Origin of the sequence: Polaribacter sp. (assembly GCF_049276715.1) — a bacterium.
Lineage (GTDB): Bacteria > Bacteroidota > Bacteroidia > Flavobacteriales > Flavobacteriaceae > Polaribacter.
The window spans coordinates 57672-113404 of record NZ_JBASWY010000008.1; the positions used below are offsets into that span (position 1 = coordinate 57672).

Genomic DNA, 55733 nt, shown 5'->3' on the forward strand with positions numbered 1-55733 from the left:
TTTATTTTAAAAACTACTTTCCTTCAGCAGCCTTTTTAGCTTCTCTTTTTAATTTCATGTTTTCCCAAATAGTTCCACCAATCCAGTAAGGAACTACAAATGTTAATAAAAATATTAGCAACCAAAAACCAGCTGTGAATATAAACATGAATAAAACTAAACCTGAAAATTGTGAAAAATCTAACATTGTTGGGTTTTTATAAAATTAATCTTCGCAAAAATAATATTTATTTTTAAAATTACATAATTAATATAGATGTTTTTAACTCGATTTCGATAAGATTAACACTTATCTTTTGAGCTATATTTTGTAAATTTGTTTCGTACTAAATTCACATTTAAAATGACAAAATACAGAGTAGAAAAAGACACAATGGGTAAAGTGAATGTTCCTGCAGATAAATATTGGGGAGCACAAACAGAGCGTTCTAGAAATAATTTTAAAATTGGCCCATCTGGCTCTATGCCTTTAGAAGTGGTTTATGGCTTTGCTTATCTTAAAAAAGCTGCAGCATACACCAACTGTGAATTAGGGGTTTTATCAACAGAAAAAAGAGATTTAATTGCACAAGTTTGCGATGAAATTTTAGCAGGAGATTTAGACGATCAGTTTCCATTAGTAATTTGGCAAACAGGTTCTGGAACACAATCGAACATGAATGTGAACGAAGTAATTGCAAACAGAGCTCAAGAAATGGCTGGTAGAGTTATTGGTGAAGGAGATAAAGTAATACAACCAAATGATGATGTAAACAAATCGCAATCATCTAATGATACATTTCCAACAGGCATGCACATTTCTGCATACAAGAAAATAATGGAAAACACCATTCCAGGAATTGAGCAGTTAAGAGATACTTTGAAAGCAAAATCAGAAGCTTTTTCTGATGTTGTGAAAATCGGACGAACGCATTTAATGGATGCTACTCCCCTAACTTTAGGACAAGAATTTTCTGGTTATGTAGCACAATTAAATTTCGGAATTAAAGCTTTAAAAAATACGTTGGCGCATTTAAGTCAGTTAGCTTTAGGAGGAACTGCTGTTGGAACAGGTTTAAATACACCAAAAGGGTATGATGTTTTAGTTGCAAAATATATTGCAGAATTTACAGGAATGCCTTTTATAACCGCAGAAAATAAATTCGAAGCTTTGGCGGCTCACGATGCTTTGGTAGAAACACATGGAGCCTTAAAACAAGTAGCAGTTTCTTTAAATAAAATTGCTAACGATATTAGAATGATGGCTTCAGGACCAAGATCTGGAATTGGCGAAATTATTATTCCTGCGAACGAACCAGGTTCTTCTATAATGCCAGGAAAAGTAAATCCAACACAATGTGAAGCGATGACAATGGTTTGTGCACAAGTAATGGGTAATGATGTTGCTGTTACAATTGGTGGTACACAAGGTCATTATGAGTTAAATGTTTTTAAACCTATGATGGCTGCAAATGTGTTACAGTCAGCACAGTTAATTGGTGATGCTTGTGTTTCTTTTGATGAAAATTGTGCTACTGGTATTGAGCCAAATCATCCTAGAATTAAAGAACTGGTAAATAATTCTTTAATGTTGGTAACTGCTCTTAATACAAAAATCGGGTATTACAAAGCTGCAGAAATTGCAAATACTGCTCACGAAAATGGAACTACTTTAAAACATGAAGCTGTACGTTTAGGATATGTAACTCCAGAAGAATACGATGCTTGGGTAAAACCAGAAGAAATGATAGGAGGACTGAAATAAATTAAAATGATTACCAGAAAATCCTGACTAAAAATCAGGATTTTTTTGTTCAAAACATATTTTCTTTTTGCAATTTTTAAATTAGTAAAAATGTATTTTTGTTCTCTTAAAAGAAAGATTTATGACATTGACGGATTTTAATCCCATTATTGAAACAATAGAAGAAGCCTATGAAATTCCGCAATTAAAGGCAACCAGAAGAATTTCTGCTCTTTTACCACATAATTACTACAATACAAATAAAAGATACCCTGTTTTATATTTACAAGATGGTCAGAATTTATTCAATCCAATGGCTCAGTATGGAGATTGGGCAATAGACAAATCTTTGGCAAAATTAGCAGAACATGGAGAAGCTGATATTATTATTATTGCCATCAATCATGGAGAGGAAGAACGAATTAGCGAATATCTACCTTATTATCATCCAAGATTTGGGCAAGGAAAAGGTAATTTTTACATCGAATTTATGATTGAAAAATTGTTGCCTTATGTTAACGAAAAATACAGAACCTTAACCGATTTTGACAATACAGGAATTGGAGGAAGTTCTATGGGTGGTTTAATAAGCTTGTATGCTGGCTTATCAAATCCACATGTTTTTGGTAAATTGATGATTTTCTCACCAAGTTTATGGATTTCAAAAAAGGTATTTGATAATACAAAAACTTTTATGCCTTTAGAAAAAGCTAAAATTTATTTGTATTCAGGAGGAAAAGAAAGTGTTGAGCACTTGCCAAATGCACTAAAATTGGGAGGAATAATTAAAGAAAAAATGATTAAAGGCTATCATATAGATTTTCATTTTTCTATAAATGATGAAGGCAACCACTCAGAAGCTCATTGGCGCCAAGAATTCCCTAAAGCGATACAATGGCTTTTTTACAATTACTAATTATGATTTACGAATACAAAAAACAGTTAGACACCACCAAAGATTTTATTCTGCCTTGTAAAAAAGATGACTTAAAATCTATTCAACAATTTTTACCAATAGCAAAACCAGATTTCGATGGCAGTTTTTCTACACATCAATTAATGTATGGAGAAACTGGAAACCGAATTTATTTAGTGGGTTTAGGTGAAGAAAAAAATGCATCACAAATAGAAAATACGTTTAGAAAATTTGCTTTCGAAACTCAAAAATATTGGGAAGACGAAATTCAGGTTTTTGGAGAGTTTTTAAATGAAGATGCTCTTTTAAAAATGGTGGTTGGTTTAGAAATGAGTCAGTATAATATTGGCGAATTCAAATCTACCAAAGAGGAAAAAAAAGAAATTACTGTGTCTATTTCATCAACAAAAAATATTGATGAAATTTTAGTCGAAGGAAAATATACTGGAGAAACCATCAATAAAATTAAAGCTTTGGTTGATGCTCCACCAAACATTAAAACTCCAGAATATTTAGGCGATTGGGCAAAAAAATCAGCAAAAGAAGCTGCTTATAAATGCACAGTTTTAAAACAAAAACAATTAGAAAAACAGGGTTTTGAGGCAGTTTTAGCGGTTGGTAGAGGAAGTGTAAATCCGCCAGTTGTAATTATCAACGAATACAAAGGGAAAGATTCTGAAAAAATAGATATTGCTTTAGTAGGTAAAGGAATCACGTTCGATTCTGGAGGTTTATCCATAAAACCATCTACTAATTTACACTATATGAAAAGTGATATGGGTGGTGCAGCTGTAGTTTTAGGAGTTGTAGAATTAGTGGCAAAATTAGCATTAAACATCAATATTATTGGAATTGTTGCTTCTGCAGAAAATGCTGTGGATGGTAATAGTTACAGACCTGGAGATGTTATCAACTCTTATTCTGGAAAAACCATTGAAATTATAGATACAGATGCAGAAGGACGTTTGGTTTTAGCTGATGGAATAAATTACGCTATCAAAAAATACCACCCAGAATATATTATAGATTTGGCAACTTTAACAGGAAGTGTAGTGAGAACTTTTGGTTATGCTGCTGCAGGAATGTTTACCAATAACCAAGAAATGGCTGCAAAAATGTCTGAGATTGGCTTTAAAGTGCATGAACGTGTTTGGCAATTACCAATGTTCGAAGATTATGAAGACGATTTACAATCGGATGTGGCTGATATTAAAAACTTTAATGGAAAACCAATTGAAGGTGCCATTAACGCAGCTAAATTTTTAGAATTCTTTACAGAAAAACACGAAAAGTGGATGCATTTAGACATTGCAGGTGTTTCTTTTGGAGCATCACCATACGCAAAAATGAAAAGCGCAACAGGTTATGGAATTCAATTAATTACCAATTTCATTAAAGAAAAGGCTGTTTAAAAACATCAATTTTTGTAAATTTATATCATATTAAACTTTTAATTATGTCTCAAAAACCATTAAATTTCCTTTGCATCACAACTTATTTTAAAGGAGAACCTTTTTTAGAAAGCTGCAAAAAAGAAGGTCATAATGTGTACCTTCTTACAAAGAAAAAACTAGAAAATGAAGATTGGCCTTGGAAATCTATAGATGATGTTTTTTATATTGATGATTGGAATCAAGAAAATGTAATTAAAGGAATTGCGTACAAATTTAGAACTATAAAATTTGATCATTTTGTGGCTTTAGACGATTTTGATGTAGAAAAAGTAGCACTTTTAAGAGAACATTTTAGAATGCCAGGAATGGGCAGAACTACTGCTCATTATTTTAGAGATAAACTGGCTATGAGAATCAAAGCGCAAGAAGAAGGTGTAAACGTACCTAAATTTACAGCGTTATTTAGCAATGATGCCATCAATAAGTATGCAGACACAATTCCTGCTCCTTGGTTATTAAAACCTAGAATGGAAGCTTCTGCAACAGGAATTAAAAAAATTCATTCTAAAGATGAATTGTGGCAAATTGTAAATGATTTAGGTGATGAAAGAGATAATTATTTGGTAGAAAAGTTTGCTCCTGGAGATGTATATCATGTAGATGGTTTAAATTTTGATGCAAAAGTGGTTTTTTCTAGAGTTAGTAAATATTTGGATACGCCTTTTGAAGTAGCTCATGGAGGAGGAATTTTCAGATCTGCATCATGCGAAATTGGTTCTGAGGTAGAAAAAGGTTTGCAAAAAATGAATGTAGATGTAATGAAGGCTTTTGGAATGCAATCTGGAGCTTCTCATACAGAATTTATAGTTTCTAAAGCAACTGGAGAATTATTCTTTTTAGAAACTTCTTCTAGAGTTGGTGGTGCAAATTTAGCTGAAATGGTTGAATTCTCTTCAGGAGTAAATCTTTGGGGTGAGTGGGCAAAAATTGAAATTGCAAAATTGAATAAACAAACCTATAAATTACCAAAAATTCACAGTAAATATGCAGGAATTGTAGTTTCTTTAAGCAGATTCGAATATCCTGATACTTCTAGTTTTACAGACAAAGAAATTGTTTGGAGAATGCATAAACCATGGCATATTGGTTTAATTGTAGTTTCTGATTCTAGCGAACGTATATTAGAATTATTAGATAAATACATGCACAGAATTAGCAATGAATTTCATGCGAGTATCCCTGCCCCTGATAAGTCTTTGTAATAAAAAAAAATTTATATCTTTGAAATGCTATGAGTAATATAAAACTTTATTTTACAATACTTATTTTATTATTTATAATACAATCCTGTGAAAAAGAAGAGATTAATCCTGATAAATTAGTTTTACCAGAAATTACAACTTCAGGAAAAAGAACATTTGGAGCAATTGTGAACGGAAAAATTTGGACAGCAAATGGCGGTTCAGTTTGTTTTCTATGTAGTCCAAATCCATATGCACGTGTAGATTATACTCCATCTCCAAATGATCGTCCAAGCATCATGTATTTAGGTGCAAGTAATAGTTACAATGAAATTTTAAATGAAAGTATAGGTTTAGTCTTTAATATAACTGATAATCTTAAAGTTGGAGAAAAAATTGAACTTAATAAATCTAATATTTTTAGTAGAATTTCTTTTTATGACGAATTAAACAAGTGTAGTGTAATTTCTGATGATTCTACAAATGGATATATAGAAATCAAACGCTTAGACTTAGAAAATGGTATAGTTTCAGGTATATTTGAAGCTGATTTGATTGATGATTGTGATACAATTTATATTAAACAAGGTAGATTTGATTTAGTGTTTAGTACTCGTTAATACATATCTAGTTAAAAAGTTTTAGAATTATTAGATAAATACACGCACAGAATTAGCAATGAATTTCATGCCAGTATCCCTGCCCCTGATAAGTCTTTGTAATCATATAGATAATTAAAAACAAAAGGCTTCAAATTATAAAATTTGAAGCCTTTTGTTTTTGGCAGTATTTTCATTTTTCTAATTCTCAAAGAAACCTGTGCTTCCTCCCACCCAAGTTTTATCCTTGTTGTATTTTACACCAACCATTTCTCCTTTACTCAAGCGCATTAAATTGCTCACAATTTCTGTTTTGTTGGTTTTAGAATTGTGCAATAACATCATCCTAATTTCGCATTTAGCAGGAACATCCATGGTTTCTATAACAGGTGAATACGCCACTTTTTCTTGTAACAGATAATTAGATTTATTGGTAATATCATCTATCATTTTACGAGTTACATGTATTTGAACTCCAGCACCAGCAAAGGAATATAAAGGTTTTAAAACGTAGTTTTCTAAATCTTGAGGAATTTCTTTTAAATCACTTAAAAAATAAGATTTTGGAACAAAATCTCCTTTTAAGAAAGGCATTGTGTATTTACTTATTCTGTAAAACCAATTTGGATGACCAATCCAAGTTACATCCACTTCATCTAAAAAATTAAACTCAGATTTTAAATCTTCTCTTTGAAATAACTCATCGAAAATAATACGATTGTAGATTTTTAATATTTTAACTTCTACTCCATTTTCATCAACATAAAAAAGCGCTTTCCCTTTTTTTATCAATTTAGAAATACATAAAACTTTAATCCCTAATGCCTTTTGTGTTGCAAAAAAGTCGACTGCTGTTGCTTGCTTTTCTGGTTCTATTTCTAAAAGAATAACTTGTTTTGGATCTGTTTCTCCCACAATTTCTTGTTGTAACAATTCCATATATTCTTTAGTTGTCATTCCATTAATATGCTGAGAAAAGTCTTTAGGAATTACATTTCCAAAATGTTTTCTATACATTCTACCTAATAATTCTTGAAAAAAATATAAGGATGGAAAACCTTGCAATTCAATGAGTTTTGGAACTAATTCACCATTTTCATCCTTGCAAATTCCAAAATCTAATTGAATAAATTTTGCGTTATCATCTTCATTTGGTACAATTGTTTTTGGGTCGAAAAACGCGCCTTGTGTTAATTCTTTAAAATTATCTTGATTGATAACTGCCATAATTTCATCACAGGCTATTATCAATTTATTTTTTAAATCTTTTGGAATAAAAGCAGGTGTTTCAGAAATTTTAAATTTTGGAACGTAATTATGAGTATTTATAATATCATCTAAAAAAGTTTGATACTTTTCTTGAGAAAAATTCTCATTAAATTTTTTTCTATATTGATGTATCATATTAATGTTTAAGCTAGTATAGGTTTTTGTATAGAACTTATTGCTTTTTTTATAAATTTTGGTAGAATAGTACTATAGGTCATCATAACTTTCTCTGGATGATTAATTCTATCCATCATTCGAATGTATTTTTCTTTTCCAAAGTTTTTTATAATTAATTCTTTGGTTTCTTCTAAAGAAAAATAAACTTCCATGCTTACAGGATCTGCTTCTGGATGAAACTGAGTGCCAACAAATTCTTTAGAAAAACGAACAGCCATAATTGCACGCTCTAATTCTATATGCGTTCTAATTTTTTCTAAACTTAAAATGGTTGCACCATGTTCTTGAAAAACTTTTAATCTAGGCTGAACAAGTTGCCAATCTCTAGAATCTACAGCATAAAAAGGGTCATTTAAACCATCTAAAAGTGGATCTTTGATTCCTTTTTTAGTTTTATGAATTGGTAAAATCCCAAAAGAAGTACTTTTTCTTAATTTGATTTCTCCTAATTCAAAATAATGACACATCACCTGAAAGGAATAACAAATAACAAATACATGTTTTTTCTGTTCAGATACTTTGTTGTGATTCCAAAGATTTTCCATTAAATTTAAATAGGGTATTCTCCAAACACCATCTTCTAAAGGACTTCCAGGACCACCACTTGAAATATAAATATCAAAAGAAGTATCAGGAATATCATTTTTTGCTCTTACATCGAATATTCTAAAATTAACTTCTTGACTAAAAGACTCAACAATTTCTTTTATACAACGTAAACCTTGATTTGGAGCGTTGTTATTCATATCTAAAATGGCAACTTTAATTTTTTCTATACTCATGGATATTTAAATAATTAAACACCTAAAATTGTTTGTTCTGTAATATAATCTACCACTTTTACCAAATCTTTTGTTTCTTCAAAAACCTTTAATTGCCTGTCTGCACCAGTTCCATTTTCTAACATCTTAAAAATGTTTTCCACTTCTTCTCTAGAACCTAATTCGTCTAAAACATCATCTACAAAATCGATAAATTCTGCCATTAAAAGTTTGGTTTCGACTTCCTTTTCAAGACCAAAATCAATCATTTTTCCTTCTACTCCATATCTACTTGCTCTCCATTTATTTTCGTTAATTAGTGCTCTATGATAACTCATAAAATTCATGTTCTGAGTTCTCAGTTTGTACAATTTAGCCACTAATGCTTGGATTAATGCTGCAATACTTATAGTTTCATCTACAGTCATTGGAATATCGCAAATACGAACTTCTAACGTTGGGAAAATTGGGTGAATACGAATATCCCACCATATTTTTTTAGGATTGTCTATACAATTCGTTTTTACTAAAAGATTTACATAATTGATGTATTGTTCATAACTATCAAAGGCTCCTGGAATGCCTGTTCTAGGAAATTTATCGAAAACCTTAGATCTAAAAGATTTAAAACCCGTATTTCTACCTTCCCAAAAAGGAGAATTTGTAGACAAAGCATATAAATGAGGCAAAAAATAACGCATAGAATTTACCAAATGCATAGCCATGTTTTTGTCTTCCATACCAACATGAACGTGCAAACCAAAAATTAAGTTCGATCTTGCAGTGTCTTGTAATTCGTTTATAATTTCGTCATATCTAGGATTTGGCGTAATTAATTGGGTTTCCCATTTTGTAAATGGATGTGTGCCTGCTGCACCAATTTTGTACCCTAAATCTCCTGCAATATCAGAAATTGATCTACGAAGATGTGTAATTTGTTGTCTGGCATCTTGAATGTCTTGACAGATATTTGTGCCAACTTCTACAACTGCTTGATGCATTTCTGCCTTAACTTGATCGTTTAAAAGCTTTGCTGCATTTGTAACAATTTCCTGATCGTGAGAAGTTAATTCTCTAGTTACAGGATCGATTACTTGGTATTCTTCTTCTATGCCTAATGTGAATTTCATATTTGAAAAAATTATTAAATAGCCTAATTATGATTAATAATCAGGCTATAAAAAAATCTACTTTTTGGTCGATTTTGTTTTCGTATTTGCTGCCTTTTTTACAGGAGTCTTTTTTACTGCTTCTTTTTTAGCAGATGCTGCTTTTACAACAGGTGCAGTTTTAGCTACAGTTTTTTTTGCTGGTGTTTTTTTAGCACTTACTTTTTTTTCTGCAGGTTTTTCTGATTTTACTTGGTCTGTTACAAAAGTTCCCCAAGTTAAATTCATTTGTCCTTTTTTGTATTGCTTTGCTTTTTCAATAGCCATATTTGCTGCATTCTCTACAATCCAATCAAAATTTTCTTGACCAACTGAATGAATATCTGCATCTGGAGCTGGGTTACAAAAATCGATTGCATATGGTACACCATCTCTTACAGCAAATTCTACTGTATTAAAATCATACCCTAAAGCTTTGTTTAAACGAATACAATATTCGTGGACTAAATCTAATATTTTTTGATCTACAGGTTCTCCATCTAAAACATAACGTAAATGATGAGGATTTCTAGGCTCATACTGCATAATATGCACATTATCTGTACCTAAAACATAACATCTAAAGTATTCTTTAAAGTTAATTTCTTCTTGCAACATCATTACTAAATGTTCAGTTTCCCCATGTTTTTGCCATAAATCTTCTGGATTATCAACTTTATAAACACTTTTCCAACCACCTCCATCATGAGGTTTCATGTATGCAGGAAAACCAACAGTAGCAAACATTTTTTCCCAATCAAATGGGTATTTCATATTTCTAAAAGAATTTTCTGTTGTATCTGGTGGTCTTTGAGAAGTTGGTAAAATAAAAGTTTTTGGTACAGGAACTCCTATTTTTTCAGCCAAAGCATTGTTAAAGAATTTTTCATCTGCACTCCACCAAAAAGGATTGTTAATTACAGCAGTACCAGTAATTGCAGCATTTTTTAAATATGCTCTATAAAAAGGAACATCTTGTGATATTCTATCTATAATTACTGCGTATTCATCAGATTTTGCTTGTTCTACAGTATCTATAGATACAGCTTCAGCAATCATATCTTTAATGCCTTGAGCTGCTATTTTTTGATTTACTCTATCAATAAACGCTTGAGGAAACGTGTTTTCTTGTCCGAATAAAATTCCTATTTTTCTCATAATAAATATTTGTATTATTGATTTTTTGTTGATTTACTTTTTAAATTTTCGATAAATAATGAGGAAACATTTCTCTCCAAATTGGCCAATCGTGATTTGCCCATTTTCTTTCATCATACCAAAAAGGAATATTTTTATCACTTAATATTTTTGCCAATCTTTTGTTTGCGTCTAAACAGATATCCCAATCACTAGTTCCGAGAATAATGTTCATGTTCCATAAATCTGAATGGTTACTTCCTGGTAAAAAATCTACAGGATTGTTAAAGAAAACGTTATCATCATAATAACCATCCAAAAAAGATTTAATATCAAAAGAGCCACTTAAGCTAAACATATGGCTTACTCTTTCTGGGTGCTTAAATGCAAAATTTGCTGCATGATAACCCCCAAAACTTACACCAGCAACTGCTACTTTTTGAATTCCTCTTTGATGACAGATTGGGTTCACAACTTCATCCATAATAAACTTATCGTACCAAATATGATTCTTTACACGATCTGCAGGATGAATGTTTTTATCATACCAACTTAACTCATTTATAGAATCTGGACAGAAAATTTGCACCAAACCTTCTTCTAAAAACCATCTTGCAGATTCGATAAGTTTCATGTCTTTACACTCGTAAAAACGTCCCATAGTTGTTGGAAACAAAACTAAAGGATACCCTGCATGACCAAAAACCAACATTTCAATGTCTTTATTTAATGTTGGTGAATACCATTTATTATAATCTTCTTTCAATATAAAAAAATTAAATTAATTTCAAAATTTCAAGGCGCAAAATTACACAATTCCAACTACTTACCCTAAAATTTAAGAAATATCAAGTTTAATTGAAATGAACTATTTAATTTTTGTAAACTTCCTATAAATAACGTTCTTTTATTACATTTAAATGATGAATTTGGTGTCCAGAAAACAAATATCCTAAAGCTCTGACAGACATATTATTATTCGAGGCATTGCCAATTCTTAATAAGGCTTCTTCAGAAAAACTTTTGTATAATAAAATGGTGCTTTTTCTGAGAATTGCCATTTCTTCCAATAAATCTTCAAAATTTCTTTCTTGAGAGTTATCATTTGCTACAAAAAAATCTTGATCGAAACCTGGCAAAGAAGTTTTGTCGTTTCTAGCAAAACACAAAGCTCTGTAGCTAAAAACTCTTTCTGTATCTATAATATGCTGGATCACTTGTTTAAGAGTCCATTTACCTGCTGCATATGCGTAATTTTGTTTTTCTAAAGGGATGGTTTTTAACACTTTTTCAAACTCTTTTTGAGAATTAATTAAGTTCTCTACAATTGTTTTTTCTAGTTTTTCTATTTGGTTAATGTAGAGTGCATAATATGGAGCGTATTCGTTTTTGGGAATCATTTCAATAGATTTATGTATGTTTGTGAAAGTTAAATGAATCCTTTTAAATGACCAAATTATTCATAAACATTAAAGAATTAATTCAAGTCAGAGACGCTTCTATTAAAAAGGTTTCTGGTAAGGAAATGGCTATTTTACCTACCATTAAGAATGCTTTTTTACTTATTGATAAAGGCATAATTATAGATTTTGGGTTGATGAGTAATTTACCCATTTTTAAAGTTGATAAAACTATTGATTGTTCTGGTAAAATGATATTGCCAACTTGGTGCGATTCTCATACACATATTGTGTTTTCAGGAAACAGAGAACAAGAATTTGTAGATAGAATAAACGGTTTAAGCTACGAAGAAATTGCTAGGAATGGAGGTGGAATTTTAAATTCGGTTAAAAAATTACAAGAAACTTCTTTTGAAGATTTGTACCAACAATCTGCAAAAAGATTAGAAGAAGTGATTGCTTTAGGAACTGGTGCTATCGAAATAAAATCAGGCTATGGCTTAACATTTGAAGCGGAATCAAAAATGTTAAGAGTCATAAAAAAACTTAAAGAGAATTATCCAATTCCCATAAAAGCAACTTTTCTAGGAGCACATGCATTTCCTTCTGAATTTAAAAACAATAAAAAAGGGTATATTGATTTGATTATCAATAAAATGTTACCAAAAATAAATGAAGAAAATTTAGCAGATTTCGTAGATGTTTTTTGTGAAAAAGGATATTTTTCTGTGGATGATACAGACAGAATTTTATCAGCAGCAAAAAAATATAATTTAATTCCTAAAGTGCATGTAAATCAATTTAATGCCATTGGTGGAATTGCAATTGCAATAAAACATAATGCTTTATCTGTAGATCACTTAGAGGTTTTAACAGACGAAGATGTTGTACATTTAAAAGATTCTGAAACTATGCCTGTGGCACTTCCCTCCTGTTCTTTTTTCTTAAGAATTCCTTATACACCAGCAAGGAAAATTATAGACAACAATTTACCCTTGGCTTTGGCAACAGACTATAATCCTGGTTCTACACCTTCTGGGAATATGAATTTTGTTGTATCAACAGCTTGTATTCAAATGAAGATGACACCTGAAGAAGCCATCAATGCTGCAAGCATAAATGGTGCTTTTGCCATGAATTTGTCTGATAAAGTAGGTAGTATAACAACAGGTAAACTAGCCAATTTTATCATTACAAAAAAAATACCTTCTTATGGTTTTTTGCCTTACAGTTTTGGTTCTAATTTAATTGATTCAGTGTATCTAAAAGGAAACAAAATTTAATGTTTTACAGCACTTTTTCTTACTTAAAATTTTTGATAAAATCTACCAATCAGCATGGAGTACATTCTCCTTTTGTCTACGATTTTGTAAACAAAGGATTGTATAAAAAAGATTCAAAAAACAATACTAGTATTGAATATTCAGAACTAAAAAACTTATCAAAAAAAGAAAAAAAAATACTCTCAAAAATTATAGCTTACTTTAATATTGATACTATTTATTTTGATATTGATTCGTTAAATAAAACTTTAGATAAAGATTATAAATTACTATATATCAATAATATATTAAAATTTAATTTATCTTTTTTAAATCAATTAAAATCAAAAGACATTTTAATAATTAAAGGTATTCATCACAACAAAAATAGTAATCAAGCATGGTTAAAAATCATCAAACATAAAGAAACTACAGTAACCATAGATTTATTTTATTTCGGAATTATTTTCCTCAGAAAAAAACAAGCAAAAGAACATTTTATAATAAGAGTTTAACATTTGCTCAATAATAAACTTTGTAACTTTGATGCTTTCAAATTTGAAACACAGAACATGAAAATTTATACAAAAACAGGCGATGCTGGAACTACTGCGCTTTTTGGTGGTACAAGAGTAAAAAAATACAATTTACGCATAGAAAGTTATGGTACTGTAGATGAATTGAATTCTTATATTGGTTTAATAAAAGACCAAGATATAAGCGATATTATAAAAGCAGCTTTGTTAAAAATTCAGAATGAGTTATTCACTTTAGGAGCCATGTTAGCAACTCCAAAAGATAAAGAAACCTTAAAATCTGGTAAAGAGCGTTTAAACATTCCTAAAATAGATGAAAAATCTATTCAATTTTTAGAAGATGAAATTGATGCAATGGATGCAGAGCTTCCTCAAATGACTCATTTTATTTTACCTGGAGGTCATCAAGCAGTGTCATTTTGTCATATAGCAAGATGTGTTTGCAGACGTGCAGAACGTTTATCTGTGGAATTAAATGACCAGGAAAATATTAATAATGACATTTTAATCTACTTAAACCGACTTTCTGACTATCTTTTTGTGTTGGCACGAAAGTTGTCTAAAGACATATCAGTAGAGGAAATTAAGTGGATTCCTACTAAAAATTAACAAGTTCTTTTTTTATTGATTTATATTTCTTAAAAAAGACTTGCATAATTGAGTAAAAAAATTATTTTTGCATCAAATTAAACAATAAGAAATGTATTGGACATTAGAATTAGCATCTTATTTAGCAGATGCACCTTGGCCAGCAACCAAAGACGAATTAATAGATTACGCTATTAGAACTGGAGCTCCTTTAGAAGTAGTTGAAAACTTACAAGATATCGAAGACGAAGGTGATGCTTATGATTCAATTGTAGAAATTTGGCCAGACTATCCTACAGAAGATGATTATCTTTGGAACGAGGATGAATACTAAACATAACAATAAAATATAAAAAGTCTCTAAAGAGGCTTTTTTTTTGTTTTCATTTAACCTAAAAAACATATTTTTTTAGTTTAATGAAAATTAAGCAAATAGCAATCAACACAGTTATTTTAAGTAACTGAAAAATATATAGATAATGAGCATTTTAAATTCTGTCATCAAACTATTTGTAGGTGACAAACAACAAAAAGATTTAAAAATCTTACAACCAATTGTAAATGATGTAAAGAAATTTGAAACAGAGATTTCTAAACTTTCTCACGATAATTTACGAGCAAAAACAAACGAGTTTAAAAATAAAATAAAGGCTGCTACAAAAGAAATTGATGGTAAAATCGAAACTTTAGAAGCAGAAGCTAAAAACGCAGAAATAGATCGTCAAGAAGATATTTATGCAGAAATAGATACTTTAAAGGACGAAGCTTACAAAATTTCTGAAAATACATTATTGGAAATAATGCCAGAAGCTTTTGCTGTAATTAAAGAAACTGCAAAACGTTTTGTTGAAAATGAAGAAATTGAAGTTACAGCCACTCCTTTTGACAGAGAATTGTCTGCAGAAAACGATCATATTTCTTTGGAGGATGATAAAGCTTTTTGGGCTAATTCTTGGGATGCAGCAGGAAAACCTGTTACTTGGGATATGATTCCTTATGATGTTCAATTAATAGGTGGTTCTGTTTTACATCAAGGAAAAGTTGCAGAAATGATGACAGGTGAAGGAAAAACATTGGTTTCTACACTGCCTGTTTATTTAAATGCGCTTACTGGAAATGGCGTTCATGTAGTTACAGTTAACGACTACTTAGCAAAACGTGATAGAGCTTGGATGGCTCCTATTTTTGAGTTTCACGGACTTTCTACAGATTGTATAGATTATCATCAGCCAAATTCTGATGCTCGAAGAAAAGCCTACAATGCAGATATTACTTATGGTACAAATAACGAATTTGGTTTCGATTATTTACGTGATAATATGGCTAGCTCGAAAGACGATTTAGTACAAAGAGCACCAAACTATGCTATTATTGATGAGGTAGATTCGGTTTTAATTGATGACGCTAGAACTCCATTAATTATTTCTGGTCCTGTTCCTCAAGGAGACAGACACGAATTTAACGAGTTAAAACCTTTGGTAGCAGATTTAGTTACGCTACAAAAACAAAAATTAGTTGGTGTTTTAGCTGAAGCAAAAAAATTAATTTCTGATGGAAATGATAAAGAGGGTGGTTTTTTATTGTTAAGAGTTTATAGAGGTTTGCCTAAAAACAAAGCCTTAATTAAATTTTTATCTCAAGAAGGGATTAAACAAATCTTGCAAAAAACAGAAAATTATTACATGCAAGATAATAACAAACTAATGCCAGAAGTAGATGAAGATTTATGGTTTGTTGTAGAAGAAAAAAATAATCAGATTGATTTAACTGACAAAGGAATTGCACATTTATCAGAAAAAACAAACAACGATAACTTTTTTGTATTACCAGATATAGGCGTAAAGATTGGAGAAATTGATAATTCTGACTTAGAAGCTTCAAAGAAAGCATCAGCAAAAGAAGAATTATATAAAGATTTTAGTATTAAAAGTGAACGCATTCACACTATGAATCAACTTTTAAAAGCATACACTGTTTTTGAAAAAGATGTAGAATATGTGGTAATGGAAAATAAAGTAATGATTGTTGATGAGCAAACTGGACGTATTATGGATGGGCGTCGTTATTCAGATGGTTTGCACCAAGCAATCGAAGCAAAAGAAAATGTAAAAATTGAAGATGCTACTCAAACTTTTGCAACTGTAACTTTACAGAATTATTTTAGAATGTACAGAAAACTGTCTGGAATGACAGGAACTGCAATTACAGAAGCAGGTGAATTATGGGAAATTTATAAATTAGATGTTGTAGAAATACCGACAAATAAACCTATTCAAAGAGATGATAAAGAAGATTTAGTTTATAAAACTGCTCGTGAAAAATACAATGCTGTTATTGATGATATTGTAAAACTAGTTGACCAAAAACGACCAGTTTTAGTAGGTACAACCTCTGTAGAAATTTCAGAATTACTAGGTAGAATGTTACAAATGCGTAAAATTCCTCATAATATATTAAATGCAAAATTGCACAAACGTGAAGCAGATGTAGTTGCAGAAGCTGGTAAACCAGGAGTTGTAACCATTGCAACCAATATGGCTGGTCGTGGAACAGATATTAAGCTTTCTCCAGAAGTAAAAGAAGCTGGAGGTTTGGCAATTATTGGTACAGAAAGACACGATTCTAGACGAGTTGACAGGCAGTTAAGAGGACGTGCAGGAAGACAAGGAGATGTTGGTTCATCGCAATTTTATGTGGCTTTAGACGACAATTTAATGCGTCTTTTTGGTTCTGACAGAATTGCAAAAATGATGGATAGAATGGGTTTAAAAGAAGGGGAAGTAATTCAGCATTCTATGATTACCAAATCTATTGAAAGAGCTCAGAAAAAAGTCGAAGAAAACAACTTTGGTATTCGTAAACGTTTGTTAGAATATGATGATATTATGAACGCACAACGTTCTTTTGTTTACAAAAGAAGACGCAATGCTTTAGATGGAAAACGCTTGCAAGTTGATATTGCAAATATGATTTATGATACCTGTGAATCTATTGTCAATAAAAATAAAGCTGTTAAAGATTTTCAGAATTTTGAATTTGAATTGATTCGTTTTTCATCGATGACTTCTCCTTTTACAGAAGAAGAATTTAACAAAAAATCAGAAAAACAGTTGGCAGACGAACTTTATGATATTGTTACGAAACATTATAAATCTAAAATTGAAAGAAATGCTGTTTTAGCATATCCTGTTATTAAAGATGTTTATGAAAATGAAGGTGACAGATATGAAGGAATTGTAGTTCCTTTTACAGACGGAATTAAATCCTTGCAAGTGGTTACCAATTTAAAAGAGGCTTATGAAAGTGAAGGGAAAAGCTTAATTACTGACTTTGAAAAAAACATCACTTTAGCAATTATTGATGAAAACTGGAAAGATCATTTGCGTAAAATGGATGATCTAAAACAGTCTGTACAAAATGCATCTTATGAGCAAAAAGATCCTTTGTTAATCTACAAATTTGAAGCGTTTGAACTATTCAAATTAACAGTTGATGAAATTAATAAAGAGGTTTTATCTTTCTTATTTAAAGGAGAATTGCCTGCACAGAATAGAAATCAGATTTCTGAGGCTCGTCAGCAAAAAAGAGAACGTTTAAATACGAGTAAAGCAGACGTACAAAACTCTACAGAACAAGCAATACAAAACTCTAGACAACAGCAAAGAGAACCTGTTGAAACCATTGTAAGAGAACAACCTAAAATTGGTAGAAACGAAAAAGTTACTATTAAAAATGTGATGAGTGGTGAGGAGAAAGAAGTGAAGTTTAAACAAGCTATACCTTTATTAGAAAAAGGAGAATTTGTTTTGGTGAATAAATAAAAAACCTTATTCTGAAGCTGTTTCAGAAATACATAATATGTTGAGAACCTGAAACGAATTCAGTTTTAAAAACCAAAAAATCCGTTTAGAAAATATTCTAAACGGATTTTTTATAAATCACAAGTCACATCTTATATTTAATTAGAAGCCTGATCCTGGAGCTTCTGGGCTTTGAGCTTGCGCTTTTTGTGGACTTAAAATCATATAGGTACCTAAGGCAGTTAATGCTGCATATTTACTGTAATTTCCTATCTTTTTAAGAGCTTCTTTACGAGATATTTCTTGTTCTATGATGTTTTCTTTATTGTTTTTCATGATGTTTTGTCTTTATAATTTTGGTTAATTATTCTAAAATGATTTTTTTATTCAAATTACCGTTTTCAGTTTGTAACTGAATAATATAAACTCCTATGGCTAAATTTGTTAAAGAAATATCTTTAACTCCATTTGATTCAAAGGAAGAATTCATCACTTGTTTTCCAAGTACATTGTATAATTTAATATTTGCTTTCCCTTGTTGTAAACCAACTATTCTCAAAGTTTTTGTATCCGTTTTATAGATACTTACATTTTCTAAAGCAATATTATCTGTACTTAAAGCAGATTTAGAGGATGTGTGTAGATAAAAACGACCAATTCCACTAGCTGCTTGTTCTAAAGTAATTTTATAATTAGATTCCTTTAAGTTTGTAAAAATATTCTTTTCTCTATCTTCAAGAAAAACATTAATTCCTTCTGGCAAGTTTAAAGTTTCAACAGAAAAAGTGATTTCTTTGTTTGCTATAGCTTTTATACCTAAAGGTGTTATTGTAGATTCTATTTCAGATAATGGCAAAGATTGTACTTGATAGTTCTTACCTAAATTGTCTTCTACTAACTGAGAAAACAAATCGAAACTGCTTTCTATTCCACCAAAAACTTCTCCTTCATAACCAGCATCAAAACCATTTGTTACATTATTTAGAAAATAAAACTTAGCAAAACGATTATTTTCTCCATCATTCATTAAAAGTTGAACTTCTGTTTTTGATGATTTTTGAAAAGTATCTGCATTTGCTGCTTGATTAGATTTTGCAAAATTGACAGTAGTTCCAGAAGTTGCTTTTACGAAAAATCCTTGACCTGGAGCTAAAATAAAATTATCCCCTTTCGCTGTCATTGTAATGTAATTACCACTTGAAACACCTTGTTTCCATATCCAAATTTGAGTTTGATCTAAATTTGAATTATTATCTAAAAAAGTTTGACTACTAATATAAGATGTGTAAGGGCTTCCTAGTAAATTAAAACCATTTCCTGCAGTGGAAACAGTAACACCATTCACATCATTAGTATTTATAGTTCCAGTAAATGCAACTGTACCTGTACTTCCTCTTTTTACAGAATATCCAATTCCTGATGTAAAAGTGCCTGCATTACTATCATCATCTTCTAAATAGGTAAACTTTAAACCAGCTCCATTGGCATCATTATAAGTTGCTAAACCTCTTTTTGAACCACTAGTTGCTAAATTATTTGCTGTAGCATAAGCATTATTATAAGCTTGACCAGCAACTGGAGAAGCTACTAAGTGCCAACCATTTGCATTACCAGCAACAAAATCTAAAGTTCTATTATATGTTACATTACCTGTTACAGTAGAATTTGCAATAAAAGAAGTTCCTGGTGCCATATTTATACTAAAAGTAGTAACAGCAGCATTAGCAATTGGGTAGTTTGTTAAACCAGTTGGAATTGAAACAGCAACAAGATCTGTTGGTATTTTGTTTGTACTCCAATTTGCTGCAGTGTGCCAATCAGTATCTGTACTACCATCCCATGAACTAGATGTTAATACTTTATAAACGAATTGAGTATTCGCTCGTTGAGATTTTCTATTACTCGAAGATGATAAAGTACTTGGTGCAGATGAACTACCAGATTGATAAATTAATGAAACGTGTGAAGTTGCAGTCCAATGCCAGTTTAATGATCCATCACCAGAAAATAACAAATTTGGTTGTCCAGCATCAGCAGGAACTAAAGCAGAACAATCCCAATCTACAGCAACTTCTAAAGTACCACCTGTGTAATTAAAGTTTGTATCTAAATCAAAGCTTAAAAACCCTTCAACTCCTGGAAAATTATTAGAAGTATTAAATGTGTAAGTACCTACTAAAGTAGCACCATCAATAACATTTATCCATTCAGTATTTACTGCTGGAGCCTCTGTTATACTTGAATTTTTCATATATATCCTCAAAACAGCATCTCCAGAAGCTGTTATTACATTTGTAGAACCTAAATCAAAATCAATTTTAGAAATTAAGGCGTTTGAAGTTAAGGTTGTCAATTCTGTAGCAGTATAAGCTAGACTTGCACGTGAATATACAGCATTAGATGTAGAACTAGAACGTTGAAATGGACCTCTAGTTGCTGATGCACTAGTTCCTGTGCCAATTGTTAAGGTATTTTCTGCATTAGGATCTGTATAAATAAATTGAGTATTTACTCGTTGAGATTTTCTGTTACCAGAAGATGTAAGAGCGCTTGGGGCAGATGAACTTCCTGATTGATATATTAAAGATGTATGGCTCGTATTATCATAATGCCACTCCAAAGAACCATTACCAGAAAAGTATAAATTTGGTAGAAAAGGATCTGCAGGTAATAAATTAGAACTATCCCAATCTATAGCAACTTCTAAAGCATTTCCTGTATAATCAAAATCGCTATCTAATACAAAACTTAAAAAGCCTTCTGATCCAGGAAAATTATTGGTAGTGTTAAATGTATAAGTTCCTACCAAAGTAGCTCCAGTTATAGCGTCATTCCAGGTTGTATTTAATGCAGGAACTTCTGTAGCACTTGAATTTTTCATGTAGATTAACATGGTAGCATTACCAGAAGCTGTAATAATGTTTGAAGAACCTAAATCAAAATTAATTTGAGAGATAACCGCAGTTGAAGTTAAACCACTTAACTCTGCAGCAGAATAAAGCATAACCGCTCTTGAAAAAACAGAGCTGGAACTAGAACTAGAACGTTGAAAAGGACCTCTTGTTGCTGAGGAACTTGTGCCTGAACCCAATGTGAGCGTTTGAGGAACCTGCGAAAAAGTCACTCCAACTATAAGGAGCGTTAATAGAAGTAATATTTTTTTCATAATAAATTTGTTTTTGAAATTATTCATTTTAGTTTGTTTTATTTTATTGGTTAACCATATTGGTATTCCAAACTGGTTAACCAATAAAATATTTTCAAATACAAACTTTATTCCAAATAAAAAAAATAAAATATTAAATATTTTAACCGAATTCTATACTATATTATAACCATATCAATCTAAACTTAAACAAATTCGCAATGATTGTAATTTTTTTATGAATATTCCAAAAACTAAAAATCCGTTTAGAAAATTTCTAAACGGATTTTTAATGTTTGAATGATTTTAAATTCTACATTTTTATAAATTTCGTGGTGTAACTTCGTTCATCAGAAATAACTTTTATCAAGTACAAACCACTTGATAAATCCTCAACATTAATTTTAGTTAAGTTCGATGTAAACTGTTTCATCTTTTTACCAATTACAGAATAAATTTCTATTTTAGTTAAGTTGATTACTTTAGAATCGATATTTAAACTATTCTTTACAGGATTTGGGTATAACTTTAAAGATTCTGAGAGTATATTATCTTCAGTGCTTAAAACACAACTATTCCCTACTGTATAGGTTAAATATTTAGTAACTGCTAACCCCCCAGCAAAAGCGAATTTACATGCATAACTTATAGTTTGTCCATTGGTAAAACCGCTAACTGTTTTTGTGAATTTTTTACCAGACACCAAACTCATTTGAGTTTCAGAAAATGGCGTTTGTCTCCATAAGTAAGCAATAACTCCTGTTTTCTCAGCATCTAACAACTCAAAAGTAAAAGTAACATTAGATCCATTTGTTACAAACTCGTAAGAATATCCTGTAGAAAAAGTACCATCAATTGAATCACTTGAAGTACCAGAACATTCTGAATTGGTGTTTGCCAATGTTGTTGCTTGTAAATTTATAGGATTATTAGCAGCCAAATTATTTGAAGGATCTTTAGCTTGAACGCTAAAAGAATAGGCTGTTTCTGGATTTAAACCATTTATAACATGCGATTTTTGAACTCCAGAATCACCAGTAACAGTTACAGAAGTATTCGCATAAGTAATTTCGTACACAACTTTACCAGAATCATCTGTTGCATTTAATAAAAGTTGAACAGAAGATGACGCAATTGTACCAACATTTGCAGTAAAGTTTTCTGGAGCAGTAGTATCTGAACTGCTTCCTGTACAACTACTTCCCACAACATAATCGAAGTATTTTGTTGCAGACAAACCTCCTGAAAAGGCAAACTTACAGGCATAACTTATAGTTTCACCAATTGTAAAACCACTTATTGTTTTAGAAAAAGTTTTGCTTGCCACTTCTTGCATCTGTGTTTCCGAAAATGGAGTTTGCTTCCATAAATAAGCTACTACTCCACTTTTATTTGTATCTAATAGTTTAAATGTAATTTCTACGCTTGTACCTAAAGTTTCAAAAGTAACTTCGTAACCTTGTGAGAAAGTTCCTTGTTGTGCATCTGTAGAAGTTTCTGAACATTTTTTCTCTTCTACTACAGAAATTGTAATTACTTCTGATGTTGTTTTTGCAGCTAAATTATCTGCTGCAATGGCTGTTATTTGATGCGACCCAAGACTGGCTCCTGACCAAACAAAACTAAATGGGGCTGAATTGTCTTCTCCTAATTTTGTGGCTCCATCAAAAAATTCTACCAATGTAACAGTACCATCCAAATCATTGGCGGTTGTAGAAATTGTAATGTCTGCACCTTCTTTAAAAGAGGCATTATTACTTGGAGATGTAATTGAAATGGTTGGTTTAATATTCCCAGAACTTGAAACCAAAACTAAAACTTCGTCTGAAGCTTCATAAGTGCCATCACTTACAGTTAATTTACATTTATAAACACCTTCTACCAAATTAGATATATTTGGAGAGGCAATTGTTTTATCATTAAAAACAATAATTGTTGGCCCATATATTTGTTCCCAAGAATATGTAATATTTTGTCCTTCAGGATCATTACTTGCAGAACCGTCTAAATTCGCAGTTGTATTTGGTGTAATTACAGAAACATTTGCTCCTGCATTTGCAACTGGTGGAACATAAGATAAAGGACTGCTGTAAGAAAAAGTCATTTTACCAAAATTAAACTCACCACTCACAATAAATAAACGCAGTATATTTTCACCTTTTCTTAATTCTATATTCGAAACATTTTCTGTTCTCCAAACATCCCAATCTGAAGAATAAGGCACATAAATATCTGGGCTTACTTTTTTGCCCTCCACTTCGAAATAAAAAGGTCCACCACCTGCAGAATTTCCAGAAGCATATCTATAACTTAAATTATAATTACCTGCTGTTTGAACATCAATCGTATATTCCATCCATTCTCCAGCTGAATTCCAACCTACAGTTGCTCCTTCTCCATTTACAGAGATTGCATCAATATTTTCATCGGTTCTAAAATCGCCATTATTGCCTATAGAAGTATCTACATAAGAAATATTTTGTCCTTTTCCTCCTTCAAATTTATCATAAAAACCAGCTTCTAAAACACCAGGAATAACAGTTGGAGTTCCTAAATAAGGTACTTGCTCTCCCACTTGAACTTTTACAATATTGGTAACATTAAACTCATTATTCACAAATACTTTAGCATAAAAACCATGCACACCTAATATTAAATTATCTGCTTTAAACTCGTAAGGTGCTGTTGTATCTTCGCCTATGGAAATTGTTCCATCAAAAAACTCAACTTTTGTAACGCCACTTCCTGTAATATTTGCTGATAAATTTACACTTCCATTAGGAAAAGCCTGAATGAAATCTGAAGTTAAAACACCACTTACATCCACATCTCTACTTGTTTTCATCTGATTTGCAGGCACAGTTAATTGGTATCCATCAGAAAAAGAAACCACAATTTGAGCATCAGAATAATTATGAGCCACATAAGTTGTTTCTCCATTTTGCTTAAAAACACCTGCTATTGGGTAGTTTGCTGTAATTGTTGCATCTACAACACCTAAGGCATTTACAGAATGCAACCAATGATAGGTTTGTGCATCAGAAATACCAAACTTTAAATTTCTTTCTGGATATGCATTGTATAAATCTACAGCTGCTTGAGGGTTAGACATTGATAAATATTTCCAATAGGTATCGTGCCATAAATTATCATTATCTTCTTTACTTAAAACACCTGTATTTTGTGAAATTTCTGTCCAAAGTTTTTGTGCATATGCTTGGTTGTGTCCTAAATAAAAAGAACCTCCATGAATTGGATACATTTCTATACCATAAGAAGCTGCAATATCTGCTGTCCAAAAAGTACCATTATCAGAAGAATTTCCCCAAACACGTGAAACCAAACTGTATTGTTGATTGCTCGGAAAATTACGTTCATATACATCAAACCAGTACTCTTCTACAGCAGTTTGTTCTGTTGTGTAGATATAAATTCCTAAATCTCGAATGGCATTATTTTCTGTAATAGTTCCCCAATGAATTAAAGAAGAGGCAAATTGCATGCTTTCTGATGTTGATTCTTGGTCATTTCCTTGAGGAAAAGTAGCAAAACCATTTGCCCAACTATGACCTGCATAAGGACTAAAATTTCTTAAAAACGGGAATTTTGTGTCATTTCTATCAGAAGAAGCTGCATCACTAATTAAAGTATTAATCATTGGACCCCATTGAGAAACCCAACCAGGTTCAAACTGTTCCATAAAAGCAGCAGCATGTATAAAATAACCCCAGTGAAAATGATGATCATTAAGGTTTGTATCTTGTCCATGACCTGAAGGATAGCCTAACATTGCTGACCAAGTAGAATTGTAGTAAAACAAAAATGCCTTTTCTCCAGACTCATACGTTAACCAATCTTCTAAACGTTCTTTAACAGTTGCAATCATTTTATTTCTTGCTGCAATATTGCCTGTTTGATCTGCGATTCTAGCAGTTTGTATTAAACGATTCATTACTTGACCTTCGTTGTAAGAATCTGTCCATGTTGCTAAACCATCATTTTCTATTTGAGAAATTTTAGCATCTAAATCAGAAGGACTAAAACCTGTGCTGTAATTTGCCAAATAAGGTATTGTTGGTAAAATTCCTTTAAATGTATTTTCTACTGTAAAACTGTTGCCAGCTAACATTTTTAATTGTCCTCTAACAGAACCATATGTATATGAACTTGGCACTGGAGAACTAGAACTTGTATTGTACCATTGATGTGGTAATAAACCCAATAACATATTAGAATTTGAGCCTTCTTTTATATTTGTAGTTACTGAGAAAGTGGTTGTTACTTTCGAGTTACTTTCGTTATAATTCCAGGATGTAGTTGTATTTATTGGAAAAACATAAGCATATTGTTTTAAATCTTGAGCTACAGCAATTACATTACTTGTGTTTTGAGGCAACATTGCCATAGACCAATATGTTTTACCATTTAAAGTAGATGTAAAAGTATTTCCTGATTGATTCCAAATACTTCCTAATGGTGCATAAAAAACAAAGTCTTGACCATTTGAAGCATTTTCTACAATTAAAACCTCGTTATTGATTGTTGTGGTGCCAGAATTTACTTTTATCACCACAACATCGTCTGCATCTTTTTCATAATACAAAAATGGCATGCCAATTCCTGAAGTTACTTTTAACTCGTTATCAGCATCTTTCCAATTCATGGTAACTGTCCAATCTGAGTAATCTGAAACTGTAGTTTTATCTGTATTTAAACCTGATAAACCTACTTCAATTGGGGCTGAATCGCCAATAACTCCCCAAGGAATATACGTAACAATTAAACCTGTATTGGTGGTTTTCATGGTCATTGGATAATTGAATAAATTATCTGCATGATTCTCTTTTACTAGCTTAGACCACCAATCATTAGTGGGTACAGGTTTGCCCAGAGCATTGCCACTTAATTGCGGTGCACCTGATGGGAAACCATTTCTTCCTGCTGAATCTGTTCCAGGAAAAGTATTGGTATAACTTCCATTACCAACCTGAGTGGTTTGTGAAAAAATTGAAAAACCTATTAAAAAAAAGGTATATTGAATTACTTGTTTTAACATTTAATTATTGTTTTTGTAAATTTAAAGAATTTAATAGTTACTATTCCTAATTTTCACCCTACAAAAACTATACAAAGGTTACTAATTTAATTAAGTGTCGTTTTCTTATTAGATTGCAATAAAAAATCCGTTTAGAAAATTTCTAAACGGATTGCTATTTTAACTAAACTCATTTCTATTTCTTTCTTAAATAGATGTTGCCTAAATTGGCATTTAATTTCATTTTTACTTTGCCAGATTTTAACTTTAACTTCATTTGTTGCAAGTTATTCTGCTCCTTTTCTTCATCAACTTTAAAATTGATGTCGCTAAAAATATCACTTGCTATAGCATCTATATTTACATCCGAAGTTTCTGGTATGGTAATATCTATAAAACCATTATTACTGTAAATTGAGTATAAGAATTTTGGTGTTTTTTTATCAAACTCAATCGTTACATTACCACCAAGAGTGTTTATAGAAACTGGGCCTGTAACGTCTTTAAGTTTTGTGTTATTTAAGGTTGATGATATGGATACTTCTCCATCGAAATTAGATAAACTCGAACCTTGTGAATTGTAAAAAACATACTGATTTTTAGCTTCTGACTTATTGTTACAGCTATTAGTTTGCCAATTTAGTTTGATACTATTTGGTATTTTAATTTCATACCTTTCATTACTAATCATTACTAATTGTCCTTCAGTTTTATCTTTAAAAATAAGTTCTCCATCTTTTTCTTCAATGGTAAAATAAATACCAAAATCTGAGTTTTCATTGTTTTTTCCTAGTTTTTTTAATCCCTTTTTTTTGTCATCATCATTATTAATAAAAAACACCTTTCCTTTATTCTTTAAATTAGTTTTTTTATCATCAATATATGCAATCTCATTTACACCAAATTGGACTTCCCATTTACCTTTTTTAGTAGAATCTTTTGTTTTCTCATTTCTTTTTTCAACAGCTGCTATCCTTTTTTTATTTCCTCCATAAGCAAAGCCATTTATATTATTTTTACTATCAAAAGAATAAGCAGAAATAGATGTTTTTTCATGCATACTTTTAATAATTACTTCATCTCCATCATAACCTTGAATTTGAAAGTTTTTCGAAGAGCATATTTTTAAAGTTCCCTTATTGAATTTTATTTTTTTCTCTTGTGCATTTGTATTTAAAAAACCAAGAAATATTGCAATTACTATTATAAATTTAAGTGTTTTCATGTGTTTATTTTTTAATTTCTAACATAGCTAAAGTTGCATTACTTTTAACTATTGGAAAGGTTTGTTCATCTTTTATTATGTTTTCTAAAGATTTTTTCGCGCGATTTTCCCTTAAAAAACTTAATGCTTTTATTAATTTTATTTGTACCAAAGGCTTGTCTTCTTTTTCCAAAGCTCTTATTAAATTCTTTCTAATTTTTTCATTTTGTGGAAATTGTAATAAAGCATCAATCGTTGCAATTTTTACATTGGCATTTTCATCTTTATGAATAATTTCTATGAGTCTTGTAATAATTTGATCGTCTTCTTTTTTGAATTCATCGTTAAATTGATAAACAGCTTCCAGTCGTTTTCCTGCAGATTCGTCTTGCAAATTTGCCATCAATTCTTGTTGTTCTGCTGAAACTTCGTTTTGATTTAAGAACCAATATCCTACAGAAAGCAAGATAGCAATACAAGCAGCTACAGAAACATATTTTAAATAAATAACTTTATGTTTTTTAGATTGATGAAACTCTTTTGCTAATAATTTTTCAAAAGATAAATCTGCATTTTTAGACATTATATCATCATTAAAAGCTGTCTTGTTTTCTTTGATATACTCTTTTAATTTCATATTGTTTTTATTTTTTTATCATCAATAAAAGTTGGTCTTTTCCTCTTTTATATTGGTTTCTTACAGTGCTTTCTTTGATGTTTAATAACTCCCCTATTTCTCTATGATTGTAATCTTCAATTAAATAGAGATTTAAAATAATGCTGTATTTTTCTTTCAAATTATTGATACATTCTTTAACAAAATCAATAGAAATATCATTTTCAATTTCATCATTTTCATCTTCACTTTGAGTTTCTAAAATCAAAGTTTCTTCCACCCAAACTATCTTTTTTTTGTCTCTAATAATATCCAAAGATTTGTTAACCACTATTCTTTTTAACCAAGCTCCTAAATTTGCATCATCTTGCAATTGATGTATTTTTTGAAACCCCTTTATAAAACAATCTTGCACAACATCTTCTGCTTCTTCCCTACTTTTTAAAATTCTTACTGCAGATCCAAACATCATATTTTTATAGGCATTATATACCTCTATTTGAGCTGTATAATTATTCTCTTTGCATTTTTGTATGAGCCGTGTTGTATTCAAAAAATAGGCTGGTTAATTTTGTTTACACTATAAGAACGTGAAAATTTGAGAAGTGTCGCAAAAATTTTTTAATTTATTTTAAATATTATCAATCGAAATATTTTTTTAAGAATGAAAAATAGAATGATAAGTTTATCTTAATAAGTTCTCGATACAAATTTCTTGAAAAAAGAAATTTACTCGAACTGACAGCCTAATAAAATCTAAATTTATATAAAGAAAAAAGCCGTTTCGAAAATTTCGAAACGGATTCTTGAATAATATACTATTTTGACGATTTTAATCGAAATCTGTATCCATTTTTAGATAATCTAAAAACTCTCTTTTGGTATCTTTTTCTTTGAATTTACCTCCAAATTCAGCAGTAACCGTAGAACTTTCTATGTCTTTTATTCCTCTAGAATTTACACATAAATGTTTCGCATCAATTACACAAGCAACGTTTTGCGTACCTAAAGCTTCCTGCATCGCTTGCACCACTTGCATGGTTAATCGTTCTTGAACTTGTGGTCTTTTAGCAAAATATTCTACAATTCTATTCATTTTAGATAAACCAATTACTCTTCCATCAGAAATATAAGCAACATGAGCTCTACCAATTATTGGTAATAAATGATGTTCGCAAGTAGAATACACAACAATATTCTTTTCCACCAACATTTCACCATAATTGTAATTATTTTCAAATGTAGATGGCTTTGGCATATTTTTAGGGTTTAAACCCATAAACAGTTCATTTACAAAAGCTTTGGCAACTCTTTTTGGAGTGCCTTTTAAGCTGTCGTCTGTTAAATCCATGCCTAAAGTGTTTAAAATATCTTTCACACTTTCTTGGATTCTATTTATTTTTTCTTCATCAGAAATAGCAAAAGCATCTGCTCTTAAAGGAGTTTTTGCTGAAGTTCCTACATGGTTTTCGCCAATTTCTTCTATTCTTTCGTCATTCATTTTGCTGTTCAATTCAAACATTTCAAACTAATTAGAGTGCAAATTTAAGTTTTTACAACGTAGTATTTTAATTTTATTATCAATAATGCCTATAGTATAATCATTCTTAATAAGAAACCTGCTTCAACTATTTTAGTTGAGAAACTAACTCTGAAAAAGAACAATTCGTTTGTTCTCCAGAAATCATGTTTTTTAAGGTGAATTCTTCTTTTTTTATTTCGTCAGAACCTACAATTACTACATATTTAATGTCTCTTTTATCTGCATACATCATCTGTTTTTTCATTTTTGCAGCATCAGGATAAATTTCAGATTTTATATTATTAGCTCTTAATTTATCAATTGCTTTCATACAATACAAGGCTTCTGCATCACCAAAATTTACAAATAAAACTTTTGGTTTTGGCAAATCGACAGTTTTGAACAAACCTAATTCTTCTAAAACCAAATAAATTCTGTCTAAGCCAAAAGATATTCCAACTCCAGAAACATCTTTCATTCCAAAGATTCCTGTTAAATCATCATATCTTCCACCACCACCAATAGAACCCATGTTTACACCTTTTGGTGCAGATACTTCAAAAATGGCTCCTGTATAATAATTTAAACCTCTTGCTAAAGTTACATCTATTTCTAAATCAGCAGTTTGCAAACCTAATGCACGAATAGATTCAATTACAAAACGCAATTCTTGCACACCTTGCAAACCTTCTTCTGATGCTTGCAGCATGTTTTGCAAAGCGTCTAATTTGTTTAAATTAGAACCTGTAAAAGTGAATAATGGTTGTACTTTTTGAATGGCATCTTTAGTAATTCCTTTTTCCAGCATTTCTGCTTCTACTTTCTCTTTCCCAATTTTATCTAACTTATCTAAAGCTACTGTAAAATCGATGAGTTTGTCTTGTGCACCAATAACTTCTGCAATTCCAGAAAGTATTTTTCTGTTGTTTATTTTGATGGTTGTGCCTGTTAAACCTAAGCTTGTAAAAACAGTATCATATAGCTTTACAAACTCTACTTCTTGCCATAAAGATTGGCTTCCAACAACGTCTGCATCACATTGAAAAAACTCTCTAAAACGTCCTTTTTGTGGTCTGTCTGCTCTCCAAACTGGTTGAATTTGATAGCGTTTAAAAGGAAAGGTTATTTCATTTTGATGTTGCACAACATATCTTGCAAAAGGAACTGTAAGGTCGTATCGTAAAGCTTTTTCAGAGATTTGATTAGTAACTTTATTACTATCTTTTTCCTGCAAGAGTTTTTCATCAGCTTTCGATAAAAAATCCCCAGAATTCAAAATCTTAAAAATTAATCGATCTCCTTCCTCACCATATTTTCCCATTAAAGTATCTGAGTTTTCAAAACTTGGAGTTTCTATAGGTTGAAATCCGAAAGTTTCAAAAGCTGTTTTAATCGTGTTTATGATATATGTGCGATTGGCAACTTCTGTGGGCGAAAAATCTCTTGTTCCTTTTGGGATGCTTGGTTTCATTAAAAATAGTTTTTGGTTTTTAGTTTTTGGTTTTTAGTGTTTCCACTTTGAACTTAAAACTTAAAATTCAACACTCGCAAATATAAATTGCGCGTGCAAATATCGTGAAAAACTTATACTTTTTTAGATGTTCTAAAGGTTTTATTTCGTCTTCGCAAAGAATACAAAGAAGCATTTAATTCAAAACCTAACAACAAAATAATGGCATTTAACCATACAAAAAGCATTAAAATTAGCAATGTACCAATAGAACCATACAATTGGTTGTATTGTGCAAATTTAACCACATAAATACCAAACAAATAAAAGGTGCATAATGAGAGAAAAGTGGTTAAAATAGCACCTGGTGAAAAGAATTTTATTTCTTTGCCTTGCTTGGTTCCATATCTAAATAGTAATGAAACAATGGTGAAAATCATCACTAAAAAAAGAAAAAATCTTCCATAATAAAACAAGTTTAAATCGTTGGTATTAAACCAGCCTCTTTCATCAATTTTTGTAAGTGCCACTTGATATATAATTACCAGAGTAATCGTAACAATTAAGAAAAAAGACGTTAACAAAGAAACCCCTAAAGACACGATATAGGTTTTAAAACCATTGCGCAATTCTACTACGTGATATGAATTTTCGAAACCTCCAAAAATAGCATTGATTCCATTGGTCATTAAAAAAATAGAAAGTAAAAAACCAAATGATAACAAACCTCCATATTGGTTGTTTACAATATCTTTAATTACTGTATTTACAGCATCGAATGTTTGAGGTGGCAAAACGTCTTTAATAAATGAGAACAAACCTTCTTGAAAACCATCTATAGGTATATATGGAATTAATGTTAAGATAAATAATAAAAAAGGGAAAACAGCCATAAAAAAACTAAACGCAATTCCTCCTGCTCTGGTGGTTAAAGCACCTTTTAAAATGCCTATGGTATACATTTCTAAAACATCGTATAAAGACATTCCTTGCAAACCTGGTATTTTAATTTTTTTACCAAATTTTACTAATAAATTTACAATCGGTATTTTTTGAAGTTCCTCTTCTAATTCTTTTGACATTTAATTAAAGTTACAAAGTTTGAAAGTTACAAAGGCTCAAAGTCTTATTGTTATTTTATTGTTGATTTTATACTTCTTATAAAACTAGCTAACATTCTTTCAATTTCTCTTGACAATTCATATAGATTTTCAAAATTTTCTTTATTGATATATTTTAAATTAAAGGCAATTTCTAATTGTGTTTGTAATTCAAAAAGTGATGATATAGCAATATTTAAAAAACGAAGATATTCTTTATGACCTTCTCTTCCATAACCTTCAGAAATATTGCTAGGAACCGAAATTGCACTTCTTCTTATTTACGAAGTTAAACCAAACATTTCTTCTTTAGGAAACGATTTAGATTCATTATATATTTCAGTTACAAAACTCATTGATTTTTGCCAAACTAACAAATCTCTAAACGTTTTCATTTTTTTCGTTTTTTACGAGTTGCAAAGTTAAAATTAGTTTCAAAGTTGCAAAGTTTTTCTTTTTTATTAATCTATGTACTATGGCACTTTTCAACTTTGAAGCTTTGTAACTCTAGAGAGCTTTTAAACTTAAATCCATATTATAAACCGAGTGCGTTAAAGCCCCAGATGAAATAAAATCAACTCCACATTCTGCATATTTTCTAATGGTTTTTTCGTTAATTCCTCCAGAAGATTCTGTTAAACATTTGTTGCCAATTAATTCAACCGCTTTTCTGGTGTCTTCGTAATTAAAATTATCAATCAAAATTCTGTAAACACCTGAATTTGAGAGAATTTCTTTTATTTCCTCTAAACTTCTAGCCTCCACAATTATCTTAATATCAAGATTTTTTTCTGCTAAATACTTTTTTGTTTTTGTAATGGCTGCTGTAATTCCGCCTGCAAAATCTATGTGATTGTCTTTAATCATTACCATGTCATACAAAGCAAATCTGTGGTTTTCTCCACCTCCAATTTTTACAGCCCATTTTTCTAAAGCTCTAATTCCAGGAGTTGTTTTTCTGGTGTCTAAAACTTTGGTTTTTGTGCCTTTTAATAAATCAGCAAAAAAAGCAGTTTTTGTAGCAATTGCAGACATTCTTTGCATCGCATTTAATACCAAACGTTCTGCCATTAAAATAGATTGCGATTTGCCTGAAACATGAAAAACAATATCACCAAATTTTACTGTTGAACCATCCTTTATAAAAGTTTCTACTTTTAAATCTTTATCAACATAGTTAAAAACTTGTTTTGCAAACTCAACACCAGCAATAATTCCATCATCTTTTACTAGTAATTTTGCTTTTCCTTTAGCATTCGCAGGAATGCAAGAAAGTGAAGTATGGTCTCCATCTCCAACATCTTCTCTAATCGCATTTTTAATTATAAGTTCTAATTCGTATTTAAATTGTTCTTCAGTAATCATAAATTATTATTCTGATGTAAAAATAACAATGATTTTCAACTTTATGAAAGTTCTTTACCTTTTATGTTTTAAAACTGATAAATTTGTTATCCAAAAATAAATTAGAGATTTCTCGATACAATTTTCTCATAAAATCGAAAATCACTCGAAATGACAGCTTTCAAATGAAAATTAAACTATTAGCAATCGGAAAAACTGATAACAAACATTTAATTCAGTTAATTGATGAATATCAAAATCGTTTAAAACATTATATAAAGTTTGAATTAGAAATAATTAATGATATTAAAAATGTTAAGAATTTAAGCGAAATTCAGCAAAAAGAAAAAGAAGGTGAACTCATTTTAGAAAAACTGCAAAACACAGATGTTTTAATTTTGTTAGATGATAAAGGAAAACAGCACACTTCTTTAGAATTTTCTAAATATTTGCAAAAAAAAATGAATGCTGGTATTAAACAATTAGTGCTAGTAATTGGAGGACCTTATGGCTTTTCTGAAGCCGTTTATCAAAAAGCCACAGGAAAAATTTCACTTTCTAAAATGACATTTTCGCACCAAATGATTCGTCTTTTTATTGTCGAACAATTGTACAGAGGCTTTACTATTTTAAAGAATGAGCCTTATCATCATGAATAAAAGAAGCCCATCCCAATCTTACAAAATGGAAAGCGTTCTATACTTTGTGGTAAATAATATTTATGATTTGCGGAATTTGTAAAATTCGCCTCTAACTTTTGTAACTTTGAACTTTAAAATTTGAACGCTATAATATGAAACTGGTTTTTGCAACTAACAATTTAAACAAACTTAAAGAAGTGCAAGAAATGCTACCAAACTCAATAGAATTAATGAGTCTAAAAGATATAAATTGTTTTGATGAAATTGATGAAACAGAAACAACTTTGGAAGGAAATGCAAAATTAAAGGCAGATTACATCACTCAAAAATTTGGTTATAATTGTTTTGCTGATGATACTGGTTTAGAGGTTGAAAGTTTGGACGGAAAACCAGGAGTTTATTCAGCACGTTTTGCTGGAGAACCCTCGAATGCTGAAAATAACATGCAAAAATTATTAGCTGAACTGCAAAATAAAAAAAATAGAAAAGCACAATTTAGAACTGCTGTTGCTCTAAATATAAATGATAAAAAGTTTCTATTTGAAGGGATTTGTAAAGGGGAAATTTTAAAATCTAAACAAGGTGAAAAAGGTTTTGGTTACGACCCAATTTTTAAGCCTAAAGGATTTGATTTATCTTTTGCAGAAATGGATTCTGAAGCCAAGAATAAAATTTCTCATAGAGGAATTGCAATACAAAAATTGATTGATTTTTTAAACGATTATAAATAGATTTTTTATTCTTGTGAAAACAGGAATCCATAAAAAATAAGAAATTAAATAAATAGATTCCTGCCCACGTAGAAATGACAGAATGGACAATAAATCATACACAAAACACTTTATTCTCTTATCAGTTTTACTGGTTATTTTGTTCTTTGTAAATATTAGTTTAGGTTCTGTTTCTATTCCTTTTAAAGATATTTTTTATACTTTAATTGGCGGCATTCCTGCCAAAGAAAGTTGGGAACCCATCCTCCTTAATTTTAGGTTACCAAAAGCAATTACTGCTATTTTAGTGGGTTCTGGTTTATCTATTTGTGGTTTATTAATGCAAACTTTGTTTCGAAATCCGTTAGCTGGTCCTTTTGTTTTGGGTATTTCTTCTGGTGCGAGCTTGGGTGTTGCATTGCTAATTTTAGGTTCGTCGTATTTAGGAGGATTTTTAACAACGTCATCAATATCAAATTGGTCTTTGCCAATTGCTGCAAGTTTAGGTGCTTTTTTAGTTTTATCTGCAGTAATTATTGCAGCGAACAAAGTAAGAAACACCATGTCCATTTTAATTATTGGATTAATGTTTGGTAGTTTAACCTCTGCAATTATTAGTGTTTTGGCCTATTTTTCGGAGGCTGCCCAAATTCAGCAATATTTATTTTGGAGTTTTGGAAGTTTAGGTAACTTATCTTGGAATGAAATTTTTGTATTTTCCCTTATTTATTGCATTGGAATTATAGGAAGTATTTCTGTTATAAAACCTTTAAATAGTTTTTTACTAGGTGAAAATTACGCCAAAAGTTTAGGAATTAATATTAAAAAAAACAGAATCATTATTTTATTAATTACCAGTCTTTTAACAGGTGTTATTACTGCTTTTTCGGGCCCAATTGCCTTTGTTGGTTTGGCTGTACCTCATATTGCACGAATGTTTTTTACAACCTCGAATCATAAAATATTAATTCCTGCTGTAGCTATTTTTGGTGCTATTATTTTATTAATTTGCGATGTAATTGCACAATTACCAACCAGCGAATTTACACTTCCAATTAATGCAATTACTTCTTTATTTGGAGCGCCTGTTGTGATTTGGTTGCTCATTCGAAAAAAGAAAATATTTGTTTAGGCTTCGAAAAGATGAGTCTAACATTCGTTACATAAATTGAAATTTAAAAACCTTGAAAATTTGAAACTTTAAACCTTTGAAACTAGATAATAAAAATATCGTCTTAAAAACTGAAAATCTATCCATAGGTTATCAAAGTAAAAAAGCGCAAAATATTGTGGCTTCAAAGATTCAGTTATCCATAGAAAAAGGAAAATTAGTAACTGTTTTAGGTAAAAATGGTATAGGAAAATCAACTTTATTAAGAACCATTTCTAAAGTTCAAAAACCGTTAATTGGTACTGTTTTTATCAATCAAAAAAATATAAATGAAATTTCAAATAAAGAGCTTTCTACTGCTTTGAGTTTGGTTTTAACTGAAAGATTACCCGAAAGTCAAATTACTGTTTTTGAACTAGTTGCGCTTGGAAGACAACCTTATACAAATTGGATTGACACGCTTTCAGAAAAAGATTTAAATAAAATAAATTGGGCAATTGAACAAACAGAAATCAATCATTTAAAAGAAAAGTTTTTTTATGAATTGAGTGATGGGCAATTACAACGCGTTTTAATTGCAAGAGCTTTGGCACAAGATACAGACCTAATTATTTTAGATGAACCAACTGCGCATTTAGATTTGCATCACACTATCAAAATATTTTCTTTGCTTAAAAAATTGGTAAATGAAACTTCTAAAACCATTATTTTATCTTCTCATGAAGTAAATTTATCTATTCAATTTGCTGATGAAATTATACTTTTTACAGATGAAAAAATACATACTGGAAGCCCATTAAAATTAGTTGAAATTGGTGCTTTTGATTATTTATTTCCTAAAGAAATTGTAAGTTTTAACAGAAATTTAAAACAGTTCATCATTAACAAGAAGTAATTTTGAAAAGTCTGTAACTTTTTGTTACTTTTGATTGCTAAACTTATTAAATTAATACTTTTTTATTCAATGAAAAATATACTTTATGTTGCTAGTGCACTAGCTTTTATGGCTTGTAGCTCAAGCAAAGACGCATCCAAAGAAGATGCAAATGTAGATCAGGCAGCAAAATATGCTGCAACAATTACAGCTAAAGATTTAGGAAAACATTTATTTACGTATGCTTCTGATGAATTTGAAGGTAGAAATACTGGTGAACCTGGTCAGAAAAAAGCGGTTGAATATTTAAAGAATTTTTATGTAAGTCAAGGAATCGTTTCTCCAATTGGAGGTGATGATTATTTCCAAGACATTTCTGCAGAATGGTTAAATAAAAATTCACGTCGTGGAAATTTAAAATCTTCAGAAAATGTGGTTGCTTTCATAAAAGGAACTGAAAAACCAGATGAAATTATTGTTATTTCTGCGCATTTAGATCATGAAGGAATTAAAAACGGAGAAATTTACAATGGTGCAGATGATGATGGTTCTGGAACTGTAGCACTTTTAGAAATTGCAGAAGCTTTTAAAATGGCTTCTAAAGCAGGAAAAGGTCCAAAGCGCTCTGTTTTATTTTTACACGTAACTGGAGAAGAAAAAGGATTATTAGGTTCTAAATATTATACAGATGAAGAGCCTTTATTTCCATTAGCGAATACAGTTTGTGATTTAAATATTGATATGATTGGTAGAATTGATGACAGACACAAAGATGACCCTAATTATGTTTATTTAATTGGATCTGATAAATTGAGTACAGAACTTCATGAGATTTCTGAAGCTATGAACAAAAAATACATGAACATTAATTTGGACTATAAATACAATGATGAAAATGATCCAAACAGATTTTACTACAGATCAGACCATTATAATTTTGTAAAAAATAATGTGCCAATTATTTTTTACTTTAATGGTACACATGCAGATTACCACAGACCAACAGATACACCTGACAAAATTAATTATGAGTTGTTAGAAAACAGAACACGTTTGGTATTTTATACAGCTTGGGAAGTTGCAAATAAAGAAACTAGAATTATAGCTGATAAAGCTGAAGTTAAAAAAGAAGAAACAGGAAAATAATTGAATGTTTTTCAAAATTTAAAACCGAACAAATTAATTTTTGTTCGGTTTTTTTATGGCTTTAAAATATATCCTGCAATTGCTATAAAAATTATTATTTGAGCCCATTTTAAATAGATCCCAATATTTCTGTTTTCTTTTATTTTTTCTGAAATCTTACCCGCTAAAATTGCAATTATAGAAAATATAATTAAAGAAACCAGCATAAAAAAAAATCCAAGAACATAAAATTGAAGGATGGTAGAAAGTGAATCAGAAAATAAAAATCCAGGAAAAAAAGCAAGAAAGAAAATAGTTACTTTAGGATTTAAAACATTCATAATAAAACCTTGCTTATATAGTTGTGAAGTACTTTTCTTCACCACATTTTCATCAGAAAAAGAAATTTTTGCATCTGCTTTAAAAACTTTAAACGCTAAAAACAAAAGGTATACTGCACCAAACAATTTGATCATAAAATATAAATTTTCTGATTGTTTAATAATCGCAGAAATACCGAATGCTAATAAAGTGGTGTGAATAATACATCCAGAAATTAAACCGTAAACAGCAGCTAATCCATATTTTTTGCCATTTACAATACTCTGTGTTAATACAAAAATATTATCTGGTCCAGGAGAAATTGCTAAGACAGAAGTGGCGAAAATAAAAGATAAAAGAGTTTCTATCATCAATAAAAATTGTGAATAAAAGTAAAATATAACTAATTATGAATTCTTTAAAATGGCTTTATTAATGCTTTTCACCAAACTTGGTCCTTCGTAAATAAAACCAGTATAAATCTGAACCAAGTCTGCACCAGCGTCAATTTTTTCTAGAGCATCTTTTTCTGAATGAATACCTCCCACTCCAATTATAGGAAACGATTTGTTAGAATTATCTGCTAAATATTTAATAACCTTTGTACTTTGATTTTTAATGGGTTTACCACTTACTCCACCATTTCCAATCTCTTCCAAACGTTCTTTAGAAACTTTTAAATTATCTCTAGTTGTAGACGTATTTGAGGCTATAACTCCATCAATATTTGTTTCTGCAACCAATTCTATAATTTCATCCAATTGTTGATTGTTTAAATCTGGAGCAATTTTTAATAAGATTGGTTTTTGTTTTTCTTTGCTTTTATTTAGTTTTTGGCAAGCTGTAATTAATTCAATCAAATAATCTTTATCATTTAATTTTGCATGACTGCCTACATTTGGGCAACTTACATTTAGTACAAAATAATCTACAAAAGGATGCAAGCCTTCGAAACACTCTAAATAATCTGATGTATAATTTTCTGGCAAAGTTTGCGTATTCTTTCCAATATTTCCGCCAATAACTACTTTGTATTTATTTTTTTTTAACTGTTGAATTGCGGCTTCTAAACCTTCGTTATTAAAGCCCATTCTATTTATAATTCCTTTATCATCTTTTAAACGAAACAATCTTTTCTTCGGATTTCCAACTTGGCCTTTAGGCGTTACTGTACCAATTTCTATAAAACCAAAACCAAAGTTGGCAAGTTCGTTGTACAAAACTGCATTTTTATCGAAACCAGCAGCTAAACCCACAGGATTTTTAAAAGTGATTCCAAACAAAGTGCGTTCTAACTTTTTATCATTAATTTGATAAATACTTCTAAAAAGACCGGGAATAAAAGGAATTTTTGATAAAAAACGAATGAGTGAAAAAGTGAAATAATGTATTTTCTCTGGATCGAAAAGAAAAAATATGGGTCTTATTATTAGTTTATACATAATTTATCTGTCAGGTTGAGCGCAGTCGAAACCTAAAATTAAATCTTTACTTTAAACTTCTCGACTGCACTCGAGAAGACTTTATAATTATAAAAAAAGCTCCAAAAAGGAGCTTTGAAATTATCTTAAAACAGCATCTAAATTCTTTTCAAAAGTTTGCTGTAAATTTTGCATTATTTTATCAATTTGATTGTCTGCCAAAGTTTTAGTTTCATCTTGTAATAAAAAACTTATAGCATACGATTTTTTACCTTCTGGTAAATTCTCACCTTCATAAACATCGAACAAATCTACTTCTTTCAGTAAACTTCTTTCAGATTGAAATGCTAAATTATAAATGTCTTTAAATTCAGTTTTACTATCTAACAACAAGGCTAAATCTCTTTTTACTGATGGAAATTTTGATAAATCAGATACTTTAATTTTTTGATTTCCAGATAATTTTAAAATACTTGCCCAATTAAAATCAGCAAATACAACAGCTTGTTTAATTCCGAATTCTTTTAAAATACCGTTTTTAATCACTCCAAATTCCACCAATTTAATTTTTCCTAAACTCAAGTTTAATCCTTCTGAAAAAATATCATTTTTAGTTGGTGAATTTTTTAAATTCTCAATACCTAATCTGCTTAAAATGGCAGTTATAATTCCTTTCAGATAAAAGAAATCAGAAGTTTTTGAAACTGTATTCCAAGAATCTTTTGTTCTATTTCCTGTAACAAAAAGTGTTAAATGCTTGTCTTCTTGATATTTATCATTATATTTATGATAAGATTTACCAAACTCATAAAATTTTAGTGAGTTATTTTTTCTATTTAAATTGTAAGAAACAGACTCTAAACCACTAAACAATAAAGATTGACGCATTACACCTAAATCGTTGCTTAAAGGATTTAACATGACAACATTTGCTTCTTCATTAAGGTTTTCTGATAATTTTGTATAATCAGCTTTTGTTAAAGAATTTGCCATAGTTTCATTAAAACCTAAAGCACTTAATTGGTTTGCAACAATATTTTCTATTTTGGTATCGTTATTAGAATCAAAAGAAATAGATGTATTTAGTTTGTAAGAATACTCAATATTATTATAACCATAAACCCTAAGAATTTCTTCAATAATATCTGCTTCTCTTTGAACATCTGTTCTATAAGAAGGTATGGTTAAGCCCAAACCCCCTTCAGTTTCACTATTAATTTTAATCTCTAAAGAGGCTAAAATATTTTTTATAGTGTCTTTCGGAATTTCCTGACCAATTAACCTATAAGCGTTTGTATACGACAAGAATACTTGAAAATCCTCAATTTTTGTTGGATAAAAATCAGAAATATCAGAAGCTAATTTACCCTCTGCATATTCTTCTATCAATAAAGCTGCTCGTTTTAAAGCATATTCTGTTTTATTAATATCTATACCTCTTTCAAAACGAAAAGAAGCATCTGTATTTAAACCATGTCTTTTTGCAGATTTTCTAATAGAAACAGGATTAAAATAAGCACTTTCTAAAAAGATGGAAGTTGTATTTTGGGTTACTCCAGAATTTAATCCACCAAAAACACCAGCAAGACAAAGTGGATTAGAATCATCATCGCAAATCATAATATCTTCAGAAGATAATTCTCTTTCTACTTCATCTAAAGTTGTAAATTTTGTACCTGCTTTTAATGTTTTTACCTTTATCTTATTTCCCTTAACTTTCTGAGCATCAAAAGCGTGTAAAGGTTGCCCTAATTCGTGAAGTACATAATTTGTAATATCTACAATATTATTTTTAGGAGTAATACCTATAGCTTTCAATCTATTTTTAATCCATTCAGGAGATTCCTTCACCTTAACATCTGTAATGGTTAAACCACAATAACGTGGAACCAATTCTTTATCATCAACCTCAACATCGAAACGTAATGTGCGTTCATCTACATGAAAATTACTTACAGAAGGAGAAATTAATTCTAGTTTTAAATCATTCTGAATTAACCCTGCTCTTAAATCTCTTGCAACACCATAATGACTCATAGCATCAGATCTATTTGGAGTTAAACCAATTTCGAAAATATGATCTGTTTCTACTTTAAAAACTTCAGAGGCAAGTGTACCAATTTTAATTTCATCACTTAAAACCATAATTCCATCATGACTTTTACCAAGACCTAATTCGTCTTCAGCGCAAATCATTCCATGGCTTTCTTCTCCTCTAATTTTTCCCTTTTTAATCTTAAAACCAACACCTTTTTCATCATATAGCATCGTACCAATAGTTGCCACAGGTACTTTTTGACCAACAGCTACATTGGGTGCTCCACAAACAATTTGTAACGGATTTTCTGTTCCAATATCTACAGTAGTTATTTTTAATCTGTCTGCATTTGGGTGCTGTATACAAGTTAAAACCTCACCAACAATTACCCCCTTTAAACTTCCTTTTACAGATTCTTTGGTTTCTATACCTTCCACCTCTAAACCTAAATCAGTCAGCAATTCACCAGTTTTCACTGGCTCCCAATTTATATGAAGAAATTGTTGCAACCAATTATAAGATATTTTCATATTTTTTTTTTGACATTTTCTAGGGGGCTAAATTAACCATTTTTAAGGATTTTTTTAAATATTGGTATAAGTATTTTATTGTAAATTTGATGTCGATTATAAAGAAAACAAATGCGTTATATATTATTTATTATTTGCTTGTTGATTTTTGCATCTTGTAAAACTGATGAAGTCAATAATTTAGAAAAAGGAACTTATAGAGGTATTTTACAGTTGCAGGACAACCAAGAGCTCCCTTTTATTTTTGAAGTAAAAAATGACACCTTACTCACCATTTTTAATGCTGATGAAATAATTACAGTGGATGAGATTACATACACAAATGATTCTGTAAGAATCCAAACACCTGTTTTTGAAGGATATATTATTGCAAAAATAGAAAATGATTCTTTGAAAGGTAGTTTCATAAAACCAAGTTTAGACAGAATTGTTCCTTTCCTAGCTATTAAAAGCAATATTCGTTTTCCATCAAAAAAAGAAGCACTAAAAAATGTTTCTGGAAATTGGGAAACATTGTTTAGCGAGAATTCTGTAGCAGATAAGTACATTGCGAAAGGCATTTTTAATCAGAAAAACAACAAGGTTACTGGTACTTTTAGAACTTTAACTGGAGATTATCGATTTTTAGAAGGGATTGTAGATGGAGATTCTCTAAAACTCTCTGCTTTTGATGGTGCACACGCTTTTTTATTCAAAGCTAAAGTTACAGATTCTGCTATGAACGGTTTTTTTTATTCTGGAAATCATTGGAAAGAACCTTTTACAGCCAAATTAAATAACGCTTTTGAATTACCAAATGAAGAAAACTTAACTTTTATCAAAGAAGGTTATGAGCAATTCGATTTTTCTTTTCCAGACACAAGAGGTAGAATCGTTTCTTTAAGCGATCCTGAATATAATAATAAGGTAGTTATTCTGCAAATTATGGGAACTTGGTGTCCTAATTCTTTAGATGAAAGTAAGTTCTTAGTAAACTATTTAAAAGAAAACCCAAACAACGATTTAAAAATTACATCCATCGCTTTTGAGGTGGCCAAAACAAGAGAAATTGCCTTTCATAGAATTAATCGTTTAAAAGAAAAAATTGGTATCGATTATCCTGTTTTATTAGCAGATTATGGAAATTTAGCAAGCAAGGTAGTAGCGCAAAAAAAACTACCCATGTTAGATAATTTTATTTCGTATCCAACTGCTATTATTATTGATAAAAAAGGAAACGTTAGAAAAGTTTATACAGGTTTTAATGGCCCTGCAACTGGTGAAAAGTTTATTGATTTTAAAACAGATTTTACTCAATTTGTTTCTACATTATTAAATGAAAAATAACTTTAAAATGTTTAGTAAAGTACCAAATTACATAAGATATATATTTGTTAACTATTTTTTATTACTACTTTTTAGCATCATTTTTAGAGGAATTTTCTACTTTTTTTTTGCTAGTTTAGATAGCGCAGATTCCTCAGAAATTCAAAGAGCTTTTGTTTTAGGTGTTCGATTTGATATGAAACTGACCAGTATTTGTTTGTTTCCTCTAGCCCTTTCTATTTTAATAGCGAACACAAAATTTTTTACGAAATTATTCTTTAAAAGATTTGCTTCTTTTTATCTACTAATCGTTTATTTAGTTTTAACGCTATTTTACCTTTTTGATTTTGGCTATTTCGATTACTTATCCATAAGATTAGATGCAGCATCTTTGCGTTTTCTAGAAGATCTAAAAATATCTACTCAAGTTTTATGGGAAAGTTACCCAATACTAAAAGGTGTTTTAGGATTACTCTTATTTGGATATCTGATTTTTAAAGGTTCAAAATTATTGTATTCAAAATGTAAAGAAGACCTTTTTATAGTTTCTAAAAAATTAAAAGCAGTTTATTTTATTGGTACTTTTTTACTTTTAAGCTTCGGAATTTATAATAGTTTTAGTCATTATCCTTTAAGATGGAGTGAGGCTTTCTTTTCTAAAAACAATGCTGTAAATCAATTTGCATTGAATCCTGTTTTGTACTTTTTCGACAGTTTTGCTTTTAGAAGTGAAGGTGTAAATATGAATGAATTTAAAAAATATTATCCTGTAATTGCAGAAGAATTAGGCTTGCCAAAAAACAAAATTTCTTTTGAACGAAAAGTATTCTTTAACGACACCTTAAAAAACAAACCTAACGTTATTTTTGTAATGTTAGAATCTGTGGGTGTAAAACCTTTAAGTTTCTATGGAAACCCAATAAATAGCTCGCCAAACATAGATGCATTGCATAAAAACAGTATTAGCTTTCCTAATTTTTATGTACACAAATCTGGAACAGCTGCAAGCGTTTTTTCGAGCGTAACAGGCTTGCCAGATATAGATGATGTAAATACAGCTTCTAGAAACCCTATGATTATAGATCAGCGAATTTTGTTTGATCAATTTAATGGGTATGAAAAATTATATTTTTTAGGAGGAAGTGCAAATTGGGCAAATATTAGAGGTATTTTTCAATCGAATATTAAAGATTTAAAAATTTTTGAAGAAGGTAGTTATGATACTGAAAATAGAGCTGATGTTTGGGGAATAGATGATTATGAACTTTTTGCAGCATCTGACCAAGAATTGAAAAAACTGCATGAACAAAAAAAGCCTTTTGCAGCTTATATACAAACAGCCTCGAATCATATTCCTTTTACGGTTCCTGAAAAAAAAGAAACTTTTACACCACTTTCTGAAGATGCAATAACGAGCGATTTATTAGAAAAATCTGGATTTAAATCGGTTGCTCAATTAAATGCTTTGCGTTATTTAGATTTTAATATTGGGCGTTTTTTAGAACGTACAAAAGAATCTGGCTATTATAACAATACTGTATTTGTTTTTTTTGGCGATCATAATACCATGATGAACAGAAATGATCAATACACAAATGAATACGATTTAAACATAAATTTACAACATGTTCCTTTGTTAATTCATGCTCCAAAAATTACAGCTCCAAAAGTAATTTCTAAAAACGGAAAACTAATTGATATGTTTCCAACAGTTATGAGTTTGTTAAAAATGAATTACACAAATTATACTTTAGGAAGCAATCTTTTAGATACAACGAGTCATAAAAAAACAGCTTCTTTTGTATATCTAAAAATGAATGGAGAACCAACAGTTGGTCTGCTTCAAGATAGTTTATACTATTATAAAACAAACGTTTCTAAAACAAAAGGTTTGTACAATTTAAAATCTGAAAACTTAGAAGATTTGAAGAAGAAATACCCTAAAAAAACTTTAGAAATGGATAGTTTATTATCAGCTTATTATCACTCTACAAAATACTTGTATTTTAACAATAAAAAATCAATCGAATAGTTTTTTATCTATCCTTTTATAAATGGCAAAGTAACAATTTGCTAAAAGCACACCAGAACAAATTCCGAAGAAAATATCTAAAGGAAAATGCACTCCTAAATACAATCTAGAGTAAGAAAAGATCATAGGAAAAAATAAAAGCAGTGGTATGTATTTGTATTTATCCTTAAGCATAAGCACCACATAAACTGTAAAAAAAGTAGAAGTAGTTGCATGCCCAGAAATAAAACTAAAACTCTGCGGATTTATTAATGTTCTTAATAAATGCTTAATTTCTTGATCGTTGTTTGGCCTTAATCTGCCAAAAAAGTTTTTAATAAGATTGGTAAATTGATCTGAAAAAGCGACTAAAATTATCATTGATAAAATGATAAATCCACCACGTTTCCAACCAAAAGATTTTATAATTAAGAACAAAATAAAAACAAACAATGGAATCCAATTTAATTGGTTTGTAACTGCCAACCAAAATGGATCCCAATATTCGCTTCCTAAATTATTTAAGAATATGAGAAGTTCTTTATCTTTTTCTATAATCGTTTCAAACAAATTATTTACTTATTTCTATGATTTCTACTTCGAAAACCAAATCAGATTTTGCTGGAAAAGGTCCATATTTAGCAGTACCAAAGCCTATATAATAAGGTATAAATAATCTTGCTTTTTCACCTTCTCTCATTTTTGAAACTCCCTCTTTAAAACCAGTAATCATTGGTTTTTGAGAATCGTTTAATTGAAACACAAATGGCTGACCACTTTCTTCTGTAGATTGAATTCTTACACCATCTGCTGTATATAAAGTAAAATTAGATTTTACAGGTTTATGGCCTACCATTTTCTTGCCTTTTGGATTGCTTTTAAGTAGTAAAAAACGTAAACCAGAATCTGTTTTAATTGCATTAGATTCATCCATTTTAGCTAAAAAAACTTTTTTATCTTTCAGGTATTTAGCATATCTGGCAATTTCCTGCTTCGCTTCTAACTCTTTTTTGTCTTCGGATAAAGCATTATACTTTACAATCTTATCATTAAAAACTTCTTCTGCATTAAAAGATTTAGCTTCAGAGCCTATTCTTATAATTTCCACTTTTTTTATGGTATCTGCTTGCTGTATTTTATTTACAGTAATCATTCTTACAGAATCTATTGCTTTTTGTAATTTTAAAGCGTCTTTAAAAATTGTTTTTAGCTTTTTTAATTGTAGAGAATTTACAATCGTTTTTCCAAACACACTGTGTTTATTATTTAAATGCGGAATTGCTTTGTGCGTTATAAAAAACTGACTTCCATTCGCATCTGGTCCAGAATTAGCCATCGACAAAACACCAACATCATCGTGTTTGTAGCGTAAACCTCCATTTTCATCTTTTGTAAATTCGTCTCCAAATAAATACCCAGGATTTCCTCTTCCACTTGCTGTTGGGTCTCCACCTTGAATGATAAAGTTAGGAACAACTCTATGAAACGTTAAACCATCAAAATAGTTTTTACCTTTTAAAGAATCTGTAACTCTGGTGCTTGTTCCTTCTGCTAAAGAAACAAAGTTGGCAACTGTCATTGGTACATTATTAGCATATAATTCTAATAATATATCTCCTCTATTGGTTTGTATTTCTGCATACAAACCATCGTTTAAACTCTTATATTTCTCTGCTGTACATGAAAATATAAATATGCTAAAAAAAAGTATATAGCTTCCTTGCTTCATCTATTTTTCTAAAATTTCTAATAATTCAACTTCGAAAATTAATGCTGAAAATGGCTTGATGGCTGGACCTCTTTGTTGTGCTCCATAAGCAATATCTTGAGGTATAAAAAATCTGTATTTAGCACCTTCTTTCATCAACAATAAACCTTCGTTAAAACCTGGAATGTATATGTTAGCAAGAGATTCGTAAGGTTCATTTCTGTCTACAGAACTATCAAAAACTTCGCCATCGATTGTAGTTCCATGATAATGAATTTTAATTTTACTTGTTGGGTTAGGTGTCTCTCCTGTTCCTTCTTTTAAGACTACATATTGCAAACCACTATCTGTAGTTACAACACCTTCTTTTACTTTGTTTTCAGCTAAAAAGTCTTCTCCTGCTTTTCTTACAGCTCCGAATTCTTTTTCTGCAGCTTTTTCAGTTTTTTCCATTTGTTGTTTCTGAAAAAACTTACTTAAAAAACCGTTTAACTCTTTTTGGTCTATCAATAAATTTGTAGAATCTATTCCATTTCTATAACCTTGCAAAAACAAATCTGTATTTGCTTCATCAAAATTAGCTTTTACTTTTAAAGCCATATCTAATCCTAAAGCATAACTAGCAGAATCTATTTCTGTTTCTAAAGATTTTACCTCTGGTTTTTGATTTCCACAAGAAACCATTAGTGTTAAAACTGCAATAATTGCTAAACTTTTTATTACTCTCATTTTTGTGTTTATTTAATGTTTATTAATGTTACTTTACTTTTAATTGTTTGATTCATTCCTACTTTATTTCCATCGCCTGCAATTCCAAATGCATTGTAAGATGGAATTACAAAGGTAATTGTTTCTCCGGTTTTCATCAACTTTATTCCTTTTTGTAAACCCGAAATAAAATCTTCTTCATCTACTTTATATTCTTTAATCCCTAATTCTTCTGCAGAATAGATAGTTGAGTCGTTTAAGCTAAGAATATTGTATTCTAAAGTTACAGTGTTCCCCTTTTTTGGTTGCACAAGGCTATCGTTTATTTTAAGGTTGTATGTGTACCAAAATCCGTTAGAAGATTGCAAGTATTCTTGCAAAGTATCTTTCTGAATAAAGCTTAAAATTCGAGCATCTTCTGCTTGATTTAACGCTTTGTACTCTTTGGCTGTTTCTAAATAAATAGTTGTTGATGGTTTTGGATCTATAGGTCTTCTGGGTTGCACTTTTACACAACTTACAAATACTATCAATAGAATTAAAAGATAACTATACTTCATAAGAATTGATTAATTCTGATTGATATTCAGGTAATAAAGATGTGAATTTGGTAATTGTTTTTGCCATTTCTAAGTCAGATTTTCCACCTGCTGCATTGTCATGGCCTCCACCTTCGAAATGATTTCTTGCAAACTTATTTACTGAAAAACTACCTTTAGATCGAAATGAAATTTTTATCAAATTCTGGTCACTATCTTCAATAAAAATAGCCGCAAAAATAATTCCTTTCAAAGAAAGTGCATAATTTACTACGCCTTCTGTATCTCCTTTTTGGAAATCGAAACGCTTTTTTTCATCATTTGTAAGCGTAATATAAGCTGTTCTATAGTTGGGTAAAATTTGCAAATTGCTTAAAGCTTGGCCTAATAAAAGAAGTTTATTATATGAATTTTCATCATACACATTGTTATGAATTCTATCATTTTCTGCACCTTTATCAATTAAATCTGCAATAATTCTATGCGTTTTACTGGTTGTAGATCTAAATCTAAAAGATCCAGTATCTGTCATAATCCCTGTATACAAGCAAGTTGCAATATCTGCATCTACCAAATTTAAATCGTTATTCATCTCAATAAATTGATACACCATTTGACAAGTAGAACATATTTCTATATCAGAATACATGTACTTAAAATCATCTGGTTGTTGATGATGATCTATCAACACAAATTCGTTTGGATATTTTTCTAAGGTATTTTGCATATCAGAACCTACTCTGTGTAAAGCATTAAAATCCAATAGAAAAATGATATCCGACTTTCCAATAGCTTTTTGAGATTGGCTATTTTGCAAATCAAATCTGTAAGCAGTATCTGAAGATGGCAACCAATTCAAAAAATCTGGATAATCATTTGGCACAACTACTGTGCAGCTATGTCCTTTTTTATCGAGATAAAGTTTCAAGGCCAAAGTTGAACCAATTGCATCTCCATCAGGATTTCTATGACCTACAATTACAATATTTTTAGGCCTGTTTAGAAACTCTTTTAAATCTTCAAATCCTTTTAAAATCATAAGTTGCGAAGATACAATTTAATAGCATTTTGCAAAAAATATTTTGCTTTTACAATAGTTAAAAATCAATATGTGTTATTCACAAATACAACCTTAACAATAACTTGTATTTCATATTAAAAGCCGTACTTTTGCAAAAAATTTAAAAAATTTAGAATGGCAACAAATAGAACTTTTACAATGATTAAACCAGATGGCGTAGAAAATGGTTATACTGGAGCAATACTTGAAAAAATTAATGCTGCAGGATTTAGAATTGTAGCATTGAAAAAAACACAAATGACAAAAAATGATGCTGAAACTTTTTATGCGGTGCATAATGAGCGTCCGTTTTTTGGAGAGTTGGTAGAATTTATGACTCGTGGACCAATAGTAGCTGCAATTTTAGAAAAAGAAAATGCTGTAGAAGATTTTAGAACTTTAATTGGTGCTACAAATCCTGCTGATGCTGCAGAAGGAACTATTAGAAAATTATATGCAACTTCTATGGGAGAAAATGCTGTTCATGGTTCTGATTCTGATGAGAATGCACTAATTGAAGGCAATTTTCACTTTTCTGGAAGAGAGCAATTTTAAGGATTTATTAGAAATTCTTTTTGTTTAGTATCAATTGAATATAAAAGATTTCCAATTCTTTATACTAACAAATTATAATGCCTGTTACTTAATTGTAACAGGCATTTTAATTCAAAAACTTATTATAGAATTATGGATTATCAAAAAAAATCTATCAATTCTAATTTTTTAGTTTTCATTCTTTGAGGTTAAGTTGTTTTTATTTGAATCTCACTCATACTTACGAGAAGAATTGAAGTACGGCTTTAAAAAAGTGAAAAAAATTCATTTTTTTTTAAAAACCCCTATGAATAAAGAGAAAAACGACTTAAAAAATTTATCAATTCATTTAATATTTGTAGTATTGTAAAAGAAAATAGATACAAATTTGGAAGATTTAAAGAAAAATCAAGATTGGAAATCAAAACTTCATGAAATTATTTATGAAGCTGACACACCTGAAGGCAAACTTTTTGATGTTGTTTTGTTGGTAGCAATTATTGCTAGCATTTTATTAGTAATGCTAGAAAGTGTGGAAAGCTTCGATGCTAAGTATCATAGTTTTATTGATATAGGCGAATGGGTAATTACCATACTTTTTTCCATTGAATATTTATTAAGGATTATTTCTATAAAAAAACCTACTAAATATATTTTTAGCTTTTTTGGTATTATCGATTTTTTATCAACTGTGCCAAAATACCTATCATTTGTTATGGTAGGCTCACATAGTCTAGTCGCTTTAAGAGCTTTGCGTTTATTAAGAGTTTTTAGAATATTAAAACTAGCAAGATATACAGGAGCCTCAGAGAAATTGATTTTAGCTATGAAAGCTAGTAAAGCTAAAATAGCAGTATTTCTATTCTTTGTAGTTATAGTTTGTGTAATTTTGGGGACTATAATGTATATGGTAGAAGGTGCCGAAAATGGTTTTACTAATATTCCGAAAAGTATTTATTGGGCCATTGTTACATTAACTACTGTTGGTTTTGGAGATATTGCCCCACAAACTCCCTTAGGACAATTAATTGCAAGTATTATTATGATTTTAGGTTATGCCATTATTGCAATACCAACTGGTATTGTGAGTTCAGAGTTAACAAAATCTACTTTACATGAAGATATAAATACACAATCTTGCCCAACTTGTTTAAAAGATAATCATAAGAAAAACTCAGGTTTTTGCTATAATTGTGGTAGCGCTTTAAACTAATGATTGATTCAAAAAAAAACACTCTAATTGTAATTGTTGGCCAAACAGCAATTGGTAAAACTGCTTTGAGTATTCAATTGGCTAATTATTTTAATTCAGATATTATTTCTTGCGATTCTAGACAGTTTTTTAAAGAAATGACAATTGGTACAGCTGTACCAGATGTAACAGAATTAGCAGCAGCTAAACATCATTTTATACAAGATAGAAGCATTTTTGACGACTATAATGTTGGTCAATTTGAAAGAGATGCTTTAAAAAAATTAGATGAATTGTTTCTTAAAAACCCAATTCAAATTATGGTTGGTGGAAGTGGTTTATATATTGATGCTGTTTTAAAAGGTTTGGATTACTTTCCTGAAGTGAATCCTGAAATTAGAAAAGATTTAACAAAAGAACTTGAAGAAAAAGGAATTGAAAGTCTGCAAGAAAAATTAAAACAATTAGATTTAGAAACTTACGAAACAATTGCCATCGACAATCCTCATAGAATAATGAGAGCTTTAGAAATTTGTATTGGAACAGAAACACCTTACTCAACTTTTAAAAACAAAGCAAAAGAACCACGAAATTTTAATGTTATAAAAATAGGTTTAACAGCAGATAGAGAAATTCTTTACAATAGAATTAATAAAAGAGTTGATGTAATGTTAGAAAACGGATTGTTAGAAGAAGCTAAAAATCTACACAAAAACAAAAACCTAAACGCCTTACAAACTGTTGGATACAGAGAAATATTTGCTTACTTTGAAAGCGATTTTACCAAAGAATTTGCTATTTCTGAAATCAAAAAAAATACAAGACGTTTTGCAAAAAGGCAAGGCACTTGGTTTCGAAAAGATGAGGAAATTGAATGGTTTGATTTTGAGACAAGCACTAAAGAAATTATAAAAAAAATCGAAAATCGTATGGAGAAATAAAAGAGAAATTTTTAAAATTAAAATTTAACTTTTTTTAAAGAGTATAGATTTTTATTAGTCACTCTCTTTTCTATCTTTGTCACAATTAAAACAACAAACATGAAATCAAAAATTAGCATTTTATTTATAACTCTATACAGTGTTCTAGCCTTTTCACAAACAAAAACAGGTACAATAGACAACGATTACATTATCAATTTAATGCCAGAGGCAAAAATTGTAATAAAAAACACACAAGATTATGGTGCAAGATTAGATTCTTCTTTTTCCATTAAAATGAAAGAATACCAAGATAAAGTGGATGATTTTACTAAAAATGAAAAAGAATTAGGTGAATTGATGAAAAAAACCCTTATCAACGAAATTACAACCATGGAACAGGATATTAAAAAATATCAAGAAAATGGTAATAAATTAATGCAATTCAAGCAAAATGAATTAATGCGACCTTTGTATAAAAAATTGAATGATGCTATTGCCATAGTTGTGAAAGAAGGAGGTTACACACACATTTTAACAAGACAAGGAAATGAGTTTGCATATCTTGATGAGAAATATGATATTACCAAATTAGTACTAGCAAAACTAGGAATTCAAGAACCAGAAGTTAAAGAATAAGGTTGTCAATAAATTATAAGAAAGCATCACAATTGTGATGCTTTCTTTAACTAATATTACCCCATATTTTAGAAGATTTAGTCAATTCTAAAAACACTTTTTTTATGGGTAAATTTTCTTCTTTTGATAAATTAGGATCCTCTTGCAAAAGAGAAATTGCAGTATTTCTAGCAGCAACTAAAATTTTTGTATCCTTTACAACATCTGCAATTTTAAGATTTAAAACGCCACTTTGTTGAGTGCCCATTAAATTTCCAGGTCCACGCAATTTTAAATCTACTTCTGCAATTTTAAAACCATCTGAAGTTTCTACCATTGTTTTTAAGCGTGTTTTTGCTTCTGCAGATAATTTGAAACTCGATAATAAAATACAGTAACTTTGGTCTGCTCCTCTCCCAACTCTTCCTCTTAATTGATGTAATTGACTTAACCCAAAACGCTCTGAACTTTCAATAATCATAACACTTGCATTGGGCACGTTTACGCCTACTTCAATAACAGTAGTGGCTACCATAATTTGAGTTTCTCCTTTTACAAAACGCTGCATTTCGAGTTCTTTATCTGCAGGTTTCATTTTTCCATGTACAATACTTATTTGGTATTTAGGTAATGGAAATTCGCGAGAAATACTTTCATAACCATCCATTAAATCTTTATAATCCATGGTTTCAGATTCCTGAATTAATGGATACACAATATAAACCTGCCTACCTTTTGCAATTTCATCTTTCATAAATTTAAAGACAGACAGTCTGTTACTATCAAATCTATGAACAGTTTTTACCTCTTTTCTTCCTGGAGGTAATTCATCAATTACAGAAATATCTAAATCGCCATACACTGACATTGCCAAAGTTCTTGGAATTGGTGTTGCTGTCATCACCAAAATATGAGGAGGTAAAAAAGCATCCCTCCCTAACCCTCCTAAAGGGAGGGAACTCTCACTGTTGGTTTTTTCTATTTTTAATTGTTGTGAAATGTTTGAGATTGTGTTTTCTATGTTTCCAATGACTTCTTCATTTGTAAATCTGATGACTTTGAAACCTAAATCTTGTAAAATTTTTGTTCTTAAATCATCTGCTTCTTGCTGCTCTTTTGTAGTGTGATACTTTCCATCAACTTCAATAATTATTTTTTTTTCGATACAAATAAAATCAACAATAAACTCATCAACAATATGTTTTCTTCTAAATTTGAAATCTAATTTTTTCGTTTTTAATTGCTCCCATAAAATTCGCTCTGCTTCAGTAGTTTGTTGTTTTCTTTTTTTCTGTAATTCTTTCATCAATTTATAAACTGATGGACGAGCAGTCATATAATTTTTACGCAAAGATTGGACTCCTTCCCTTTGGGAAGGTTGGGATGGGCCTCCTTTTTTCCACAATTGTGCTCTTTGTTTTACACCAAATCTATGTTGCTCATCAATAATGGCGATTCCTAAATTTTTAAATTTCACTTTATCTTCCAATAAAGCATGCGTGCCAATTAAAATATGCAAAGAACCATCTTCTAAATTTGCATGAATTTCTCTTCTTTTTTTAGTTCTTACAGAACCAGTTAAAAGATCAACCTTAATATTCATTCCTTTCAAAAGCTCAGAAACAGCAATATAATGCTGATTTGCTAAGATTTCTGTAGGTGCCATAATGGTTGCCTGAAAACCATTATCAATTGCTAAAAGCATTGTTAATAAGGCAACAATTGTTTTTCCAGAACCAACATCACCCTGTAAAAGTCGGTTCATGTGTGCCCCAGTTGCAACGTCTTTTCTAATTTCTTTTAGCACTCTCTTTTGAGCATTGGTTAAATCGAAAGGTAGCTTTTCAGAATAAAATTCATTAAAAACAGCACCAACATTTTCAAAAACAAAACTTTTTACTTTAGTTTTATTGATGAGTTTTTTTCTCACTAATTGTAATTGAATAAAAAATAATTCTTCAAATTTTAAGCGATATTGAGCTTTGGCTAAATTTTCTTGACTTTTAGGAAAATGGAGATTTAATAAGGCATCACGTTTATGCATCAATTTAAAATCATCAATAATTTCTTGTGATAAACTTTCTTGAATCGTATCGTAAACTTGTTGCAACAATTTCTGGATATACGTTCTTATCAACTTATTAGAAACTCCAGAATTTGTTAATTTTTCTGTAGATGGATATACAGGTTGCATTTTAGTTTGCAACTTCTTTTTATATTCTGCAACCAATTCCATTTCTGGATGAGGTATGGAGTAACTATGATTGTAGTGATTTAACTTACCATAAACCACATAAGGTTCATCAATTTTTAAGGAATCTTTAATCCATTTTTGTCCTTTAAACCAAACCAATTCCATAGAACCTGTAGCATCTTGAAAAGTGGCTACTAACCTACTTCCTCTTTTTTGTGCCACAGATTTAATGTGTGTAATTTTACCTACAATTTGTACTTCAGATGAATTTGGTTGTAATTCCCTAATAGCATAAAATTGCGTTTTATCAATATATCTAAAAGGAAAAAAGTTCAATAAATCATTACACGTTTTTATACCTAATTCTGTGTATAAAAGTGTTGCTCTTTGCAAACTTACTCCTGAAATATATGTGATGGGTTTACTTAAAATCAATTTAAAATATATGAATTACGAAAATACAGAATTCATTATATATTATAGTTTTAAAATAAATGTTATTATTTTAAGTAATTGCTTCAAATTATAAACAAAAAAAGAGAGCTGATTTCTCAGCTCTCTTGGGATCAATAGTCGTAAATTAATACCCCTAAAAATTAATAGACCATTGATATTTTTTTTAAAAAACACCCAAACAAATTTGTTTGGGTGTCTAGTTATCATATAAATAAGTCCCCCCACTTGTTTATATTCTTAATTAAATTCTTATCTAAAGATCACTTTCGAGGTTCCAAAGTCGCTTTCTTTACTGTTTACTTGTAACAGCATTACTCCTGGTTTTACTCTAAAGTTGAACTCTAGTTCGT

General features: G+C 30.1%; 47 protein-coding genes and 1 pseudogene. 21 read left to right on the forward strand and 27 right to left on the reverse strand.

Annotation, left to right across the window (positions count from 1 at the left end):
• Window positions 1–13: 13 nt before the first annotated feature.
• The gene (locus WAO74_RS01905; RefSeq protein ID WP_422159222.1) at window positions 14–187 is read right to left on the reverse strand and encodes a hypothetical protein; all 174 of its coding nucleotides are present in this window, start codon (window positions 185–187) and stop codon (window positions 14–16) included.
• 156 nt (window positions 188–343) lie between these two features.
• Between WAO74_RS01905 and fumC the strand changes: the two genes are divergently transcribed.
• The 5 genes from fumC to WAO74_RS01930 all read left to right on the forward strand — a co-directional run bounded on the left by fumC (window position 344) and on the right by WAO74_RS01930 (window position 5894).
• Window positions 344–1744, forward strand: coding sequence for a class II fumarate hydratase (gene fumC, locus WAO74_RS01910; protein WP_422159223.1), 1401 nt, complete (start codon window positions 344–346; stop codon window positions 1742–1744).
• Between the two features lie 121 nt (window positions 1745–1865).
• Complete coding sequence (locus tag WAO74_RS01915) at window positions 1866–2639, forward strand: alpha/beta hydrolase (RefSeq protein ID WP_422159224.1); 774 nt, start codon at window positions 1866–1868, stop codon at window positions 2637–2639.
• The gene (locus WAO74_RS01920; protein ID WP_422159225.1) at window positions 2618–4051 is read left to right on the forward strand and encodes a leucyl aminopeptidase family protein; all 1434 of its coding nucleotides are present in this window, start codon (window positions 2618–2620) and stop codon (window positions 4049–4051) included. Before WAO74_RS01915 ends, WAO74_RS01920 begins: the two co-directional genes overlap by 22 nt.
• Window positions 4052–4095: 44 nt before the next feature.
• The gene (locus WAO74_RS01925; protein WP_422159227.1) at window positions 4096–5295 is read left to right on the forward strand and encodes an ATP-grasp domain-containing protein; all 1200 of its coding nucleotides are present in this window, start codon (window positions 4096–4098) and stop codon (window positions 5293–5295) included.
• A 29-nt stretch (window positions 5296–5324) separates the two neighbouring features.
• The gene (locus tag WAO74_RS01930; RefSeq protein WP_422159228.1) at window positions 5325–5894 is read left to right on the forward strand and encodes a hypothetical protein; all 570 of its coding nucleotides are present in this window, start codon (window positions 5325–5327) and stop codon (window positions 5892–5894) included.
• 180 nt (window positions 5895–6074) lie between these two features.
• On the opposite strand, the gene WAO74_RS01935 is transcribed toward WAO74_RS01930, so the two are convergent.
• From WAO74_RS01935 to WAO74_RS01960, 6 genes are all read right to left on the reverse strand, one after another.
• Window positions 6075–7277, reverse strand: a complete 1203-nt coding sequence (locus WAO74_RS01935; RefSeq protein WP_422159229.1) for a hypothetical protein — start codon at window positions 7275–7277, stop codon at window positions 6075–6077.
• A gap of 8 nt (window positions 7278–7285) precedes the next feature.
• Complete coding sequence (locus tag WAO74_RS01940; RefSeq protein ID WP_422159230.1) at window positions 7286–8101, reverse strand: type 1 glutamine amidotransferase; 816 nt, start codon at window positions 8099–8101, stop codon at window positions 7286–7288.
• Window positions 8102–8115: 14 nt separating this feature from the next.
• Window positions 8116–9210 (reverse strand): carboxylate-amine ligase, encoded by a 1095-nt coding sequence (locus WAO74_RS01945; RefSeq protein WP_422159231.1) that lies wholly within the window; start codon window positions 9208–9210, stop codon window positions 8116–8118.
• Between the two features lie 57 nt (window positions 9211–9267).
• The gene (locus tag WAO74_RS01950) at window positions 9268–10386 is read right to left on the reverse strand and encodes a hypothetical protein (RefSeq protein WP_422159233.1); all 1119 of its coding nucleotides are present in this window, start codon (window positions 10384–10386) and stop codon (window positions 9268–9270) included.
• Between the two features lie 40 nt (window positions 10387–10426).
• Window positions 10427–11131: an esterase family protein gene (locus WAO74_RS01955; RefSeq protein WP_422159235.1), complete on the reverse strand. Its 705-nt coding sequence runs from the start codon at window positions 11129–11131 to the stop codon at window positions 10427–10429.
• A gap of 124 nt (window positions 11132–11255) precedes the next feature.
• Window positions 11256–11765: a DinB family protein gene (locus WAO74_RS01960; protein ID WP_422159237.1), complete on the reverse strand. Its 510-nt coding sequence runs from the start codon at window positions 11763–11765 to the stop codon at window positions 11256–11258.
• 47 nt (window positions 11766–11812) lie between these two features.
• Between WAO74_RS01960 and hutI the strand changes: the two genes are divergently transcribed.
• The 5 genes from hutI (at window position 11813) to secA (ending at window position 17972) form a co-directional block, all read left to right on the forward strand.
• The gene (gene hutI, locus WAO74_RS01965) at window positions 11813–13048 is read left to right on the forward strand and encodes an imidazolonepropionase (RefSeq protein WP_422159238.1); all 1236 of its coding nucleotides are present in this window, start codon (window positions 11813–11815) and stop codon (window positions 13046–13048) included.
• Window positions 13049–13080: 32 nt separating this feature from the next.
• Window positions 13081–13542 carry a hypothetical protein gene (locus WAO74_RS01970; RefSeq protein WP_422159239.1) on the forward strand — a complete coding sequence of 154 codons (462 nt, stop codon included), beginning with the start codon at window positions 13081–13083 and terminating at the stop codon, window positions 13540–13542.
• Window positions 13543–13599: 57 nt separating this feature from the next.
• A complete protein-coding gene (locus WAO74_RS01975) occupies window positions 13600–14172 on the forward strand; it encodes a cob(I)yrinic acid a,c-diamide adenosyltransferase (protein WP_422159241.1) in 573 nt (190 codons plus the stop codon).
• A 91-nt stretch (window positions 14173–14263) separates the two neighbouring features.
• Window positions 14264–14485: a DUF2795 domain-containing protein gene (locus WAO74_RS01980; RefSeq protein ID WP_018942163.1), complete on the forward strand. Its 222-nt coding sequence runs from the start codon at window positions 14264–14266 to the stop codon at window positions 14483–14485.
• A gap of 145 nt (window positions 14486–14630) precedes the next feature.
• Complete coding sequence (gene secA / locus WAO74_RS01985) at window positions 14631–17972, forward strand: preprotein translocase subunit SecA (protein ID WP_422159243.1); 3342 nt, start codon at window positions 14631–14633, stop codon at window positions 17970–17972.
• Between the two features lie 141 nt (window positions 17973–18113).
• Here the strand turns inward: secA and WAO74_RS01990 are convergent, their stop codons facing one another.
• The 11 genes and pseudogenes from WAO74_RS01990 to nadC form a co-directional block, all read right to left on the reverse strand.
• Window positions 18114–18287 (reverse strand): hypothetical protein, encoded by a 174-nt coding sequence (locus WAO74_RS01990; protein ID WP_422159244.1) that lies wholly within the window; start codon window positions 18285–18287, stop codon window positions 18114–18116.
• 28 nt (window positions 18288–18315) lie between these two features.
• The gene (locus WAO74_RS01995) at window positions 18316–21117 is read right to left on the reverse strand and encodes a T9SS type A sorting domain-containing protein (protein WP_422159245.1); all 2802 of its coding nucleotides are present in this window, start codon (window positions 21115–21117) and stop codon (window positions 18316–18318) included.
• Window positions 21118–21409: 292 nt separating this feature from the next.
• Complete coding sequence (locus WAO74_RS02000) at window positions 21410–26152, reverse strand: glycosyl hydrolase (RefSeq protein ID WP_422159246.1); 4743 nt, start codon at window positions 26150–26152, stop codon at window positions 21410–21412.
• Between the two features lie 175 nt (window positions 26153–26327).
• Window positions 26328–27356, reverse strand: coding sequence for a hypothetical protein (locus tag WAO74_RS02005; RefSeq protein WP_422159248.1), 1029 nt, complete (start codon window positions 27354–27356; stop codon window positions 26328–26330).
• A 4-nt stretch (window positions 27357–27360) separates the two neighbouring features.
• The gene (locus WAO74_RS02010) at window positions 27361–27972 is read right to left on the reverse strand and encodes a HEAT repeat domain-containing protein (protein WP_422159250.1); all 612 of its coding nucleotides are present in this window, start codon (window positions 27970–27972) and stop codon (window positions 27361–27363) included.
• A 7-nt stretch (window positions 27973–27979) separates the two neighbouring features.
• Window positions 27980–28504 (reverse strand): RNA polymerase sigma factor, encoded by a 525-nt coding sequence (locus WAO74_RS02015; RefSeq protein ID WP_422159252.1) that lies wholly within the window; start codon window positions 28502–28504, stop codon window positions 27980–27982.
• Between the two features lie 279 nt (window positions 28505–28783).
• Window positions 28784–29452, reverse strand: coding sequence for a GTP cyclohydrolase I FolE (gene folE, locus WAO74_RS02020; protein ID WP_422159254.1), 669 nt, complete (start codon window positions 29450–29452; stop codon window positions 28784–28786).
• Window positions 29453–29579: 127 nt separating this feature from the next.
• Entirely contained in the window at window positions 29580–30944 is a 1365-nt protein-coding gene (gene hisS / locus WAO74_RS02025) for a histidine--tRNA ligase (protein WP_422159255.1), read from the reverse strand.
• A gap of 113 nt (window positions 30945–31057) precedes the next feature.
• Complete coding sequence (locus WAO74_RS02030) at window positions 31058–32005, reverse strand: YihY/virulence factor BrkB family protein (protein ID WP_422159256.1); 948 nt, start codon at window positions 32003–32005, stop codon at window positions 31058–31060.
• Between the two features lie 50 nt (window positions 32006–32055).
• Window positions 32056–32418: pseudogene (locus WAO74_RS02035) on the reverse strand (four helix bundle protein).
• 112 nt (window positions 32419–32530) lie between these two features.
• On the reverse strand, window positions 32531–33388 hold the full coding sequence (gene nadC / locus WAO74_RS02040; protein WP_422159257.1) for a carboxylating nicotinate-nucleotide diphosphorylase: 858 nt from the start codon (window positions 33386–33388) through the stop codon (window positions 32531–32533).
• A gap of 164 nt (window positions 33389–33552) precedes the next feature.
• Between nadC and rlmH the strand changes: the two genes are divergently transcribed.
• The 5 genes from rlmH (at window position 33553) to WAO74_RS02065 (ending at window position 37849) form a co-directional block, all read left to right on the forward strand.
• Entirely contained in the window at window positions 33553–34026 is a 474-nt protein-coding gene (gene rlmH, locus WAO74_RS02045; RefSeq protein ID WP_422159258.1) for a 23S rRNA (pseudouridine(1915)-N(3))-methyltransferase RlmH, read from the forward strand.
• 134 nt (window positions 34027–34160) lie between these two features.
• Window positions 34161–34739 carry a non-canonical purine NTP diphosphatase gene (locus WAO74_RS02050; RefSeq protein ID WP_422159260.1) on the forward strand — a complete coding sequence of 193 codons (579 nt, stop codon included), beginning with the start codon at window positions 34161–34163 and terminating at the stop codon, window positions 34737–34739.
• An 82-nt stretch (window positions 34740–34821) separates the two neighbouring features.
• Entirely contained in the window at window positions 34822–35850 is a 1029-nt protein-coding gene (locus WAO74_RS02055) for an iron chelate uptake ABC transporter family permease subunit (RefSeq protein ID WP_422159262.1), read from the forward strand.
• A gap of 76 nt (window positions 35851–35926) precedes the next feature.
• Window positions 35927–36724 (forward strand): ABC transporter ATP-binding protein, encoded by a 798-nt coding sequence (locus tag WAO74_RS02060; RefSeq protein ID WP_422159264.1) that lies wholly within the window; start codon window positions 35927–35929, stop codon window positions 36722–36724.
• Between the two features lie 69 nt (window positions 36725–36793).
• Window positions 36794–37849: a M28 family metallopeptidase gene (locus tag WAO74_RS02065; protein ID WP_422159266.1), complete on the forward strand. Its 1056-nt coding sequence runs from the start codon at window positions 36794–36796 to the stop codon at window positions 37847–37849.
• Between the two features lie 53 nt (window positions 37850–37902).
• Here the strand turns inward: WAO74_RS02065 and WAO74_RS02070 are convergent, their stop codons facing one another.
• From WAO74_RS02070 to pheT, 3 genes are all read right to left on the reverse strand, one after another.
• Complete coding sequence (locus WAO74_RS02070) at window positions 37903–38520, reverse strand: LysE family translocator (protein ID WP_422159268.1); 618 nt, start codon at window positions 38518–38520, stop codon at window positions 37903–37905.
• A 36-nt stretch (window positions 38521–38556) separates the two neighbouring features.
• Entirely contained in the window at window positions 38557–39591 is a 1035-nt protein-coding gene (locus WAO74_RS02075; RefSeq protein ID WP_422159269.1) for a quinone-dependent dihydroorotate dehydrogenase, read from the reverse strand.
• Between the two features lie 120 nt (window positions 39592–39711).
• Window positions 39712–42138: a phenylalanine--tRNA ligase subunit beta gene (gene pheT / locus WAO74_RS02080; protein ID WP_422159271.1), complete on the reverse strand. Its 2427-nt coding sequence runs from the start codon at window positions 42136–42138 to the stop codon at window positions 39712–39714.
• Window positions 42139–42249: 111 nt separating this feature from the next.
• Here pheT and WAO74_RS02085 point away from each other — a divergent pair, with 111 nt between their 5' ends.
• The gene (locus WAO74_RS02085; protein ID WP_422159273.1) at window positions 42250–43464 is read left to right on the forward strand and encodes a peroxiredoxin family protein; all 1215 of its coding nucleotides are present in this window, start codon (window positions 42250–42252) and stop codon (window positions 43462–43464) included.
• Window positions 43465–43471: 7 nt separating this feature from the next.
• The gene (locus tag WAO74_RS02090) at window positions 43472–45475 is read left to right on the forward strand and encodes an LTA synthase family protein (protein WP_422159275.1); all 2004 of its coding nucleotides are present in this window, start codon (window positions 43472–43474) and stop codon (window positions 45473–45475) included.
• On the opposite strand, the gene WAO74_RS02095 is transcribed toward WAO74_RS02090, so the two are convergent.
• From WAO74_RS02095 to WAO74_RS02115, 5 genes are read right to left on the reverse strand one after another with little or no spacing between them, the layout of a single operon-like run.
• On the reverse strand, window positions 45464–46024 hold the full coding sequence (locus WAO74_RS02095; protein WP_422159277.1) for a phosphatase PAP2 family protein: 561 nt from the start codon (window positions 46022–46024) through the stop codon (window positions 45464–45466). The genes WAO74_RS02090 and WAO74_RS02095 overlap by 12 nt on opposite strands.
• Window position 46025: 1 nt before the next feature.
• Entirely contained in the window at window positions 46026–47183 is a 1158-nt protein-coding gene (locus tag WAO74_RS02100) for a peptidylprolyl isomerase (protein WP_422159278.1), read from the reverse strand.
• A complete protein-coding gene (locus tag WAO74_RS02105; RefSeq protein ID WP_422159280.1) occupies window positions 47184–47891 on the reverse strand; it encodes an FKBP-type peptidyl-prolyl cis-trans isomerase N-terminal domain-containing protein in 708 nt (235 codons plus the stop codon).
• A gap of 8 nt (window positions 47892–47899) precedes the next feature.
• A complete protein-coding gene (gene gldI / locus WAO74_RS02110) occupies window positions 47900–48430 on the reverse strand; it encodes a gliding motility-associated peptidyl-prolyl isomerase GldI (protein ID WP_422159281.1) in 531 nt (176 codons plus the stop codon).
• Window positions 48420–49448, reverse strand: a complete 1029-nt coding sequence (locus tag WAO74_RS02115) for a DHH family phosphoesterase (RefSeq protein WP_422159283.1) — start codon at window positions 49446–49448, stop codon at window positions 48420–48422. Before WAO74_RS02115 ends, gldI begins: the two co-directional genes overlap by 11 nt.
• A 156-nt stretch (window positions 49449–49604) precedes the next feature.
• Here WAO74_RS02115 and WAO74_RS02120 point away from each other — a divergent pair, with 156 nt between their 5' ends.
• From WAO74_RS02120 to WAO74_RS02135, 4 genes are all read left to right on the forward strand, one after another.
• Window positions 49605–50024 (forward strand): nucleoside-diphosphate kinase, encoded by a 420-nt coding sequence (locus WAO74_RS02120; RefSeq protein WP_422159284.1) that lies wholly within the window; start codon window positions 49605–49607, stop codon window positions 50022–50024.
• A 367-nt stretch (window positions 50025–50391) separates the two neighbouring features.
• The gene (locus tag WAO74_RS02125; RefSeq protein WP_422159285.1) at window positions 50392–51216 is read left to right on the forward strand and encodes an ion transporter; all 825 of its coding nucleotides are present in this window, start codon (window positions 50392–50394) and stop codon (window positions 51214–51216) included.
• The gene (miaA, locus tag WAO74_RS02130) at window positions 51216–52136 is read left to right on the forward strand and encodes a tRNA (adenosine(37)-N6)-dimethylallyltransferase MiaA (RefSeq protein ID WP_422159287.1); all 921 of its coding nucleotides are present in this window, start codon (window positions 51216–51218) and stop codon (window positions 52134–52136) included. Before WAO74_RS02125 ends, miaA begins: the two co-directional genes overlap by 1 nt.
• 99 nt (window positions 52137–52235) lie before the next feature.
• Window positions 52236–52754 (forward strand): OmpH family outer membrane protein, encoded by a 519-nt coding sequence (locus WAO74_RS02135; RefSeq protein WP_422159288.1) that lies wholly within the window; start codon window positions 52236–52238, stop codon window positions 52752–52754.
• A gap of 46 nt (window positions 52755–52800) precedes the next feature.
• Here WAO74_RS02135 and WAO74_RS02140 read toward each other — a convergent pair whose 3' ends face one another.
• Window positions 52801–55362 carry a DUF559 domain-containing protein gene (locus tag WAO74_RS02140; protein ID WP_422159290.1) on the reverse strand — a complete coding sequence of 854 codons (2562 nt, stop codon included), beginning with the start codon at window positions 55360–55362 and terminating at the stop codon, window positions 52801–52803.
• Window positions 55363–55733 lie beyond the last annotated feature (371 nt).

Bases quoted from the DNA above. Each gene is read 5' to 3' on its own strand.
- WAO74_RS01905 (WP_422159222.1), bottom strand. From the start codon at position 187: ATGTTAGATTTTTCACAATTTTCAGGTTTAGTTTTATTCATGTTTATA.
- fumC (WP_422159223.1), top strand. From the start codon at position 344: ATGACAAAATACAGAGTAGAAAAAGACACAATGGGTAAAGTGAATGTT.
- WAO74_RS01915 (WP_422159224.1), top strand. From the start codon at position 1,866: ATGACATTGACGGATTTTAATCCCATTATTGAAACAATAGAAGAAGCC.
- WAO74_RS01920 (WP_422159225.1), top strand. From the start codon at position 2,618: ATGGCTTTTTTACAATTACTAATTATGATTTACGAATACAAAAAACAG.
- WAO74_RS01925 (WP_422159227.1), top strand. From the start codon at position 4,096: ATGTCTCAAAAACCATTAAATTTCCTTTGCATCACAACTTATTTTAAA.
- WAO74_RS01930 (WP_422159228.1), top strand. From the start codon at position 5,325: ATGAGTAATATAAAACTTTATTTTACAATACTTATTTTATTATTTATA.
- WAO74_RS01935 (WP_422159229.1), bottom strand. From the start codon at position 7,277: ATGATACATCAATATAGAAAAAAATTTAATGAGAATTTTTCTCAAGAA.
- WAO74_RS01940 (WP_422159230.1), bottom strand. From the start codon at position 8,101: ATGAGTATAGAAAAAATTAAAGTTGCCATTTTAGATATGAATAACAAC.
- WAO74_RS01945 (WP_422159231.1), bottom strand. From the start codon at position 9,210: ATGAAATTCACATTAGGCATAGAAGAAGAATACCAAGTAATCGATCCT.
- WAO74_RS01950 (WP_422159233.1), bottom strand. From the start codon at position 10,386: ATGAGAAAAATAGGAATTTTATTCGGACAAGAAAACACGTTTCCTCAA.
- WAO74_RS01960 (WP_422159237.1), bottom strand. From the start codon at position 11,765: ATGATTCCCAAAAACGAATACGCTCCATATTATGCACTCTACATTAAC.
- hutI (WP_422159238.1), top strand. From the start codon at position 11,813: ATGACCAAATTATTCATAAACATTAAAGAATTAATTCAAGTCAGAGAC.
- WAO74_RS01975 (WP_422159241.1), top strand. From the start codon at position 13,600: ATGAAAATTTATACAAAAACAGGCGATGCTGGAACTACTGCGCTTTTT.
- WAO74_RS01980 (WP_018942163.1), top strand. From the start codon at position 14,264: ATGTATTGGACATTAGAATTAGCATCTTATTTAGCAGATGCACCTTGG.
- secA (WP_422159243.1), top strand. From the start codon at position 14,631: ATGAGCATTTTAAATTCTGTCATCAAACTATTTGTAGGTGACAAACAA.
- WAO74_RS01990 (WP_422159244.1), bottom strand. From the start codon at position 18,287: ATGAAAAACAATAAAGAAAACATCATAGAACAAGAAATATCTCGTAAA.
- WAO74_RS01995 (WP_422159245.1), bottom strand. From the start codon at position 21,117: ATGAAAAAAATATTACTTCTATTAACGCTCCTTATAGTTGGAGTGACT.
- WAO74_RS02000 (WP_422159246.1), bottom strand. From the start codon at position 26,152: ATGTTAAAACAAGTAATTCAATATACCTTTTTTTTAATAGGTTTTTCA.
- WAO74_RS02005 (WP_422159248.1), bottom strand. From the start codon at position 27,356: ATGAAAACACTTAAATTTATAATAGTAATTGCAATATTTCTTGGTTTT.
- WAO74_RS02010 (WP_422159250.1), bottom strand. From the start codon at position 27,972: ATGAAATTAAAAGAGTATATCAAAGAAAACAAGACAGCTTTTAATGAT.
- folE (WP_422159254.1), bottom strand. From the start codon at position 29,452: ATGAATGACGAAAGAATAGAAGAAATTGGCGAAAACCATGTAGGAACT.
- hisS (WP_422159255.1), bottom strand. From the start codon at position 30,944: ATGAAACCAAGCATCCCAAAAGGAACAAGAGATTTTTCGCCCACAGAA.
- WAO74_RS02030 (WP_422159256.1), bottom strand. From the start codon at position 32,005: ATGTCAAAAGAATTAGAAGAGGAACTTCAAAAAATACCGATTGTAAAT.
- nadC (WP_422159257.1), bottom strand. From the start codon at position 33,388: ATGATTACTGAAGAACAATTTAAATACGAATTAGAACTTATAATTAAA.
- rlmH (WP_422159258.1), top strand. From the start codon at position 33,553: ATGAAAATTAAACTATTAGCAATCGGAAAAACTGATAACAAACATTTA.
- WAO74_RS02050 (WP_422159260.1), top strand. From the start codon at position 34,161: ATGAAACTGGTTTTTGCAACTAACAATTTAAACAAACTTAAAGAAGTG.
- WAO74_RS02055 (WP_422159262.1), top strand. From the start codon at position 34,822: ATGGACAATAAATCATACACAAAACACTTTATTCTCTTATCAGTTTTA.
- WAO74_RS02065 (WP_422159266.1), top strand. From the start codon at position 36,794: ATGAAAAATATACTTTATGTTGCTAGTGCACTAGCTTTTATGGCTTGT.
- WAO74_RS02070 (WP_422159268.1), bottom strand. From the start codon at position 38,520: ATGATAGAAACTCTTTTATCTTTTATTTTCGCCACTTCTGTCTTAGCA.
- WAO74_RS02075 (WP_422159269.1), bottom strand. From the start codon at position 39,591: ATGTATAAACTAATAATAAGACCCATATTTTTTCTTTTCGATCCAGAG.
- pheT (WP_422159271.1), bottom strand. From the start codon at position 42,138: ATGAAAATATCTTATAATTGGTTGCAACAATTTCTTCATATAAATTGG.
- WAO74_RS02085 (WP_422159273.1), top strand. From the start codon at position 42,250: ATGCGTTATATATTATTTATTATTTGCTTGTTGATTTTTGCATCTTGT.
- WAO74_RS02090 (WP_422159275.1), top strand. From the start codon at position 43,472: ATGTTTAGTAAAGTACCAAATTACATAAGATATATATTTGTTAACTAT.
- WAO74_RS02100 (WP_422159278.1), bottom strand. From the start codon at position 47,183: ATGAAGCAAGGAAGCTATATACTTTTTTTTAGCATATTTATATTTTCA.
- WAO74_RS02105 (WP_422159280.1), bottom strand. From the start codon at position 47,891: ATGAGAGTAATAAAAAGTTTAGCAATTATTGCAGTTTTAACACTAATG.
- gldI (WP_422159281.1), bottom strand. From the start codon at position 48,430: ATGAAGTATAGTTATCTTTTAATTCTATTGATAGTATTTGTAAGTTGT.
- WAO74_RS02115 (WP_422159283.1), bottom strand. From the start codon at position 49,448: ATGATTTTAAAAGGATTTGAAGATTTAAAAGAGTTTCTAAACAGGCCT.
- WAO74_RS02120 (WP_422159284.1), top strand. From the start codon at position 49,605: ATGGCAACAAATAGAACTTTTACAATGATTAAACCAGATGGCGTAGAA.
- miaA (WP_422159287.1), top strand. From the start codon at position 51,216: ATGATTGATTCAAAAAAAAACACTCTAATTGTAATTGTTGGCCAAACA.
- WAO74_RS02135 (WP_422159288.1), top strand. From the start codon at position 52,236: ATGAAATCAAAAATTAGCATTTTATTTATAACTCTATACAGTGTTCTA.